Source organism: Candidatus Nitrosocosmicus sp. FF01, from assembly GCF_047711275.1.
Classification (GTDB): domain Archaea; phylum Thermoproteota; class Nitrososphaeria; order Nitrososphaerales; family Nitrososphaeraceae; genus Nitrosocosmicus.
Map to the genome: position 1 here is coordinate 115,344 of NZ_JBLNIG010000004.1, position 57,671 is coordinate 173,014.

Sequence of the window (57,671 nt, forward strand, 5' to 3'; positions counted from 1 at the left end):
TTATTTCGCATGTTATAATGATTAAAATAATTAATATATTCCTGACTGACGAATCTATCGTGTTTATATTTATTGGCCAGTGAAACTGTCTTTTTACTAAAATCAAGAAAAAAATGGAATAACTATGGAACTTCAAGAATCCAACCAGTAGAGGAAACACTGAAGAAAGTGAATCCATTAGTCAAACAAATAGGAATTACAAGGGTGGCAGATATCACCGATATGGATAGACTGCGAATACCCAATTATTCTGCAGTGTTACCCGGAACAGAAGACTATATTTGGGTATACAGTGGAAAAGGTCCTACAAAGAACCATGCGAAAGCAAGTGTAATAATGGAAAGCATTGAGAGATTTTCTTCGTTGCCTGCAAATTATGAAGGAAAAATTTTAACAGGAAAGTATAAAGAACTTTCCAAAAGTTATGATGTTTTAAAGTATGACGAGGTTATAGAGCCTCTTTCATTTCAATTAACCGATGAAATGAATATGGATTATTGCATTGGATACGATCTTATCAGCCAAAAAGATATTTTGATACCATCTTCTCTTGCTATCTTTAGATATAATCCGAATCCTCCATCGATAAATCCCTATTCGTTTTTTCATACGAATGGTTTAGCATCAGGCAATGTAATGGAAGAAGCAATATGTCATGCCCTTTGTGAGGTTATAGAAAGAGATGCTGTAAGTATAGCTGAATTTTCCAGCAGTGCTTTTCAATATCATCTTCTCAAGACAATTGAAAATGGGTTCTTAAACAACGGTATTCTAATAAGATCGCTGGAATCAAAGAATTTTATCGATGATAATACAGTCTATTCTGACATCGACCTAAACGGATTGGATTATCCTCCTGTAAAAAAGATTGTTAGAGAGTTCCATAAATGCCAAATTTCATTGAAGGTGAAGGATATCACTACAGAAATAGGGATCCCTACATTCATAGCCAGCAGCGTTGAATGGGTGAATCACGATTATGGTTATCTGGTTGAAGGACACGGTACTCATCCTGATTCTAGAATTGCGTTGATGCGTGCTATCACAGAAGTGTCTCAATCAAGAGCGGCCAATATTCAGGGTTCACGCGATGATTTGAGAAAAATGAAATACGATCCACAGAATAGTGATGAGAATAAGTCGTGGCAGTTTATGGCTTCTCCAAAAAAGAAGGCATTCACTGAGGTAAATTCTTTTTACAATGATGATATACTAGATGATATAAAACTAATTCTTGGAAACTTAAAAAACAAAGGCTTTAAAAATGCAATAGTGGTTAATTTGACAAATTCTAGGCTACAAGTTCCAGTTGTTCGAATTATAGTTCCTGGATTAGAAACATTTAAGATAAACAAACTAGCGGTAGGTAGTCGAGCCCAGGAGAATGCAATTAGATGCCTGACCCAAGACCAATAATTTTTCTAGGCCCTTCTCTTTCCATAGAGAAAGCCGCAGGAATATTGGACGCCGATTACAGAAAACCTGCCAAAAAAGGAGATTTTTTGCAATTATTATTCAAAGAAACAAAATTCGTTGGATTAATCGACGGATTTTTTCTGCAAGACTATCCTCCAACGCCGATTGAAATATACAATCTATTAAGGAAAAAGGGGACGAAAGTTTATGGATCTTCGAGTTTAGGAGCACTTCGTGCTGTAGAATTATCCAAATATGGAATGATCGGAGTGGGCAAAATATTCAATATGTTTAAAAAAGGTATTCTAGATGCTGACGATGAGGTTGCAGTTACCTTTACTGATTATTCTAATTACAAATCCGAAGCACTGATAGATATACGATATAATCTTTTTCTGGCACAGAAAATGGGAATCATAGATGAAGGGATCAAAAAGATTATTCTTCGAGTATCAAAGCAGACTTATTTTCCTTACAGAACTTATGGCGATATTTTGGATAAATGTAAACAAATGCATCCAGAAATTAATTCGCAAGTAGAAAAATTCAGAGAACACATTCAAACCAATAGAAAAAGTTTGAAGGAAGATGATGCGGTATTGTTGTTGAAGCGAATAAAAGGCGATATGGGATAATTAGATATAGTAAAATAAGGTAATTTTATATCTTCTCTTATTAATAAAACATTATTCATGGGTAATAATTTGTTTCATTTTTTTTCCAGGATAGATTCTTATCATATCTATATAGTAGTTTTTTACTTTTCAGCATTCATGATGCTGTATATTACAACCTTTGGAATGTACTGGAGTTGGGTTGAATATGATGTATCTGGAACCATTAACATAGGTGAGATAATTGTCAAAAATGATCTCTTATTTGAAGGATCTGGAAAACTAGTATCTTATTTGGCAATATTTTCAGTCATAACCTGGTTTTGCGTTACTAAAATTGGTTATAAGAGAGTACAGGATACTCCAAAGATCTTACGATCTGTTTTATCGGTTATTTCGCTGATATTAATTGTGGTAGCAGCATACGAATTTGTTTACAATTTTACCGTCTGGGGTTCCCTAATTACCGTAAATACAATAAATAATTCTCTAAACGTAGATGAAATCAATATCAGTTATCCGAATCCAGAGACCCCGTGGAACCTGGTCTTTGCCACGAAAATGACACTAGCGGCGCTGATTATTTCTTGTCATGCCTTTTTTGTTATCAATAGGTCTGGAAAAAAGTCATCAATGTACATAGAAAAAAAGTAGTAGCTATGATTGCTAAAGGTTTTCCTCCTATCCTTTAGAAACGAATATTCAATATCGATTAAAATGGTCTCTTATCTTAAATGAATTAAAAACTTGACTATGCTGTAAGATAACGGATTGCTACATGATAAAACTAGGTTCTTTACAAAGTAACATGATTATAGAAAACAAAAAAAGGTAAAAAAAGACAGACAGACAGATTGATGGACAGAATGCGTTCGGTTACCTTTGGAAAATTATCATAAGAAATTTTTATCTGCATGATTTACAAAGAGTATTGAAATTTGGAATTCTATCTGACACTCATGACGATATTCAAAATACAAAAAAGGCAATTGAAGTTTTTAATACATTAGATGTTGATTGTGTATTTCACGCAGGAGACTATATTTATCCAGGCATGATCGCACTTTTCGGAGAATTAAAGCGAAATACAAAATTCTACGGAGTACGTGGAAATAATGATGGGGAGATAATTGGGCTAGTTGCACAGTTTGGCAAACTGGATAATGCTTTTTTCCTAAATGAGTTTGGTAGAATACGTATTGAAAGTAAAGAAGTTGGGATTTATCATGGGACAAATTTACAACTAAGTGAGGTATTGGTAGAAAGTCAAATTTTCGATCTATTAATCCTAGGACACACACATAAGAAGAGGATTGAAAAAATCGGAAAAACACTAGTATTGAATCCTGGACCTCTAAACAGGGGTTTTTTCCATCCGACATCAGATGATTATGCATCCATTATTGTTTACGATCAGGATAATACAGATAAAGACGAGGGTATCAAACAAGATTTTGCCAAATTCATACGCATCAATAGAGACTAAATCTGAATTCCCCTGTTGAATGTCTGGAATGGAAAATAATTTCAATTGTCGTAGTCTAATGGTCTATTGTTTCTATTGTATGTGCGTCTTGTTTACATTGTATGTGCGTCTTGTTTACATAACCTAGTAAATAATATATAAAATCATGATAAATGTATTTTAGTTTTAAAATGAGTGAAAAGGACGGGACCAAAGTGACCGAACCAAAAGTATCAGATACCAAAAAATCTCTATCTAAAAAAAATAATGAAGTTAGCGGAGTGAATAACAGCGTTGGCGATACCAACACCAACACCAAGAGTACAGATGATGAAATTAAAAGCGTTGATTCTCACCAAACAACAAAATCCACACCTGTCGCACCCTCCAAACCACGATCCACAACATCCACCATCACCACATCGCCACCACCACCATCACCATCACCAACTAAGCCCTCCTCCTCATCCACTAAATCCCCATCCGCATCACCACCATCACCATCATCATCAACAAAATCAACATCACCACCACCATCACCATCACCAACTAAGCCCTCCTCCTCATCCACTAAATCCCCATCCGCATCATCACCACCTAGATCCTCATCGACTTTAACAAAACCAGAAACTCTATCATCACCACCGCCTAAACAATCTCAACAACAACTACAACAACAACAAACTCAAACAATTTCTTCTACTGTCTCAGATACAACTGCATCAACTAAATCTGCTGCTGCTGCTGCTGATGCAGATGCATTGATCCCTGATGACGTGCATGAAGTTTCAGATCGCATTAAAATATCAGATGCAAGAAAATCGATACCCAAATACAATAATCTAGCAGAAGAACACATCTCAATTCCCCAAATCACATCTAATTATTTCTGTTTTGATTGTGGTGCCATTTGGACTACCGTTGAAGATAAGGAACAACACTTGATAATCGAAAAAGAAAGGAGAAAAAGTGAGAAATTGATTGCTGAAGAATAATCGGTTAGGTATATTTCAATTTGGCAATATTTAGAGAATTTTTCTGAAACTTTAATTTAAAACTTTAGGAGAATGTTAGGTATCGTTATGTTCGTACCTTTGAATATCGATTACTACTTTATCTCCAACCTTTATTTTTAACTCGTCATACTCCTTCATACTTACTTTGAACGTTGGTGAGTCACCTGCTGCTCCTCCACCAAACATATTCGTTATATTAGACATTGCCTTTGGCAGGTTTTTCATTAAATCCTCTGGGGAGGTAAATGCCATTACGTTTGAACCAAAAGGATTCATTTGTTTATCGCCAGATTTTAAATATTCGTTTGGATCTTTGAATGACACGTAAATATATGGAGATCCGTCAGTGGATGCCTCAATTTTAGCAACTATGAATTCTTTTTTCATTTATAATTTATAGTGCTAATCGATATAATAAATATTTAATTCATAAAGAAAATTTAAGAGATCTTGTACAAGTTTCCATTTTCCAAAGATACAATGTAGACATTGCCATCTGGACCAGTTTCAATATCTGTAATGCTTCCAAACCCATTACCCAAAACATAACTGTCAATCTCGCCTTGTGAATCTATCACATCGTCCTCAATGTCTAATCCGTTTCTCTCATCATTCACCCTAAAGAAATAGAGATTACCGTTATTGTGATCTCCTACCAATATGTTGTTTTCGTATTCAGGTCCTAAATTGGTGCTATTTATGAACTCAATATCTGTGACAGCCGGAGGATCAACCCAACTTATTTCTGGATCAGAATAGTTGGAAATAGAAGAGATAGACACCAAATCGTTGACATCCTCAGGAGAAGAAGCTGGACCCATAATTGATCTCCATCCGCTATTAAATCCTGGCTCAACAATATTAACTTCATCAGAAAATGATGGACCATTCTCGGTATCCCAGATGCTTCCGGTAATTGGGTCGACAGTCAATCCAAACGAATTTCTAATTCCGTAGGCGTAGGTTTTGTCCATATTGGGAATGTTACTATCAAAAAATGGATTATCTGGAGGGGCTTCACCAGTAAGTGGATTTATTCTAAAAATTGAACCTGTTAAATCAGGGTCTCCTCCATTCTCAAAATTCTGCAGCTGTGTTCTATGATTTAGATCCCCAACAACAACATACAAATTATTATCTTTGTCCAGTGTCAATTTTCCACCATTGTGATTAGGACCAGGCGTCCCTGGAAGGTCCAAAATTAGTTTTTGATTTGCCAGAGTGTTACCATCCCAATCAAAACTGTAAACCCTGTTCCGTATGGTATCCTCTGAACTATCCGCAGCAAAATCAGGGTCGTCTTCTGTCATGTAAAGAAAAATTTTGGTGCCACTGATTTCCCTAAGAACTTCTATTCCTAATAAACCCCGTTCGCTTTGAAAATCTACATCGAATTGCTTAACGGGAGTTTCTTGCAATATCCCATCAGAAACCAGTTTAACATCTCCTTTTTTCTCTATTACTAAAATATTTTCTCCAGTGTCATCTAGAAACGCCATACCCACTGGTGAGTCAAGACCGCTGTATGCTGACTCTAGTTGAAGATTAGGGTCGTTCAGAGATTGTGCATTAACCGTTTCAAAAACTAATATTTGTGACTGTAAAATCATGAAAACTAAAAAGCAAGTCCAAGATGTCGTTAGCAAAGTTGTAACTCTAAAAACCGATTTGCAGTTTGCCATCGTCTCTATAATAGCAAAAAACATTTGTTATAAGTTTAGTATTTTTCCATTAACTGGTGTAACTATCATCTATACAATGTACACATTTTGAATACTTCACGCCTCAAGTCTTGGGTCTTAAGGCTTCTATGGGACTCACCTTCGAAGCCTTCCAAGCTGGTAAAAGCCCTGCAATGACGCTCAGTGCCACAGAAATAAACCAAACAGTTACCATATCAGTAATAAAGAAAAGTGGTATCAAAGGAGGATCGCCCTCATTTCTCGGTGTAGCCTGAGATAGCGCATATCCTCCGCCAATACCGCCAAGCAAGCCTAAGGTTGCACCAAGCATTCCTATGATTAGAGCTTCTAATACAAACATAGTCAAGATGTTTGAACTCTGTGCTCCTATTGCTTTAAGGGTCCCTATTTCTCTAATTCTTTCTACAACTGAAGTATATAGCGTAGTAATGATGCCCACTGCACCTACTACCAGTGAAATTATGGCTATGCTTAAGAGGAAAGAGGTAATACCTCCGGTAAATTGTTCAATCGTCTTAAGAATGGCCTTTACCGTCGTTACTCCTATATCATTGCCATATAGTTTCTTTATTTCTTCTTCCACTGCATCAACTAGCTCTGTTGATGAAGCTACTACAAATAGGGAATCATATTTTCCGGTTTTTTGAAAAAGAGCGTCTCCTGCGTCTAAGTTGATTACTGCTGCACCATCTATAGTGGGATTACCCGTCGGTTCCATTATTCCTGTTACTAAGAAATTCTTGGAAAGTGTTTCTTGCTCACCAGTTGTGTCGTCTATAAAGGAATATTCTAATTCAATTGTTTCACCAATAGTTACAAATGGATTATCTTGTCCGGGGGGATTGGCAATATTGTCTGCTAAAATGATGGCCGAGGGATCATTTTGTTTTAATTGTGAACCTGGTTGTAACTCTAGAGTAGGGGCTATGACAAAGAGATTATTTGGGTCTATTGACAGGGCGGCATTAGATTTTTCTTCTCCCCTGGATTTCATCAAAACTTGGGATTGATATGATGGGATAACCTTATCTATAAAAGGTAACGATTCAATTCTGTTTATGACCGCTGCATTCAGAGTTATTTTTGAACCCGCCGATCCACCTCCCCCTTCAGTGGAGCCAACAGTAGTTGATCCTTGTGTTTGTCCGCTAGTTACAAAGAGTATATTTGGTGCTAGATTACTAAACTGCTTGTTAAAAAATTCTGTAAACCCTGCCCCTACACCGTTTACTGCTACCAACAAACTTGTACCTGCCATGACCATAACTATAGTCAACAAAGATCTGATCTTTCTTTCCTTTAATGCCTGAAATGAGAGAATGAAAATTTCCCTAATATCCATTTCGAATATGCCTTCCTCTTTTTGATTCTTCTATTTGATCTTTGGTATGGTCTAGTCCAAAGTGTAAATAATATGAATTTACGATCGACTGAGGTAAAGATTTATGGTTAGTCTTGTGATACAGTATTATGAATTGAGGATGATAATAATGATCAAGATTTAATAAACTTCTCTGAGATACTGAAGTATTTTGAACCTTGTTAACTAGCATATTTTATTACCTTGTCCCTTTTAGAGTGAACCATTTTTATTACTTGGTTATAAAAAATTTTTCTACGAGAAAAGGGCTGTGATTCAATAGTTTTACATCTCATGTTGCTATACGCTCCTCGCGCTCTATCTCACCATCCTTCAAATGGATTATACGATCAGTCTTTTCAGCCAATTCAGGATTATGAGTAACCATGACGATGGTTCTATCATATTTATCTGAAAGCATCTTCAAAAGATTGAATACCTCCTTTCCAGTTTTAGTATCCAAGTTTCCAGTAGGCTCGTCTGCTAATATTATAGAGGGATTGTTCATTAAAGCTCTGGCTATGGCAACACGCTGTTGCTGACCTCCGCTAAGATTAAATGGTTTAAAACTCCCTTTATCCTCTATTCCAAGTAACCCCATGATTTTGTGGGCTCTCTCTAACCGTTCGCTCTTACTGATTCCCGCTATTATGCAAGGAATTTCGATGTTTTTCAATACTGATGCTCTATTTATCAAATTATATGATTGGAAAATAAATCCGATGGCATTATTTCGCAGATATGCTAAATCATGATCATCCAATGAGAATACATCTTCTCCATCTATGAAAATGTCTCCTTCGGTTGGTCTATCCAAAGTACCAAGAATATTTAGCAATGTTGATTTACCACTTCCTGACGGACCCACAATCGAAACGAACTCTCCTCTGCTCACTTCAAAATTAATATTTTTTAGGATTGGAGTTTCTCCTGCGGAAGAAATATAGCTTTTATAGATTTGTTCAACTTTAAGGATTGGAACAGATGGTTCAGACAATGATGTTATTAAAGTTAGTTATTCTGTCTTATTACTCTTTAAACCATTCATTATAGATATAAAGTGTACTGTGTCATACATACATACTAGGTATTACTCCAAAATGATAACAGACAATTTGGCGGATGTTATTTTTTAACCGTTTGGCGTCATTCGCATTTTGAATTTACGAATACAATTTAGTGGACAGATACAAGCTACTACTTGTTTAACAATTACCATGAATAATCATCAAAACTTAAATAATGAATAGAGTGAAATGTAATATAACAATCTTATGAAAAAAATTAATTTAATAATATTATCTACTTTTGTTTCTTGGGTAATGTTACTAAATTTTCATGGGGGTGAAGTCTATCTTTATGGTCAGGAAAATGTTGATAGAAACATAATTCCTCTTCTTATTCCACCATATCAAACCATTAGCAAATTTCAATCTGATGATTTGAAAAATTTTAATGTAACATTTGTTTATAATATACCATAATATACTAGTTGGTTTTTGGAATAAAAAAATAATATAGAAATATTTATCAAAATCCATTAATATGTAATTCTAATAATTCAATTACACATATGAATCGCGGATTGAAATATTACAGTATCATGCTCGTAATGATTGCTACGCTAGTTTTTACCCTACATGACTTTGGTATGGCAAATGCTACTACTAGCACCAGTCAAAATAATTCTACTCAAATTAATCCGTTAAATGAATTAAATTCCGATTCTAGTGACCTGAGCACATGTGATGATTGTGCAAGTAATAATGACAATAACAATAACAATAATGACGATAGTAATAACAGAAACGACAACGATGACAATAATGATAATGACAATAATGATAATGACAATAACAACAATGATGATAGCAGCAACAACGACAACGATGACGTGCCAATGTCTTTACCATTCAATTCAAATATAGCTGACGAATCAGACGACGAGAAAGATTATTCTAACGCAATCCCATTTCCATAATTCTATCTTTATTTTCATCCATCATCCTTCCGGCCTACATAGGGTAGGATAAAATTTCTTATTAAAAAGCAGTAGTATTCTTCTTAGTTGCTATTACTATTATTATCTTGATCTAACCTTACGAATTTACCATGACCTTTGTTTTCTGGATAGACACTTCCATTTTCCATAATTATTTTGCCTCTAGATACCGTTAAGATTGGCCAACCTTGCAGCTCATATCCATCATAAATCGTGTAATCTGAGGATGACTGCAATATTTCTGGGGTCACTTTCTTTTTGAGATCCAAGTCTATTACAACCAAGTCAGCATCTGATCCTTTCTGTATTGTACCTTTTTTGGGAAAAAGACCAAATATTTTTGAGGTATTGTAACTAGTTAATTCCGCCAATCGAACAAGCGATAACTGTCGCAATATAACCCCATAATGCAACAATACAGGCAACATCGTTGCCACGCCTGGAAAGCCTGCCAATGAAGTCCATATATCGTTTTGGGTCCCTAATTTCAAATTCAAGGTGTTGGCGACATGGTCTGTTCCTATGGTATCAATCAAGCCATTTTTGATAGCATTCCATAAACTTGCCACATCGTTTTTAGTCCTCAATGGGGGAACTACCTTCCCTCTCAAATTATTGTAGTCTACTGAATGGGTCAGGTAGTGGGGGCAGGTTTCAATATACGCATTACATCCTCCAATCTGTTTTTCATGTAGAATTGTATCTAGCGCATCATTTGAACCAATATGAACAAAATACAGATTGGCACCAGACTGTCTACCAATATTCATTATCTTTTTTATTGCGATTGATTCACTAATGGTGGGTCGACATTCTGACCATGTCCTTAACGGATTTTCTTTATCGCTTTCTCTTGTGGTCCCGGTTTTTCTTGTTGAATATACTTGTCTTTTTTCTTCAATCAATTTTGCACAAGTTTCATTATCTTCTGCATGTACCAGTACAACTGCATTCTTCAAGTCAGAAGAAGTGGAGATAACCTTTGAACATAGATCATCAGTGATGTTAACATTCTTAGGTAGATGGAGATCTTCAGAGGGATTCATGTCCATTAGTATTCTGTTATCGGTTGAACCTAAATTCATGTATAGCTTGTACGAGTGAATGCCCAAATCATACAGATGGGGAATTTCAGATATTTGGACAGGATTTAGGATTGAAGCATGAATGGCATAGTCTATGAAATGATTTCCTATGCTGGCGCGTAAATGCTTTGATATTTCTTGACTGTATGCGTCATAAATCCGTAACATGCGCATTATCGTTGTTACACCACCTACAGCAGCAGATCTAGATTCTGTCTCAGAAGCTACCTCGATTGGTGAAAAAACACCATAGTGGACATGAGGATCAATTAGCCCTGGTAACACATATTTTTCATTTACATCAAAAGATGTTGAGTAGGAGATATTGTCAGCGGACTTTGATAATTCTTTTATTTTTCCCTCATCAACCAAAATATTGCATCTAATTATTCCTGTTTTAGGGATTACAACATTAGCATTTTTGATCAATAAATCACAGCTATTATTCCCCATCTGTTTCCATCACCTCATAATTAACTTTGGTAAATATGTCATTTGGAGTTAGAAGTTGGTTCATATTTTTTAAACTGGTTATCGTTGAGTGCACTATAACAGATGTCCGGAGCCTGGATGAATAATCCTGTTTCCAGTATTCCGGGTAATTTTTTCAACTCAGTTTCTAACCATGAAACATTAGTATAGTCGTTAAACATCACATCCAAAATTAGGTTTCCATTCTCAGTTACATATGGATACCCCTTGTCCAGAGTTCTAAGTACAGGCGTACCTTCAAGCTTTTCGATGAAAGGGACAATTGAGGTTCTACTAAAGGGTAATATTTCAATTGGAACCGATCTTGAAAAAGTAGAAACAAATTTTGTAAAATCAGCGACTATTATTGTTTTTTTTGCAGAGAAGTAGATAATCTTTTCACGCAATAATGCTCCGCCTCCACCTTTTATCAGACAAAATTGTTCGTTAATCTGATCGGCTCCATCTATGACAACATCAATACGCGGTATTTGTGATTCATCTATGATTTTCAAGTTTTGTCTCTCTGCTTCAATCTTTATTTGCAAAGATGTACAGATGAATTCGCAGTTTCTGGCCACCTCATCTGGAATGAGCTTTACAATTCTAGTTGCAGCTCTACCACTTCCCAACCCTATAATTAGCTGTTTATCTGAAAAATGATTGCTTATAATGTCTTTTGCTATTTTTTCAAAACTATCGTCTAAAGTATCGTTATTTTGAGTGCTTGTAGTAGAAACGGACATGATCAACTATAGAAAAAGAGAATGAAAGAATATTTAAATCGATTGAGAAGGGAGGAGTAGGCGAAAAAGTAGGAGAAAGAGGATGAGGATGAGGGAGAGGATAGTAGGGAAGTGTAGTCTCTGCCTCTCCATCCCCGTAAATATTCTCAAATCCATATATTCATGAGTCTTCGAGTCGCTTTAGGGTCCTTAAAATATCGCTCTGAATTTTATCTATTTCTTTAGTATCGATATTTACCTTTTCAGTTTCGTCTGAATCAACTGGCTGTAATTTTTCTATTGACAATGATTCTAAATTAGGTACGATTTCTGGTGATACCTGATCAACTTGTTTTTCCTCATCTTCTTTAGTATTATTATTTGCAGTTGTGCCAGTGGGACCATTTGAATCGGCGCTTTTTTTCTCATCTAGACTAGGGAGGCTCTCAATACTTTTCGTAACATCTGCAACCGAATCATCGTTTTTGTCCTTATCAAGTTTAAACCGAGAGATCTTCGTGATTGACGACTTTAATTGTTGTCCCCATGATCTCGGTGAATGCCTGACTTCAAATCCAGGTTGTAATTCTGTAGAGGGTGTAGTTGATATCGCTGACGATGACGATGATGGTGAAGGTGAAAAAGAAAAAGAAGAAGAAGCAACGGTAGATGATCCTTCTATTGTTCCTTTTTTAGATGTTATTACTTTCGACCTTTTCTTGTCAGCTGTTGCTGTTATTGCTGTTGCTGAATGGCCGGTTATACTTGCAAGCCTTGAATCTATCTTTTTTGTATACTCTTGTAGAATGGAGTCTAATTGTTTTTTGTACTCGTAAATTTCTTGAGCTTCCAATATGGGCTTGAGTTGGAAAACGCGCTTGTTATAATTGTCTAGCATTTTAATGTATTTTCGTGAGAGTCGGTCTCTTTCATATTCATCAATCTTTTTGTCTTCAAAGAATTGATTTATTTTTTCCAGTGCCTCTAAAGCAACTGATTTTTCAAAATAAAGATTATTCAACTCATATTTTACATTGCCAAGCACGCTACCGTGCTCGTTCTGCTTCCTAAGGCTGGTAAATCTGTACAGGAAAATAGCACAAACAATGCCTAGCCCGGCCGAACCTGAAAATATGAGAATGTCTAACATTTTTTTCTTTGACTATGATATGTAAGAAGTAGAAATATAAAAATAGGATTTTAATAAAACGATAGAAAGCAGAGTTTTATTTTACCCGTCGCTTTATCCACTTGTATTTTCTTAGTTTTGGATCAGGATATCCACATTTTGCACATTCTTTTCCCCTTCTGTGGAATGAATTATGTCCACATCTTCTACATCTGATATGTGTCTTTTTTCGGGTAAACTTACCCATCGAAGTTGTTCCTTTGGTCAAACTCTCTTACCTCTTTTCTCCTTTACTACCTATTCGCTATCTTTGTTATTTGAACTGAGGCGGAGATATGATAACGACATTATCTCCTCTTACTACAATATTGCCAATTTCATCAGTCTTACCTTCCTCTAAAATTTCTACAGAGCTCTCTAATAACAGATTCATATGTTGATCGAAACCTTGTAAATTTCCTCTAATGACCTTTCCACCTTTTAATTTTATTAATACATCTCTACCAAGGCTTTCATCGAGGACTTTAACTGCCATATCTACGGACATCTTTATCTAACCTATTGTGTATCAAATCGATGTCCTATATTAAATTTAGTTTTTGCTAGGTTATCGGAAGTAATGATTATCTGAACCTTGGATCTGCAACCAATTTTACAATTTTTTCTATTATCTGACAAAGCATTTCGTGTCCTTGTTCCGCACTTGACTTTTGTGGGTTACCCCATACTCCGTTATTTGTAAATTTAATAAACCCGCCTGGATTGTTGATAGACATATTCAGTCCTTTTTTAAAGAATTCTTCGTCTCCTTCGTTTTTAATATCAAATCCCTGCTTAGATAGCTGCATATTAACAAGGTCGGGATTAATTGCCAGCATGAGAGAAGTCTCAACCTCTCCAGCATGATCAAACTTTTGATCTAAAAGTTGCCAATAGTTGATGAAATAAAAGAAATTCGACTCTATTCTATATTTTGTAAATAAATTCTGCCCTATGTACTGTAACAAACCTAAATTTCCATGATGTCCGTTTATTACAAACATCCGTTTTATTCCTTGCTTTGCCAGTGAATGTGAAATATTTGAAATAAGATCTACCAGTACATTATAGTCTAATGAAATATTACACAAGGGATGGTGTTCATATGACACCCCATAAAAAATAGAAGGTAACAGAAACATTTTTGCCTTTTGAGATATAATGCTGGAAATGTGCTCTACTATCAAGGTGTCCGTCGAGAATGGTAGGTGGTCACCATGTTGCTCAGTGGAACCAAGCGGTAAAATAGCCGCATCAATATGAGAGTCTTGTACCAGGCTTGAAAACTTGTTTTGACCGATAAATTTAATCTCCATCAGCTACAAATAAGGTTTGGATACCAGACTAAAAAGTATGATAGCTACTTGTAACTAACTTTTCCCCAATTTACCTCTAATTTGTCTTCCAAAAATAGTTTTACTGCCTCAAAAAGGGCAAATGCTTCTGCGAGCTGTCCTTTTACCTTGATTGTTTCTAGGGTATCTTCCTGTAATACCTTAAATGACTCTTGAATAATGATTGGCCCTTGGTCTAGGTCCTCGGTAACAAAATGAGCCGTACAGCCAATAATTTTTGCTCCCCTTTCGTATGCCTGGACATACGCAAATGCCCCTGGAAAAGCTGGAAGAAGTGAGGGATGTATATTTATTATTCTATTTGGATAACGCCAAACAAAATTTGGGGTCAAAATTCTCATGTACCTTGCCAAAACTATGAGATCAATGTCGAACTTTTCAATTAATTGTAGAATTTCTCTTTCCGCTTCACTCTGTTCTACATGTTTAACGTAGAAAAATGGAATTCTAAAAGAATCTGCAACAGCTTTGAGTTTTTCATCGGAACCAATGATCAGTGAAATATTGCATTTAATTTCGCCAGCAACATGTGAATTTAATATTTTTAAAAGACAATGATCTTCCTTACTCACCAGTATTGCGACGTTTTTTACTTTGCTCTCTTCATGAAAGTGAACCTTGACTTCCATTTGAAGTTTCTTTCCAAGAGTCTCCAGCTCGTCCTTCATTCTAACCTTATCAATTGCTGGAAAGGAAGCTTCAAGGTGCATTCCAAAGAGCCCTTTTACTACATTTTGATTGATTTTTTCAATATTTCCACCATGTTTGAAAATGTAATTTGTAGTATCAGCAACAATTCCCTTCTTATCTTTGCCAACTATCGTAACTTCCACAAAGGTTTTGGGTTTTGGTGATTCTGAAATATCATTTATCCTGTATTCATTCTCTTTTTTTCTCTCAATTGCTGGTCCTTTTCCCTCGCTCTTTGTCATTTATGTTCAAAGAGATCTCATATCCAAGATAAATATGATACACATAATGTCTCAAATATGAATCTCAACTATGATTGTTACATGAGATATTGATTATTCATAGGTCCATGGTGTAGTCGTCGTCATCGTCGTCATCGTCGTTGTTGTTACTGTTGTAACTGCTACTGCTATCGTTGCTAAGGATTAACTTCTATTTCTTCTCCTCTCTGTGATGACAATGCTCCCACTTCCTATAACCATGACAAGGTGATTTATTATTAATTTCATACTAGAAATCAAATAACATAGTTTTTGATCAGGATTTTTTTTTGCAATAATACAGCAGTTATTTATTTAGTAAAAAAATATCCTAAAATTTTAGTATGATCATTTTAAGAATCATACATATTATAAACATTACCTTAAATTGTAATGATTACATTAAACAATAAGAAACCACTAATTTTAGCTGTGGTAGCTGTGGTAGCCTTTGCTTTGTTTATGAGTCCTACTTTTGCTGTGAGTGATGTTATGGCAAAAGAGAAAAAAAACAAGGGTAACGATAGCGATCAAGAAATCGACCAAGGACAATCTTCACGTCAAAATGCACAATGTGTTTCTGGTGAAGATGTAATCGCCTCATGTAACCAGTTGAACTTACAAGACCAAGATAATGATGGCAATAATGCAGCGGGACAACAAAATGGCAAGGGTAAAGGTAACGATAACGATCAAGAAATCGACCAGGATCAAGACAGCAAACAAAACACCCAGTGTGTAGCAGGCGGTAGCATTGCAGCTTCATGCAACAACTTAAGCTTCCAGGACCAAGACAACGAAGGGAACAATGCAGCAGCACAAGATGGTGGTGACGGAAAGAAAGGAAAGAAAGGCAATGACGGAGATCAAGATATTGAGCAAGACCAAGACAATAAACAAAACGCACAATGTGTTTCTGGTGAAGATGCAATAGTATCTTGCAACAACTTGAGTTTCCAAGATCAGTTCAATAGCGGCGAAAACGCATTAGGACAAGATTAAACCATTTCTTTTTTCTTTTTGTTAATAAACTATAACAATAATGTGGTATTTTTTGAAAAATTTAGTATCTTTTAATAATAAAACATTTGGATCCACAAACTGAATTTTTTTTCGCAGGTTTACTGCGAATTTCTCACATAAAGATCAAATTAATTTATTAAAAGGGAGAGCCTACTGGTTACTGTCATATGGGTAGTAGGAAGAGGAAAACTGCACGACCAGTAAGAAAGACAAAGTCAACTGAGGGAAGATGCCCTAAATGTAAAACAATAGTAAGATTCAATGTTTCAGGACAGGTAGGTAGTGAGATTTATGAATGCCTAGGTTGTACGACTAAATACAAGATAGATGAACTATAACACATTTTTAATCTACTTGCAATTTACGGGGAATGTTTTTGTATTGCAAAATTTTTAGAGTATCTAGTGTCAAGTAAAATAGAGTACACCGATAAGGTCTATTTGTATAGCAGTGGTATGCCTGCAGAACTGATAGATAGAAGCAAAGAAAAATTGATCGAACACGGTGTTGATTTAAAAGATTTAGTCGTCATCGAATCCCCTGAAAATGTACCTGAAGGGTCAATTATGATTACCCTTTGGCCCCATTACTTATCTGTTGCAAAGGTCAAAAGGGTCAGGGAAGGATCAATCTATGCACCACAGCTTTTTAACATAGATATATAGTATAGTCCTTTGAGATATGTTTCTGACCTTCTTTTGTAAACGAGACAAGCATTCTGATTGTCCCGGTAGCTGGCCAGTAAATGAAACATGTGGTCCCGATGAAGATTGCTCCTTTGATATGAAGATGATTCAATGTGATTGTAATTGCCATTCTTCAAATTCATCGACATCTTCTCCTTCTCATTCTCCCTCATCTTCCAGTTCCAGTTGATTAATCGACCTCTCTTTCTCGTTAATTGTCATCCATTTGCTTTTTAAAGGATAAAAGGTCCTTGAACAAGATCAAATATCTTTCCCTCTCCCACTCTCCCACTTTCCACCACACTAGTAAATTGATACTATCTAATAGTAGATGTAGACACTAAAGAATATACCAAACGAAATGTAAGACTCACATCTTGATCAAAATAGAAACCTAATGAACAAGATTATTGCAAACCGAGTCTAAGCAGTCAAGCATCATGAAAAGAGTAGTGTAGATAATAACGCTTTTTAAAGAAACCTAGTACAACTCTATTAGATGGATAACAAGGTCACTACAAGCACTATTTCTGACGATGCTAAATTAGCTTTTCAAAGCAAGTGTATGGAATTTTTGAATATTTCTGATAAAATTCGATATATAGGAATAATTAACAGGTTTGGTAGAACAGTTTCTGGTAAGCTGAGAAAAGGTATAAGGCCACTTTTATCTCCAGACCAGGCAAGAGACGAGCGTTTTATCGAATCTGTGAGACAACAACTACGAAATTCATTTGATAGTTCTATTGGAAAAACACATTATTCTATTACAAAAAACGAATTTGTTACCTTGGTGTTAATTCCATCAAAGAATCAGGATGTGCTATATTACATTACGATAGATAAAAATGCTACACTCGTTGACGTTAATGATATTATAACCAAAGTCAAGGAATTAGAGTGAGCCGATGAAATAAATTAGTTGAAATTTATCCTGCTTCTCATTTCTTTATCTTTTGTAATTGATGGATGACTTGGGTCAATTAAAATTACTTCAAACCACGAATACATTCCATCTTGGTAAACCAAATAGGAACCCATAACTTTCATGTTAATATATTTTTCATTAACACGCCTTTCAGCTACTCTTTTCATGCTGATTTTTTGCTTTATATGCACCACACCTATATGTTTGGGCCTTCTTCCTGATACTGGACGCTGTTTTCTCATTCCACCTCGGCCTACACGGGCTCTAACCACAACAATGCCTTGTTTAGCCTTGTATCCTAATGCTCTGGCTCTATCTAATCGACTAGGATGATCAATTCTATTTAAAGTGGGTTCTCTTCTCCATTGATATGCTTTATTCTTTAACTCTGGAGACCTAGTTTTCAACATCAACTTCCATGTTTCCGCAATATGGCTATACATTATGATATTGAATTATTTTTACCCATTAATATTTTATATGGGCCGAAGATGATGTGCTACTCAATCAACCTATTATCTATCAATTTTGAACGGGACCAATATTCTTTAGCTGGGGGTGGTAGCGTTGGTGTATCTAATTATTATTATACTGGTTATTGTAGGTGCTGTTAACTTAATGATAAACCTATAGCTTTAAGTTGCTCTATTTCAATCATGATCAGTAAAAGAAACAGAACACCTTCACAGTATATTGGTTATAGTCTGTATTTGTATTTTCTTGGACTATCATTAAGAAATGTTGTAAAAGCATTATCATATCTGCATCGAGTAAAAAGAAGTCATGTATCCATCTGGAAGTGGATTCAAAAATGTCATCATGAAGGGAAATTATCAACAAGGAAAAATAAGATTTCAGAATACATTGTAGACGAGACTATTCTAAAAGTTGGTTCAGAATTTATATGGCTTTGGGTTGCGATTGAGCCAGAAAACAGGCTGATTCTCGCACAAAATATAACTAAAGAGAGAAACATGCTTGTTGCTGAAAAGTTTATGTCTGATCTAATAAAGGCTCATGGAAATCATCCAGTATCTACGGATGGAGGTAGTACGTGGTACCCAATGGCTTGGCAATTCCTTAAACTAAAACACCACACCCATTCTCCTTTGGAGAAAAGTCTGATTGAGAGGAAAATGCAATACATCAAAGACAGAACTAAAGAATGCTTTGAAGATTACTTTCCCTGTAGAAAAAAGAATTGCAAACTCAACTCAACCATGTACGGAAATGGTTAAACCTGTTTGTTGATTATCATGATAAGGAGGAGATTTGTTCTTAAGTTAACAGCACCTTATTGTACTGCAATTCTGGATATGAAGATAATGACAAAGAAGATACGAATTTAAAAATAATCATACACGTACCGAAACATACAAGCTTATTTATAATAACCAGAAAATATGGTTTGCTCAAAAAGATTGGATTGTTGAGAATCGGAAAAGAATAACATAGGAAAGGGTAGGTTGCTCATAAAGTGTTGAGCAAAAGAATTTTTAAGTACTATGTATATTCTTGTAAACTGTTTTTATCGTCTGTGCATTCTTTCGGGTTTTTTCTGACCAGGCTGAATTCTTTTTTCAAATCTTTTTACAAAATTATTCTTATTTCTTACTTTTGATGATGGGCTAGTTCTCTCTCTGGCCTGAATTTTAGGTGTTTGTCCTCTAACCTTTCCGGCTTTAGTTAACGATCCGTGAGTCGGCATAACATACGTATAAAGAATCTCATATTTATTGTATACATCTGATACATTTTGAAATTATAGGCAACTCTTACCCAGTTTGATATATTAATGGCAATGAAGGACTAAATCACTATTATTTAAATTGAAGAATATCTTTATCAGTTTTGCAACATATGTCAGTTCTGAATTTAGACCTTACTAGGGAGATACAAAGGCTCAAAAAAGAGAATAATGCTATCATTCTAGCTCACAATTATCAAATTTCACAAGTTCAGGATGTTGCTGACTTTGTTGGGGACTCTCTTAAATTATCCAGAATGGCCGGAGAGACAGATGCTTCATACATAATTTTTTGTGGGGTTCATTTCATGGCCGAAACTGCCTCGATAATCAGTCCTGACAAAAAGGTGCTTATTCCTGATTTGGAAGCTGGATGCTCTCTTGCTTCATCTATTAATTCAAATGAACTTTTGAAATGGAAAAATGAAAATCCTGACGCGGTAGTAGTTAGCTACGTAAATACATCTGCAGAGATAAAGGCGTTGTCAGATTATTGTTGCACGTCTTCTAACGCAGTCAAAGTAGTACAAAGTATTCCTAAAGATACTACTGTTTTGTTTTTGCCAGACATGTTTTTGGGAGCCTATGTCGCAGAGGTGACTAAGAGAAAGAATATTAAAATTTGGCCCGGTGAATGCCACGTACACGCTGGTATAACTGATAAAGATATCAACTTGATGCTTAATAAGTATAGAAATGCAGAATTTATGGTACATCCTGAGTGTAGCTGCACCTCGTCTACTCTTTACCACGTTTCAAAGGGTGACATTAATAAGGAAAGCAAAATACTGTCTACCGAGGGCATGATGAACGAGGCACGAGTGTCTAAAAATAATCAATTTCTGATAGCAACTGAGGTAGGAATATTGTCCCGTATGCGTCAAGAAAACCCATCCAAAGAATTCATTCCCATAAAGGATGATGCAATCTGTAAATATATGAAAAAGATAACTATTGAAAAAGTATACAATTCTTTGGTTAATAATGTGTACGAGGTCAAGGTTCCTGAAAACATTGCAAGAAAGGCGATCGTTCCAATAGAAAGAATGCTTGCAATATCGTAACTATTTAATGATCACAGGGAGTCAAGTGAAAATCCAAAGTTACAAGAAAACCAGAAGCACTTCTTTTTTCTTACATATGACAGACAAAATTAGTTTTTCGATTTCGTTCAATCTAACTTGAGATCTCGAGACTATAATCTATTGATTTGACTGAATGTGTTAGCGAACCTATTGAAATAACATCTGGGCGGGATGAAGCATAGTCATAAATGTTGTCGTAGTTAATACCCCCAGAAATTTCTATAATCACTCTGTCTCGTAGGCCAAATTCTCTAATTTTCTCCAATGAATGTCGGACCATCTCTGGTGTAAAATTGTCCAACATAACAATGTCAGCCCCTGAATTTATGGCATCCACAATACCGTCAAGGTTTACTACCTCGCATTCTATTTTTCTTTTATCTCCAAAAGCACTTTTTGCCAATTCAATTGCCTTTTTCACCGACCCAACTACGGCTATGTGGTTATCTTTTATTAGTATCAATTGATCCATTCTCTTTCTATGCGCAATCCCTCCTCCAAGGACTACTGCCTTCTTATCGAAATATCTTAATCCGGGAGCTGTTTTCCGTGTCGATGCTATGCGGACAAATTGTGACAAGTCACCAAGCTTGTCTACAAACTGCCGGGTTTTAGTGGAAATACCGCTCATGCGCATAACAATGTTAAGCGCAGTTCTTTCAGCCTTCAATATGGACCTAGCAGATCCACTTATTGACATCACCTCCGTACCCTTTGAAATAACCGAACCGTCTTTCACCAATTGTGTTACATCACAATCACAAATTTCAAAAATCATTTTTGCTTCGGCAAGCCCACTGGCTATTATGGTTCTACCTTTATCATCATTTTTGCAAACCATAGTTCCAGAGGACGTTTTTTCTTGTGGTATCAATAAATTGCTGGTGATATCTCCTGTTCCTATATCCTCAATCAAAAAATTGGATAAAGTGGTTCTTAATTCTAATTCAGAATTAAAAAAAAAATTTTCCTTTAAACTATCGAAATTGTAAAAGGTATCTGAATTTTTCAATTCAAATTAGGTTACTTTCAGAGCATATTTGTGTGGAACTGTTATTTCTAAAGTCGCTGCAACCTTTGATTTTTTGGGATTAAGCACCAGCATTATTCCAAACCAATCTTTTGAAAGTTCTGTTGATTTGCAAACCGGACACATCTTGCCAGTTGTCAGAGCTTTACATTTCTTGCATGCAACTTCTTTTACCAATATTGATCACTATGTTTTGATTACTCTTTTATCTTTTGTCTTTTTTGCCTGCCTTGGGATCTGCAGGAATTTTCTTATCTCCTGAATTGCTGCCAGCACCTTCGTCGCTTCCTCCCTGTGCGCGTCGTATTTCCTTTTCTACCCACTCTAATGCTCCCAAAAATGGCTGCCTACAAGTTATACCAATCTTACCCATGGATGCACTCTTTCCCAAGCTTATGGCAGTGATTCTTGATCGTATCTTGGATCCAATGCGTAGGGTCTTTTCAGATTGATTTGACAATATCAAACCCTGTTTTACATCACTCTTTAGGTAATCATCTGTAATTTGAGATAAATGCAAGAGTGCATCAGTAGGTCCTATTCTAACAAATGCACCAAAATCAGTAATTTCAACAACTTCACCTTCAACAACCTCGTGAAGTTTTGGATAAAATGTTAATGCTGTGAAATTAACCTTGTGGTACGTTGCGCCATCGCCAGCAATCACCTTTCCCACAGCATTAGTCTCAGCATCAATAATCAGAATAACATATCCCAGATCGGCGCTAACCATGCTTTCGTATTTTTCCTTTAATATTCCAATAGCTGTTAACTTTAGAGAATTAGTTAGCTTACTAGGAGGAATTCTTACTACATCGGACATATGTGCTATAGCAAACATAATAAAGATAAGACATATATCCAGAACCATCAGTTTATGAACTTTATGTTTTTATGACCAAATTGCGCCCCACCAATAAATACGTGTCTTTTTCTAAGTTCGAGTTATTATTGATTTTGAGAATGAATGATTTAAATAGAATAGTAACCCGATTTTTATATCATCATGGTTACCGTGGATAAAGTCATCAGTGCTCTGAAAAATGTGAAAGATCCTGAGTTACATAAGGATATAGTATCTATGGGGATGATTAAAGATATTTCAATTAACGAAGATAAACTTGCTTTTACTCTGGAATTAACGACTCCTGCATGTCCTTTTAACAGCGAAATCGAACAGGATGTCAGAAATACAATTTCAAACTTAGGCATAAAAGACTTGGATCTTAAGGTAACGGCCCGTGTTATGGAAGGTCGAACAATAACCATGGACCAAATTCTTCCGGGGGTCAAAAACATCTTGGCCGTAGCAAGCGGAAAAGGTGGTGTTGGAAAAACTACTGTTTCGGTTAATTTGGCTATCGCTCTTGCAAAGACTGGAGCCAAGGTGGGTATTTTAGACGCAGATGTTTACGGACCAAGTGTGCCACTGATGCTCGGACTAAAAGAGGTTCCTGAGGTTCTTGAGGGCAAAATACAACCACCTGTTACTGAAAATGTAAAGGTAATGTCTATGGGCTTTTTCTATGAGCAATCGCAGCAAGCCGGAATTTATCGTGGACCTATTATCGCAGGAATTGTCAAACAGTTCATTACAGACGTCAACTGGGGTGAGTTGGACTATTTGATTATTGATCTTCCACCAGGAACAGGAGATGCTCCTCTTACCATGGCTCAAACTATCCCGATCACAGGAATTTTAATCGTTACTACTCCACAGGAAGTTGCTATGAATGTAGCAGTCAAGTCTATTGGCATGTTTAACAAGTTAAATATTCCAATCATAGGTGTTGTTGAAAACATGAGTTACCTAAAGTGCCATAATTGTAGCGAAAAAATTCACATTTTCGGTGAGGGAGGTGGCCTTAAGATAAGCGAGCAATTTAAGGTGCCATTTATTGGAGAAATTCCTCTTACATCTCAAATAATGAAAGGTAGTGATACCGGGACTTCTGTTATTCTCTCTGACCCAGACTCAGAGTATGCTCAGGCATTTTACAAGATTTCCAAGATTACCGCAGGAAGAATTAGTGTAATAGCCTCAGAGCTAATGGATCAAGAAAAGGCCCAAGAGCAAGCTCAACAAAAGTAAAATTATTTAATAATAACCTTGAAATAAATTTTTTTCTATCCGCACACATAATCGTCTTTAGAATACCAGCGAAAGAAATAGTTGCAACCAAGTAGAGATGAGATGGGCCAACATCACAAAAAAAACTCGCAGATTTACACAGATATTAAAGTCAAGAAATGTTTGAATATAATGATTCCTACAGTTAGTTTACTTAATTAAAAAATGATATTAGATCCGACTAAATTAGACCTTTTGAAAGAACCATTTGGGACGCTTATAAGGGATAATGAAGTTACTATAGACTTAGTAACAGAGATATTGAAAAAGGCTCCAAAGGTAATCGCAGTTGGAGATACAACTACAGAAAAACTAGTTGGCTTTGGGTTTATTCCAGATATTTCTGTTACAGATTGCATGGAAAAAAGGGTTATCAAAGCCTCAAAATTCGAATATCCTGTTGATAAAACTATCCATCTAGATAATAAACCTGGAGAATTATCAGAACAGGTGGTTTTGGAGGTAAAAAAGTTAATTTTGGCAAATGCATATGACTCTAAAATTCGCATAATCATAAAAGGAGAAGAGGACCTAGTTGCCCTTCCATTTTTGATGTATTCGCCAAATGATTGGGTGATTTGCTATGGTCAACCAAACGAGGGGCTGGTTATTGTTCAGGTCACCGAAGATTCAAAGAAAAAAGCCATGTTAATATTTAATAAAGCGTTCATTTAAGATTCTCTAATACAGGGTATGATGATACGGTGGCTGTATGACTTAATTAGATGATTTAATTTTTACCATTGTCTGACCCTGATTCTGACAGCATATGAGATGAACTTGGCCGTGTATATATATGCGCACGGTAAGGATAGAAATGAATTTCGGCCAAAACACAAAACGAATAATAATCAAACACAAAGATCAAAGATCTTAATAAAAGGTGATAGAAACCTGTGTGTTTCTTAAAATATTAAATTGATTTTTTGCTTAGCAATCACAGCCGCACCCGTCTTTACTGTTATCATAGGAACCAATTCTATACTTTTTCCTACAGTCTGTACAAACGCTTTCAGATTCATTTATGACGGCAGTTTCACAGAATGAGCATACTTTGGTCATAAAACAGAATATGCATTTGAAAAATAAATCCTTATCTCTTTTGCTTATTTACGGTTTCGTCAAATACAAATATCGGGGCTCTACACTCGCCTTTCTCTCTACCTGTCTTTATTCATCATCATCATTGTCATTTTGTGCACTGCCCCCCCTTATCCTAGCATAAATGACAATGACGCAACCTATATTGTGATAATCATATCTCATAAATAGACAGAAAGTTTTGAATATGTTTTTGAAACAGAGCATGTTACTTAGGCTCTATTTAGATATAATTTGTAAATGGATCCTGTTTCGTCGCTGATATAATTCCAGTTTTCAGGATCGATATCTACAATAGAAAAGTATTCCTGTTCCTCTGCAGATAAGGCGTCATAGATAAGCTGTCCAACAATTATGTGATTGACCCGTGCATAAGTTGTCATTTTCGAAGCAATGCTGATAGTATAACCCAATATATCATAAACCGGCTTTTTTGCTGAAATCAAATCACTGCTTTTTTGGATCGTTTTATAATCATATGCTGATAAATCATCTATTTTATCTACGTGGGGATAATACTTTACAATTACATTTTCTCCATAATCTATTCCTATCCTGACTCCAAGTTCAGGGTAGTCATACTGTCCAAAAACCGGATTAAATCCTTGATTAATTACCTTTATCATCGTGCGAGCACAATTTATGGCATTTATACATAGGGTGTACAAGTGCTCAGAGCTCACATTGAAAAAACCAAGGATGGCATCGCCAACGTATTTTAACACGTAACCACCATAGAGTCGAATGATTTTTGTCATCTCCTGCGTAAATGTTTGTATGATTTTTGAAACACGCTCTATGGGCAGGTTCATTGAGAGTTTTGTAGAGCCTACAATGTCGATATTTAAAATTATTAATTTGATCTTGTCATAGTTGTAAACACTTAGAATCTCTTGAGTTTCTTCAAATGGGGCGGTGAAAATGGGATCAGATCTTAGTGCCTTCCACATGCTTGATTGTGAAGCAGAAATTATTTTTTGGATGTCAATTAAAGCATCCACATGAAAAACAGACAGATCGTTTACGCTGGAACTGGTTATTAGTCTGCTGTCGTTTTCCTTTTCCTTTCTATCATTTATTTTTTTAATGACTTCTATAACTTCATCCAAATCGACATCTAATTGCAAAGAAATAATTTCCGGGGGAATGCCTGAATCAAAAAGGTTGATGATCGTTTGATGCTGTTCGTATTTGTCAAGCTTGATTGGTTGATCATTGTTTTTCCACTGTCTTGTCTTCCGAATTTGAGATCCCCTTGGTCACCTACCCCTTTTTCTCTCTATACTGCAATGATTTCAACTCATCATTAAAATGTATATAGTGACAAATTATCCCTTAAAATTTTTATCAATAACTATTGTGCCGGTAATTTTCATTGAAAAAGAGTTCAAATTGCTTATTACTATCGATCAAATCCCAGCTACGAGTTCATTTCAGATATTTCACCACATGTACCAGAATCATTAGCATTGAATCATTGTAGATAGCATCACTCCATTTTCTCTTTATTTTATGATCCTCGCGTCGTTTCTGTTCTCTAGATCATCGGAATTATCCATTCCACCCAGCCTCTGGAGTGCAATCAATATCTCTTTATCTATCTTATCTAATTCTGGGTTACTGTTTTTTTCGCCGGGTATGATTAGTTTTTTAGGGTCAGGATCTTCTTTCTTATTGAAATCTTGGTGCTGAGATAGGTTGTCTTCCTCGTTACCATTATTATCATTTTTACCAGAACCACGAAATATATCATCTATATTTTTACCCAAATTACTAGATTCAGATGATAAACCGTCGTAATACTGACGGCGATTATAGTGGTTGTGGGATTGTGGATGATAATAGTGACGTGAGTCGGCAGGACTAATTGGGTGATGATGTGAGCTAGAATCTGAAGATTTAATCGCTTCTGATGTATCTGATGTATCGGGGGATGTATGTGTTGATGCATGAACAACTTTAGGTACTTTATGTAATTCTGAATCCAAAGTATCAGGCTCTTTGTTATGATTCCCAGTCGAGCCGTGGTCCAAATCTATATCCAAAAATTCTGATTTAGAAACGGGAAAATCGTCTGATCGATCAAATAATTCTGATGCAAATGTTGATGGTTTTGCCGAGATGGCAGAGTTGATAGCAGCATTGGCATTGTCGCTAGTAGCAAACTGGTTCATTCTTGTTAACGAGGAAATATTTTCAGTAATCGGGAAGGTATTTACAGAGGTTGATACACCCGCTGTTGCATCAGTTGTGCAGGCTTCACCAACAGTGGGATCGGTAGCAGCAGGAGCAACAACGGGAGCAGCAGGAGCAACTGCTACCGCGGCAGCCAGGTTTGAAATGGATTCTTTTTGTTCCCTAGTCGCAGATGATATTTCTGACAAGATTTCGCTGAGCCTAATTTGCATTCCGGTTAATTTTTTATCTACTTTTTTGTCTAGCTCTGTATTTTTAGAAGAAGCAGATGTAGAATCAGGGTTACTCTTGTATAATTTGGTTAAAATTGTAAAAATCAAAATTGTTATGATAGCCATCTGGACAAAAATGGCAATAATCAGAATATCGGAAGAAATTTCGATACCAAACAACTCAATAAACTGTTAGAATTTTTCTCTCTTTTAAGTCTAATCAACAAGCTTATTCTTGAATGCTCCAATGTAGCGAATCAGAGTTTTTTAGCAAATATCTAATACGCTTGGAAATGCTCTTTGGATCGTCTCCACAGCCATACCTTGAATAAAAATTATTTCCAATGTAGCAAGCCTTTGAACACTTTTGGTCAATTAGGGCAACTTTATCGTACTTTGAAGTGCCTAAAATCATCTGAGGCAAATCTTTCAAGATTTCTATCAATCCAGAGCGAGAGGCAAAAGCACTTCCCTCCTTAACATACCAAAACATTCGTGTTGGATCCTTGGAGTAATCCTTGAAAACCATCTTTTTTAACTGAGTTGACCTTTCTGTATCAAAATGGCCCATAATTTCTATTCTTTTTCTGGAAAGGATATAGATGGCCATGGCAAATTTGGAGCATGAGGAGCAGTAATTATCATAAATCAGGGTAGGATAATGGAAGGTGTTTTGTTGCATCCTTTATCTATACTTGAATAAACAGCCTTTTAATCATTGATCAAGACTGGTGAACGAGATTTTCAACTTACACCAGTTAAATTCCCTATGGAGAGCTTGTATCAAGATCAAACCGCCCTCAAACAGCAATCAAACCGCCCTCAAACAGCAATCAAACCGCCCTCAAACAGCAATCAAACCGCCCTCAAACAGCAATCAAACCGCCCTCAAACAGCAATCAAACCGCCCTCAAACAGCAATCAAACCGCCCTCAAACAGCAATCAAACCGCCCTCAAACAGCATCAGCCACAAATTAAGGCTATCTAGTTGCTCTATTTTTATTATATATAGTTTTGATTATTATATTATTGAAATATTGATTGGGTAGTAAAATTCCTCGGGCGATAAGATTGCAAGTTTTGTACGGGCTGGTGTCTGGAAAATCACACGAAGATATATCTTCTTGTACTGGTATATCCGTCGGAACTGTATCGAATATACTTCAAGAGTGTAGAAAAGGCATAATCACCGATATAGATTTGCTAAGAAGTGTTGCAGTAGATATGAAAAAACAAGGTATTGGACTAAATGACTTGGCTTTTTCGTTACGTTTGAGAAATATGTTGAATGTGTTGGGATTGCCTGAGGAAAAGGTAGAGAAATTCCTACAAGCATTGAGTATTTATAATTATAAGAATGACATAGAAGATCCTACCAAAATTATTTCTGATATTGTAAAAGTATCTGAATACGTTGCTCGATTAGAAGTATCAGTTTTTGATATTATCGATTACATTGAAAAAAAGAAAACTGAATTGGAAAAACTAGGCTTAGATATTCTTCTTGCGAAAATGGAGTTGGCAGGACTCAGGTATGAAAAAAGCCTAGAAATGTCAGAACCTAAGAAACCTAAAGATAGCAAAAACGCTAAAGATGCTACTAATAGTCAATAATATGGAAACATTTGTTAGTAGTAAGTGTTTGTTGTAGAACGTACACAAGTCTTGCTTACAAATGATGAACTTCCATACGAATTGGGCGAGATTAGCTGTTTTCAAAAACCCCTTAAACTAGATTTACTGAGAATCCAAATGGAAGAAAATATTTAAATTGAAAAAACATTCCAAGGGTAATGTGTGGAAGATATTAATTCCAAAGAAAATAGCCTACGGGGAAAACGCAGCAAAGGAATTTGATTACCCTGACAATGCATTGATTATAACGACTACTGAAAGCAAAATTTATGAAAAATGGACCGAGTATATGGGCATAAAAAATTATATAGTTTATGATAAAGTTACACCTGATCCAGCTATTGAAACTATTGAATCTATAAAGAATGAGTTTGAAGGAAAGAATATTTCTTGTTACATAGGATTGGGGGGAGGCAGCTCCATGGACGTCTGTAAATATCTAAGCAAGCTTACGGGTGTTCCAAAGATATTAATTCCCACTACATTTGGAACTGGGGCAGAGATGACTACATATGCAGTGATTAGTTTTGATCATAAGAAAAAACTTTTACAAGATGAAGCATTTTTGGCAGATGCCGCAATAGTAGATCCTTATTTCTTACCGGGAACGCCTTTCAATATTATGCGTAATTCTGCCTGTGATGCAGCTGCACAAGCATCAGAAGGTTATGATAGTAAGCTTGCAAATCCCTTAACCAAATTATTCTGCAAAGAAGCATTTGACATATTAGAAGACGCCATAATCAATGATAAACCAGAATTGCTACCATACGGCGCTATGCTATCGGGTATAGGGTTTGGAAATTCATCAACTACTCTGGGACATGCACTTTCATACGTATTTTCTAATGAAGGTGTTCCTCACGGATATTCGTTGTCCTCGTGCACGACTGTGGCCCATAAATTTAATAATTCTCAATATACCGACAGATTTAAGAAAATATGTCAAAAACTGAAATTTGAGCCTCTAAAACTCAAACTGCCGTTAGATGAAGCTGCCGATGTAATCATGCCTGATAGGGGACATCTTGACAATAATCCAAAAGAAGTATCAAAACAGGATATTATAAAATGCTTGGATGAGATTGTAAATAGCAATCCACTTGCATAATTAATTTTCATTTTTTTACTAGGAAAAACTATAAATTCATATTCTTTCCTAATCATGTTATCTTATGACTACCATTAACAAGAGTATGGATATTGCTGCACCATTGAGTGAGGTTTTTACTTATTTTGCAAGGCCAGAGCATATGGCAGATCAATTTCCAGAAAATATGGGTCTAAATGTAATTCCATTAGAAGTAAAAAACGGATTTGGAGTAGGTACGATCTTCAGAATAAGTGGAGATTTTGACGGTAAAAAACTAGAATGGGATTGTGAAACTATTGATTATATTCCACACAAGAAAATAGTAGCTAAAATGATTGAAGGACCTTTTAAACACTGGCAAATCACAGTCGATTTTGATGAATTGGAAGAAAAAAAGACAAGAACTACCCTTACTGTGGATTATGATATGCCAATGGGTCCATTAGGGGGCTTGATAGATAAAGTAAAACTAAAGAAAATAGCCGAAAGAGGGATGGAAAACGGTTTGTATCGTGTTAAAGCGTTATTGGAGGGAACCGGATCAATTCCAGTATATATTACACTAGAAGCTTATAGAAAGGTATTAAAAGAAAAAGAGAGTCGAAAGTGTTCAGTTTCTGAGGCTATTGTTGCGATTATAAATCAAAATCAGAAAGCAACTGCCACTGCTCCGGCATAAAAGCCCAATTTTTTCCACTTTAAAATTTTGATTATTCTGCTTAGTTTGATTTAAATAGTGTTTTAGTGATTTGATTTAATCGTAGGGTTCGTAGCTCAGCCAGGTAGAGCGTCTGGCTCTTAACCAGATCGAAAGAGGTTAAAATGTCGTGGGTCCGAATCCCACCGAACCCGCTACCAATAGAGAGTAACGATATAATATATAATCAATAAAATTTGTATAATAACTTTTACTTTTGAAAAGAAATTAAGTCTGCTTATATCCAATTGCTCTGGATACTTTCAATACATCTAGCACATTTTCCCTATAGTCTATTTTCAGGACAACACACTACTGTCTTGCTCTGCCGACTGTAGTTGGTGCATAGGTGAGCCTGAATACATATTCGCACCATTACGCGATTCTTCATCTACATTACTAGAATGAAATTATTGTCTGATCGTGAAGTGATACACGAAAAGGAATATCAGATAAAATTAGGGACCTGTAATTTCCCTATATAATTTAAATTCAATCGGCTTTGATACCAAATCTTGAATTTTGGCCCTCAAGTCTACTGATTCTTGATTGTTGTAGTGTTTATCATAAGCTTCATTGTTTTCCCATACCTCATCAAATAATAATTCATTAGGATCTTCGGTCGCTACATTAAAAGTATATGTAACATTACCTTCGCGTTTTCTTGGAGGATTTACTAAAGGTAACAATAAATCTAGTAGCTCTTGTTTTTTTCCTTCCTTTGCTTTGATTCGAACTATTACTCTTACTTGATTGGTTTGACTTGACATTTTTACTCCTTTACTTTTATCCTTATATCTTTTAAAAGTTCTCTTACGCTAGATGGTCTTTTATATATAAAAGGACTCATGTGGATATCCTCATGATTTCCACCGAACTAGCTACCAATGTATAGTAATGACATTATATATTACTTTTTTTGTATTTAAGTAAGGTCAAGAACTGAAAATACTGAATTGTGATAAATATCAAAATTATTAAAGCATTGTTTATTAGAGTAAACATGAAACCCAAATTTGATAAAAAGACTGCCCTCGTGAGTTAAATCAGTTACATTCGTTTTATATCATGCTGATTACTTATTTGTATGAAAAAAGTCCTTTTTGTATTGCCTTCTCATGATAAATTAGGAGATACCGGACAAAAAACCGGATATTGGCTTGAAGAATTCGCAAGTCCCTACTATGAATTTGTAGATAATGGTTATGACGTTGTTATCGCATCTCCAAAGGGTGGAAAACCCCCAGTCGATCCAAAAAGTTTACAACCAGAAAATCAAAGTGAATCTACTAAACGCCTTCAAAATGATCTGGTAGTTAAACAGCAATTAGAAAATACTTTGATTCTAAACGAAATTTCAGACGGCGAGTATGATACCCTGTTCTTACCTGGCGGTCATGGTCCAATGTGGGATTTGTCACAGGACAAAGATTTGAAGCGGATAGTCGAGAGTTTTTACAACAACAAGAAAATAATTTCTGCAGTTTGTCATGGTCCTGCAGGATTGTTACAAGCCACAGACTATAATGGTAACTCTATTCTAAAGGATAAGAGAGTGACTGGATTTACTAACGACGAAGAACATACTGTTAAACTGGATAAGACGGTTCCATTCTTACTAGAAGATAAAATGAAAGAATTAGGAGGCAACTTTGAGAAAACCGAGAATTTTAAACCATTTATTGTAACTGATGGTCAAATAATAACTGGACAAAATCCTGCATCATCTCTTCTAGCAGCTAGAAGAGTAGTAGAAGTCTTGAAATAAATCCATTAAAGCTCGAATCTATAATAGCGTTGTAAATTACAGTAGGTCAAATCTATATTAAAATATCTGAACCCTTACACCATATGGAACCTAATCCTGCCGAATCAGATACCTATTTATAGTAACAAACAATGATTATCCATTATGGTGTCAACATTAGGCAAATTATTTTATTTGGTTATTGATTATCAAAAGAAAATATGAATAATTCGCCAGGTGATCTGTCCTATTCAGATAAGATTCAGGATATTCCTACTATCCTATTCGGTTGGCTTTCTAGGAAAGATATTTTTATCTTCTGATTGTCCACCTGGATAATTTCTAAATTTCTTAAATTTTATAAATAACAAGTATGGATTCCATATGATGTTTAAAGAACCTCATTTATGGGTAAAACCATCTAATATACTCTTACTTGGATCTATTGTAATACTATTCATGTTCATTCCCGCTACAAGCATATATTCACAAAACGGTGATATTCAATTAAATAATGATATATCACTTAATCCAAATATTACAGAATCAGAAAAACTAGAAGACTTGGGACTTTATTCAGTCTATCAATCATTAGAAATGGAAATTACAAAAATAATGGATATTGCACATCAGTCAATGAATTTAACGAATTCTTTTGGAAACTTTCCCATAGTAAATCTGACTACTGATATACAACAACAACACCGTGGAATTCCTAGCGATCAGGATATAGATAAAAGAAATGAAGCTAAAAAGTTATTGGCAGATAATCCATCCTTATCATTCATTGGAATGAACTTTCCAAATGGTGACACCTACTTTAGTGAACCTTATTATCCATCCCAAGCAAATAGTTCTGTTGCCAATTATGGATATCGAGAACATATTATCGGTGCACAAGAGTCCAGTCAACCATACTTAAGCAACGTCATTACTGCAGCATCAACAGGAAAGCCAATTGCTGTTCTAGCCACTCCAATCTTTTCTGACAAGACAACAAATAGTACACTTGTAGGGATGCTGGCATTAGGATTAAACTTCACTCACTTTAATGAAATGATAAAGTCCATAGATAATAACGATACTAGAATACTACTTCTCGACAATAATGGTACTGAAATATCTGATTCAGCATCTAACAATAATATTTCAGAGTCATTCGATGGACTTCAAAGCTTTAAAAACGCCAAAGGTGGTGAGTTGGGATTGATTATGGAAAATATCAATGGGAGAAATATGACAATTTCTTACGCACCTATTGATTTTGCCCAAACGAAATGGATTTTGTTATCTATCTCTCATAACTCCTGAACTTTGTTACGGCTCATTAACCATTCTTATTTTATTTCTTAAGATAGAGCCTCATAAACCATATGTAACCATCAATATGTATCGAACCCATGTGAAATTCTACACGATTTCCACCGAGCCCGCTACTAATAATAGTAACGCTATAAGACAATCAATCCTTTTTTCCACGTACATGACTGATGGCGTTAATTATTTCGGGTAGTAATACAATATCCCACCGAACTATCATAGATATGAAATAATAAACATGGATTTATGAAATACATTTCCTCTTTACTGGTCATCATATCTGTTTAGCCTAAAAAAATCTAATGCATTTTCCTTGGTTTGGATCATATCTTTGCATAATCTTCGCACAATCTTGTATACTTTGTGGATTTTTACACATACCTGTAATTGGATCAAATAAAGTTCCTTGAGAATCACAGGAAGCTGGAGAAGATTTTGTTACTGTGGTTTCGGAATTGGATTCATCAAGAGTCGGTATGTTATTTTGTGATAGCATTTCCTTTTCTCCAATAGGATCAGGTGGACCCTCTTGATTTTGTGTGGATTGGATGGGTGCACACATGATACCCTTAGGACCGCCTGGAACGTTCTTTAGTTCCATTTCGCCTGGTTGACATGATACTCTAGCATTTATAGGAGCTGGTTTCACATAGCATCCTTCTGGTGATCCCGCTGGACATTCCTCTGGTGGAATAGGTGCACACATGATACCCTTAGGACCGCCTGGAACGTTCTTTAGTTCCATTTCGCCTGGTTGACATGATACTCTAGCATTTATAGGAGCTGGTTTCACATAGCATCCTTCTGGTGATCCAGCTGGACATTGTTCATTTTGCGGTGGATCAGACAAAGCGGTTAAAGAAGGGTTGACAGTGGTTGTGTTCCTTACTACATCTTGTAATCCTTGACTATCTTGACTGGCATCTTCGTTGTTGTTGTTGTTGCTGTCCCCAGATTCCTCGTCAGGTACTCCTTGACTATCTTCACCAGCATCTTCGTTGTTGCTGCTGGTGTCACCAGATTCCTCGTCAGGTACTCCTTGACTATCTTCACCAGCATCTTCGTTGTTGCCGCTGGTGTCATCAACTTCCTCATCCGGGGATGCAAAAACATATAATGTCATTAAATTATTCTGGGTAATCTCGCCTCCGCCATTAGAAAAAAATAACGTAGAAGAAATTCCTGCTAAAGTAGAATTAAACCCAAGCAAAATAACAACAAAAATACTTAGTATAATTGGAGATAAATTACAATGATTAGACAATTATGAAATGGATTATGATGGTAATATAAAATATTTTACTTTAACCCAATTTGGAGAACTTTTGTTTATTTTGACATAAAATTTTGATTACTAGTCAGCTAATCATATTGAAAATATTATTCATGTAAGATGGTTTAGCATTTACAGGTTCATCCATAGATTAATAATTATGACATTCACGTCTATTAGTTTTCGTAGCGCTTGGAATTAATTCACCTTTAATTTCAAAAAAAATTTCTAACTTATTTTGGACTCATATGGATATCCTCATGATTTCCACATGTGAATATCATTGTTATGATAAAATTGAGTGACAAAAATGAGTCAAATTTGTTTCACATACCACCGAACCAGCTACCAATTTATAGCAACTATAATATTCCCTTCATATTTCACAAGATTAACTTTAGCATATTCAAATGGTTCTTTTCAATCAAAAAACCTAAAAAACTGAGATAATCCATATCCCTTTAAGCAAGTCCTAAATGATATCCATGAAAATCTTTGGTCATAACAGGGGATATCATGTCATTTAAGACTGATTACGAATGCCAAATCAAAACATCAAATGTTATCTCTTATAGTGTAGACAATCTCTTTATAATTTCTTTCTTAATTTGTATTTTTATTTTCCTAATTTATTTCGGGTTTAAAGCGACAAACATCTATTCACCTTCTTTTTGAAGAAATACTTGTACAGCCGCTTAGAGTGTTGGTTCAGGCAGAGTCTCGCTCTCATATGGAGCATGTTAAGTTCGAACCTAATAGCCACCATACAATACTACAGAATCCTACACAATTTTATATCGTCGGAACCAGTGCACCGGTTAACTTATATCAACTTTGTTAACAACATAGGGATATGACAATAGATCCAGAGTTTCCAAAAAATCACAAAGTAGTAGGAAAGCATTCAACTTCAGATGGAGATTATACTCATCTGGTTTGGGGACCAGGAAGAGCAGATGCAGAATCCTCTACCAATAAGGAAGTTCAAGATGCATACAAGACAAGAGGAGAAGAATATGTCCCCTTGGGTGTCCATGGAACATTTGTAGCAGTGGACTGGGATTCATGTATTTCTGACGGAGCATGTATCGAGGCTTGTCCAGTTCAAGTATATCAATGGTACAGATCAGAACAGGATGTTCCAGCAATAGAAATGGTAAATGCGGTAAGTGAAGGGACCGGAGATGATAGTAACAGAGAAGGCAGAAAAGACTATACTGACAAACCAGATCCCATTAGGGAAAAGGCGTGTATTTGGTGTATGGCATGCGTGACAGTGTGTCCTACTACTTCAATCAAGGTAGATGAGGCTAATTTACCAGTTCATGAAGAAATGTTAAAATCATTTGGTTAAATACTGAGAAATAAATCAACGTTATTTTGACTTTGAAATAGGGTTTGTTTATTATTAGACCCATGTGACTTTTCACACGATTTCCACCGAACACGCTACCAATTTGTAGTAGTAACGAATTTATATCTAATAATGTTTTAGAATCAAAAATTAAGTTTTTCTTTATAATCTAATTAGCAATAAATTCGTATGATTATTGAACATGAAAGGGTTTATCAATAATATTCCTATAGAATTGGGGAAATGAAAACTTGCGAAATTTGTGGCGAATAACTATAAGCGGCTAGATTATCAAAATTATAGGTTTACGACGGAATTTAAGTAACGAATTTTTATTTATTTTTTACATATGACCAACGCAACATTCTTTTAGACATTGATTAGAGATTCTTATATCAGTCCGTTTTTATTTTATATAAGTTTATCAACTCAGGTTCTTTATTTTGTTAATAAAGTATTTTCTAACTTATCATAATATCTTGATGAATTATTGAATTGAGTACAAAATTCTCTTGGCTTTTCTTTCATATTTCTTTTTCAATCTCTGTAGTATGATTTAGAAACAATATCTTTCATACTCATATTAAATAATTTTGCAAATTGAGGTGGACTGTTTTCTAAATCCTTTTTGAAGGTTAATAATTGTTCAATAAATGTGGATGATAAGTGCAGTGGAAAAGTCTTTAATGCTAAAAATAGTTGGCCTGAGCACCAATCTGACAATAGCCTAAATTCATCATCTTTTCCTTCACGAACAAGATTTTTACATTGTGTAATGTATTCGCTAACTGTGTGAAAAACAAGAGGGACGTTTCTTGTTGTTAGAATCTTGTCTACTATAGTGGACAATTCTACAAGAATAAGGTTATCTAATACTATCTCCTTTGGGTTTATTATTGCTTTTAGATTAGAGGTCTGTATTGATTGATTATCTGCATTAATGAGATTTTCTTCTCCGTTGTTGTTCTTTTTTTCTTGTACTGTTATCTCATTAACCTCTCTCTTCGAGTCCTTGGTAGTTATCGTAAATGGAATACCAATTATTTCTTTATGTACAAGAGAATAATGCAGTATTCTAAACATCCCTGTTATACAAGATTTAACTATATCGGTATCTCCCAATTCAGCAGACTTTATAGCAACACTTCTTAAAACTTCTATACCAAATAAAGGATCGCGTGCTAGATCTCTGTCATCACTTATTTCTATATATTGTAAAAGTTTCTGTTTAGCTTTATTGACGTTGTTTTCATCGTGTTTGTTATTACTGGTTACATTATCAGAATCATCATGATTTTCAATTTCGAAAATAGATTCATCTTTTTGTGCGTTTTGACTTTCAGTTTCATTTTTATTCTTTTTAGAATCGTTATACTCATAAACAACAGCTATGACATCTTGCTTTTCTATCCAGTCGCCAATTGATTTAGAATAATCGATCCAGAGATTCTTCTCATTTTGCGCTGCTAGTTCTGTGAATACTTCTGAAACTTTACTCCAATCAATATAGGTCAATATACCTTTGTGAGGAGAGATTACTTCAAATATTTTTGATGTATAGATCTTCGTATCCTTTGATGATTGATTTGCTGTTCTCTTCTCATATGGTTTTAGGGCACCAAGAATTTGATCAATAAGCTTTGATATGAGTATATTTGGTTTGAGATAAGAGCTAATATTATGAAGATATAATACGAGCATAAACAATCCTACAATCGATATGATAATTGCTAAATTTACTCCTATGATTGGAGTGAAGATAGATGACTCTAGTTGTTGATTTGCGCTTGCTGATATATTGGACACATTCATCATCGTAGCTGCCAAATTTATAGAAGATTCTTCAGTTCTAACAGTCTTTAAAACCAAAAGAGAGTAAGTAACAGTAAAGATAAACCAACCCAAAGAAAGTTGATTAATTCTGTCTCCCTCAAAACGATTTACTAAATGAGATATATACTTTGAAACAGAAAGTTGTAGAGTAATCAATGTTACCGAAAAGGCTACTCCTAGAATAGTTGCCCAGCCGGTGGCTATTGCAGACAGAATGGCACGGGCTGCATCAGGACTCCCAGTAAATATTAAAGGATCAATATACCCTATGTCAATACTATAACCAACAGGAAAAGAATGGTCAACGGATGACGTTATTAAGAATAATACTAATGCACAAACTGCAAATACAATGGGATAAAACAAAATGGATTTGATAAACCTATTCCATCTAGAACGAATAACAACGGGTATATCAGATAATTTGTATGAAGTCACTATTACTACGATTTATGAATATCTTTATTTATTAAATACATACGTAATATTTATTATGATAGTTGAATTTAAAATAACTTCAGAAGAAATACGAATTGCTAGTAACCGGTGCTGGTCAATTTTTTGAAGGTCACCATTGACACATTTTACAATCCTGGCCTGGATGTATGTTAAATTTCATTTTGGAGCCTCAAATGTATATTACCGAGAAAAAGGAATTGTAGAGGAAGCCTTAATAAGATATAATATTGGCATCGTTCTAATAAATAGAAGTATAAATGGAATAGATGCTGTTGTAATACTAATTGCAAATAAAACTCTTAACATCAATATATCGTAATTTTCAAAATTAGAGATGGAAGCTATCAAGCCAATAAATGTGATGACTGGAATGGAAGAAGTTAATAATTCTTTAGATAAATCTGCTAGCATATTTCGAATAAAAATAGAATAACCAATGCTTTTTAAAACATGCAGTCTTTTCAGAGATTCGTAAACTACTTCTGCTTTTGCATTATCTTCTTTATTTGAATTCATACAAAAATTGAGTCTTTGAATGAAGCCTGTAGTAGAGATGGCGATAACAGAAAATATGTGGTGGGTCTTTTTGTATAAAGTTAGTCTGAAGCTACACTCTGTAATAATGTCGACATATACAGTAGATAACTTGTTATCAAACTCTCCCTCTTTTACCTTTCTTTTATCTTTGACAGCCTGTTGTGAGAGATGTTTGACTATGATAATCATACCTTTGATTACATCAGTCAAATTTTCAGTAGCGCGAGACAGAATCTCTTTATCCTCATTATCATTCAACTGAATGTTCTCAATTTTCTCTGAATTTTGAGATGTCTTATCAGTATTAATAGAAGGCCTCGAATTACTTTCTTTTAGCTTTTGAATAGGTTTTAGCAGGTCATTCAAATTATCAATTTGGTCTTGTACTTGGGATAAATCTTTAGGCAGGTTTTTCATTTGATTTTGTAGTGCTAGTGTGTTAAATGAAACTACCACTGCAAGTAACGTCCCTAGTGCAGATATATAATATCTCAACGTATCAGAAAACGATCCGAAATTTGATGGTGATACAATATAAAAATAAGCTACAAACAAAAACACTTCTATTATGGCCAATAGAATAAATCTATTTTTTGTAATAAAATAAGTAATAAAATATCCGTTCATATTCTATTAGATGATTATACTAGTTTAATATGGTGGTTTTTTGTTGTGATGAGATTGATTTTACTACTATTATATTGAGGTCATTGCCGATTAGAACACGTTGAATTACGCAACGGAGAGCTATCTTAAATAATATCCATTATCAATTTAAGCAATTTATGATACGACATATGATGGCGTTAATATTTCTCTTTTTGACTAACGTTGTAACAGCGTTGTATGGTCTTTCCTTCCTCTTGCTATCGTTAAAGTAGTCTAGAGCCTCATGTCCAGTATTAGCTGTTTTTATACTCATACCTAATGAAGTCAAGTCCTAAATAGAAATGACAGCTCGCTTTCATCCTCGGCAATCAAGATCTGTGCTTGCTCCAAGTCTTTTTTCATTAGAAATTGAGCATCAATTATTTGCTTACATTGAAGAGGACCATTTTTAATACATTTCACTTGTAATGGAATATTAGGGTTAACATTGTCTATATAAATAGGTAAAAATTTACTATTTATGGTAATAGTTACAATAAATCACTAGGTCCATCTTAAGCACAGAGTGACAATAATATTGGTAAATTAGGTAAGAAGTATTATGTCTATTTGGTTAATTACGACGCAAATTCGGGAGCACTTCTTGCTGGGTTGTCCTCTAGACTAGAGTGATACACTATCCCAGTATGCACTGATTGTCCCTTTTTTTGACATTAGAAACTATTGAACTGTCAACGAATTCTACCTTGGTTATTTGATCCCTCGAATTGAATTGACTCGATTGTCTTTTTATCAGTTTTAAATAACTTATTGAACATCTCTAGTTATATCAAGTGAAACCAATTCCTCAGAAGAAAATAAACAGATTCTTCACAAAGGCTTATGAAAAGTATTATAACACAATTTCTCTAAACAAAAATTTACTAATTTCGGGCTCAGCTGGCTTTCTTTCTCTGTCTTTTGGAGGTATTTTATTTGTCATTAAAAGACCAATCCACATACTTACTATATTTAATTTCGTTAATTTTCTTACAACTGAAGAAAAAAATAACTTGAATTCCAATAATGGATTAAATGGGTAAGGGGAAGATGTTCGCTTTAAAAGTAATTGACGTTAAAATAATCTAAATAGTAACCATTAGTAACTTTGGACACTATTATATTAGATTTGTTACAAATGTGAATTCGATGTCATTAGACACTGGGAAATCAAAGGATATCTTTTTTAAATGTACGATATTTTACCAAGTTCGTCTAATGATTTTTAGGGTAAATGAAACAAGTCCAATTTGTTCATGTACTACCAAACAGAATACCTATTTATGGTATCGATATATTCTAAGTTTTTCAAACCAGAATATGGGAATTAGAATTTACTCTTTCGCATTCTCGCTATTGTGTGGTGGATCAATAGATGGGTATATTTAAGATATGGTATGAGCTCACTAATATTTCTGCTGATCCCAGAAGGAAGGTGACTTTCAGTAAATTTTTTCCACATGATCATAACTAAGTCTGTTGCATCTGCCAACTTATAAATTTCGTGGATAAGTTTATTTCTTGAAAATCCATCAAAGTATATGAAATTAGCTATATTGATGGATTCTAATTCTTCAAAACTGGGATATATTTTTGCCGAAACTTCCATTTCCATTAGATGCACTTTTAGCTCATTCAAGAATTTGTATTTGTTAGGAGATAATCTATAGATTTTCTTAACGTCTTGGTGGTATGAGAAGGGTATTTTGAATAGTAACCCTTTCTACTGATTTTTCTAACCCCACATAAATTTCCCTTCCACTAGAGAGGACTATTTTATAAGCCAATTGAAAATTTGCATCTCTAAATTCAGAAAGTTTCCATTTTTCTGCTTCTAACCATTCACGAATTTTACTAGCTACCTGATCCCGAGTAAACAATATTCATCAATGTTTAGGAAATGATATAAATTTTCATGTCATCATACAGTTTGACAATTTGATGGCAGTTGGAAAAGATCAAACATATTGATATGGCAATCACATTGGAATTATCATTTGTCAAGTTAGATATTTTGGTATTGGAAGGTTACAATAAAGTATTGTGTGCATATGTATTCTGTTAACCGTCTTAGTAATAATTAGCAATAACCTTCCTCCAACACATATTAATTTGTTGACGACATTTTCTAAACCCCTAAAAAAATTGCTCTGGTAATATGAGGCTGTGTATTGCAGGGTGATATGCAATTTACCAGTTTAAGGTCAATACTAAATACAGGGACCAAGTCACTGAATTGTTAAAGTAGTAAATCAAATCTAACTAGCGAGGTACGAATTCTATTGTACATGTTAATCAAGTATTCTTGCTAATCGTTTATTGGTATAGTATTATTTGTAGAGTCAATTTGGGAGAAATATGTCCATTATATTATTACCGATTTTAATTTTCATATTACTACCTAATATTCTGATAGAAATAGAACTTGTCTCAGCTTATGTTTTAGTAACTAGTCTAGATGTTACAGATCATCCTTTGATGTTCACAAAGCTATATCAAAGTATATTCAAATCAAATTTAATACGTATGCTTATTTTAAGACTGCATAAAGTTAAACCTCGACCTATGTGAAAATCCACACTAGATACCAAAGAGAAACAAATTGGTATTTATTTTGACCCTCAATCTCAATCTGTGGAAACCTATTTTCGTAACTACTACTAGATATAATACATAAGCCTACTAAAACCAAACACTAAATAGCAAATAAATATTATTATTATCGATCATCATGGTTAAAGTACAGATTTTTGAGGCAAGTACTAAGGGCTATATTGAATCCTCAGTAAATAAATTCTTAGAAGAGAAAGCCTTTGAGTTTGCTAAAGGCTATAAAATACACTATACTTCGACTTATTCTAAAGATAATGTCGTTAATTATTCCGCAATGATAGAATACGATGAATGAATACGGTATGGTATGTGTCAACAATCAAAGAAATTATATAAACCAAAGGTTGTAGTAACAATTCTTCTTTTTTCTATTCTAAATCTGTTAAATTTTTTGATGTATCTGAATCCAATTAGGAAGTGATGTTCATTGTCAATATTACTAACCTGATAAATTCTTAATGTATATAATAATTGCGGAACTACCTATGCTACAAGAGAATAAATAATTAATCTAAAAAACCTTGTTTCTTTTAATTCTGTATTGTTTGCAAATTCGGTTGATAAAAGTATTCCTCTAGTAGTTTAACAACATATGATTTGAAACACATATCCTTGAATATCTTCTAGAGTCAAATTTGACTCACATACCACCGAACCCTTATACCATACGGAACTTAATCCCACAGCGTCCGTATGAGATTTGACTTTAACGCTATTCAATCGCTAGAGGGGTTAATTTATCCCACTCTAATTTGTTGGATGGTAAGTTTCAAAAATTCTCTTTTTAATATCTATTTGGTTACATCATATGTCATAAGAGTAGTTCATTATCTTCGTTACAACTATTTGGCATTTTAATATGACATCATAGCATAGTTATAGAAATATTCTTCGCTAGTGATTGTATATTTTGCTCAAAAGAGTAAGACTAAATTAGCAATCCGGAGAGAGGTTTCACCTGTAAATCAATTTCTTTCTATGAATGTTTCGAAAATCAAAATTATTCATTACATATTCCCATGCAAGTGAGAGGTCTATAAGGCATTCAAAAAAATAACTTTCAGTCAAATCTTCTAACTGTAAATCCTTACTAATAGAGATATTGTTAAAATATTTCCCATTAAAATCTGCTGTGATTTTAAAGTTCTTATTTTCATAAATATCAGTTAAGGATTCAATAAATTGTCGCTTTATTTTTATGCTTTTTATGCTACTTAACGCTTCTTTGTCTATATCGTCAAGCCTCCAATGCCAACCTACGACTACGCAGTTTTGGATTGCATAGTTTTTAAAGTAATCTAAAGATATTGAGATCGTTTTGCCATCATTAAAGAAAATCCATAATTTGTAATAGAGGCCTGGATGAAGATTATCTTCTTCTTCTCTGTAAAACAAATCAGGCGCTTCATCAAGCCAATTCTTTATTTTGTTTATCATGGAATAGGAGAATAGATTTTCAACTTGAATTTCTTGATGCTTGATTTTATTTAATTCCAATAATTTAGTCACCATTTACTCTGTATGAAGCAAACTCGTTCCATTCCATGGCTAAAACTATATTATTATTAAATTCTGCTGTTTTTATCTTAGGAATATCGTATCTTTGTTCGTAATCTCCAAAAACTACTATTTTTGAATCAGTCATTTCCATCATAAACCCTACAAAGCTATTATCCGACAAACTAACTTTCTTGTTAAATAAAGAATTAGGAAATATATCCAAAGCAGTTTCATTAGTTTTGTTTTCAAAGAGTTCTATTTCAAATTTTGAATTTGTAGATAGTAAAATATCATTTCTGTTTAAATGATACTTTTTTAATTCGTCATTAGTGGTTATTTGCATTATTTAGATTTCAACTTCCTTTTTGGATTTTTGAAAAAAGTCATCAGATATTTTATTACTTAATAAAACACTCACTTGTTTATTTTTCATTTTTCTTGGCTGCAATAGTCTTATAGAGAGAATGTAAAGACATCATTGTCTGATTAGAATATTCTAAGTTTGTCATACAATAAATATACATTTCGTATCTATTAAGTATGTCATGGTGTATATCGCTGATAGATTGCTGTAATCGTTACTATGAACTGAAATATGATAGTTTCAACTAGTTTTTAAATGATAATGGACAATATTTAATCAGGATAATAAAATAGATATTATGTCATCGACTGGACAACGATTTCTAAATTAAGGAATTATATTTAAATTAATACTTGAAGAACATTTGACTTTGTGTTCTGTGAAGCAACTCCTTATCTTTACCGAATTTTCATTGATACAGGATTGCTCTTCTAAATTGTTGATTGCACCAGCATCTCTCTGAATATTAGATAATGAGTATTACTGAGTATCATGTAATAACGCAGTTTTTTACGATCTCAAAACAGGAACCCTTATGACTATACTAGTTAAACCAAATTTTACTTTCTTTACTCTATCGTACTTTTCTTCTAAATCTGCGGTAAAACTTAAAACTGATGGAAGGGTAAATAAATGGGTTAAGCGAGCTTAATGCTCGGAGTAATATGTAACATGATGCTTGTTTTATCTGTTGAAACCTTAACCCAATAATTAAATTTTCGCGAAAGTATGTGACGTATAATAATATATGCCATAGATACCATCATTATAGTTTCATTTCAGACCATGCTTCATTTTGGGTTATTTCAATTTTTTTGACTATGCCAAATTACCCAAATTCCGCTATTCTATGGATCAATGCACCTGTATTCTGTTGGTTAGAGGAATTTTAATAACAAGGCGATTTCTACTATAGGTATTGATTCCAGAGATAGTTTCTGTTACTTGATTTATTTGCCTTTTTAAATATTTTAAGAGATGATCTCTTAAGGTCTGCTATTGCTCTTTTTTGTTGTGATCAATCTAATCGGTACTATCCCATTATTTGCAAGCATTACTCAAAAAATTGCAAAAAAAGAACATAATATGGTACCAAAAACAACTGTTATCACTGCAGGTACTTTATTAATGGTCTTTGCAGCTTTAGGAACGCAAATTCTTTCAATCTTTGGAATTACCATTTCTAGCTTTATGATTGCGGGGGGAATATTGCTTTTTGTAGTTTCAATAGAATTATTAACACATGGTGCTTGGAGATTTGGAGGAACTGTTTCTGATGACTCGGGTGTAGTCCCATTAGCATTTCCTTTATTGGCAGGCCCTGGTGCTATCACTGCTGTAATACTTTCATACCAAACTGCGGGATTGATCGTCACAATGTTATCAATTGCGATTGTGATAGGAATTACCTATATGGTGTTCTATTCAACTAGGACCATCTATAGAATACTTGGTAGAAGAGGTTCTCTAATTGTTAGCAGGATCTTTGCTGTTCTGATTGCGGCTATTTCTGTACAATATATAGTAGATGGTTTAAAAACAATTCAAATTTCATAAATAATTGTTATTGTCTTAATGATGATCTGGTAAAAAGTTTCATTAACAATAAGTAATGGATTTAATCACCTTTTAAAAATTATTCCTTAGATTAAGACTACTAAAGTTTCGTACTTTGTAAGAGTGTATCACGTAAATTGCCTGCATTTGCAAACTAAACATCGATGATCATAAAATTTTGGACCGAAAGGCTCGTTTCTGTGTTCATTTTTGGTATGAATGCAATTTTTGCATATAGATATTTGAAGATTATCTAATCTACTCATATTCATGATATACGGCATAAGTTATTAACCGTTATCAATAAATTGATACAATCATGAGTTCCCAGAGGAATCATATTCGTATTGATGCTGGGAAACACGCATTCATACATGTGGAGTAACAACATTCCTATTGAAGTGGAATCGATTGATGTTACCTTTCATGGTGTGATTGTCGTTTACTTGTTAAGAAAAATATGTCAATTGATTATTGTATTCATATCGGATAAATTATCCATATAGCTTCTATTTCTTTTTGTAATTTATTATTGAATTATGTTAATTTGCAGTTCACCTTAATATATCAATTACCAGTTTAGAAATAGTATGGCGTCAGAGTCTGGAGAACGGTTAAGTAAAGCTCGTTTAGAAAGACTTACAGATGGAGTATTTGCTATTGTCATGACTATTTTGGTTCTTGAAATAACAATCCCCTTTATTTCTCCAACAGTGGTTTCCACTGAATTGCCAAAAGAATTAATCGAACTCTGGCCCGCACTTTTAAGTTATGCAATCAGTTTTATAATACTGGGATTTTTTTGGATAAGCCATGATGATCAGTTTCACTACATTAAACGTGTTAACCGACCGCTTCTTGGACTATCTATATTTTACTTGATGTTTATAGCTTTAATTCCTTTTTCAGCTTCTCTTCTGGGGGAATTTGGTAATCAACAACTTGCTATCATTGTATATGGAATCAATCTGATTATTTGTTCATCTTGGAATTATTTACACTGGTGGTATGCCACTAGAAACAACCTGCTAGTTGATAAAGACCTTGATCCTTCTTTCATAAGGAGGGAACTAAGGCGATATTCAATTAGTATTCTAATGTATATTATTGCAATTCTAATGGCTTTTGTAAGTATTAATTTAAGTATTTTATTATTTATTGCTACACCTCTATATTATTTAATGCCCGTAGAAAAAAATAGATACTTGTTTTGGAAGAACAAACATTGACTTCAATCAATTTTCGACAAGGATTTAGGATATCATCACTGTGCATCTGTGTAAGCCTGACAAATAATAATAAAAGCTATTAAATTTGATATCAATAAGAATTCTAATATATGGTTACGATTATCAAGATATAATGGTTGATGCCTGCTTTTCTTTATACCCACTTGGGTAATGCATAATCTAATGAGTATTAGATCAAATGGCTGATTTTAAGACACGATAGCTCGTATTTGGGTGTATATTTTGAATTCTTCGAGCCTTTTTTATATTTTCCAAGTAATCCTTTAGCCCCATCATGATCCTTTTTATTCTATTGGTGGACAAGCATTCCCTTTTCCATCCCTTATATTGCAATAATGCTGACTCTATTTCGTTAGCCAAGTCGTCAAGATTATTTGGAAAATTAATTGTAACCCAACTTCTATCAGTAAATTCAATTGTCAGAAAGCCATCATCATATCCTGTTATGCTATTAATTTTTGACTTTCGCATTTGGGGACTCGCATCAATCTCAAAACAATTGTACCCAGTCCAGTGGAAGACATCATTGTTGATAGATATTTCTATTCTTTCTCCTAATTCATTACTTTAATAAATATAATAGTTCTCAATCTCTTCATCGAATTGGATTAGACATTTAGGGATCAAATTATATTCGTTAATCTTCTATTTAGGCAAGACGGTAAGATTATTCACTTTATATGTCTTAAATTCATCGTTATCCATGTTTAGAATAACATTACTACCAACTTCTTTTATTTTTGATTTTTGAACGTCAAATCGCTCATCGTTATCTCCAAATATGACCATTTTGTCTCTTGTTTCTTTCATTACAAAGCCCACAAAATCTTCATTCAGTATTCGTACTCCTCTACTAAACAATGAATTAGGATATCTAGCCTGATAAGTAGCCATATCGACATTTTCAGGTAGTTGCCACTCTTGTACAATATCATCAACAGGTATAGGAGAATTTCTATTTACAAAATATTTCTCATATATCTCTCTCATAGTTAAACCAATAAGTACATTTCTCCCAGTTGTTTTGATTTCAGAAATTGGAATATCAAATCTCTCATTATTTTCTCCAAATATTACTAAATTGTGATCGGTTTCTTTGACTACATGACCGATATGAGGAGCATCTAAAGCCATTACTCCTCGATTAAAGTATTTTCCAATTGACATACCATTATATACATTTTGTTCCTATTAAGATTATCAACAAGTAACTCGTTATTAATCAACGTTAATCATCGTTTTAGATATTATCTTGCTTGATTCCTGCGTAAGTATCAAAATCTAAACTTAGATAGCTATGTAAACAAATATGCTACAAATACAATCCGGCAGTGATTGCCATATTTGTATTACATTTGTCATGGTTATATACTAGTTTACCGTATATAATAACATATATGGCAATATTAAGAGTATACAAGAGAAATTCCACTTTTATGGATATCACACAACTGATAGAAAATCTAAGTCAACTGGGATTAACAAATGCTCTGGAAAAATACTTTAACAAACCTATAGAGAGAGAAACAAAGAGTATCGTAGCAGGTCCTAGCTTTTTGCAATTTCTGGATAATTTATTCAAAACTCATATCACTCCAGGTGATATAATAGAACTAGAATACGGAAATAGTATTAAATATTACATGTTATCTATGACTGGCACATGGGATGAAATACTAAAGCTCAACTAATATTATTAATATATAGAGGTGTAACTTTTTTTATAGTTAGAATGAAGTCAAAATCAATCATATAATAAGTATAATCAATGATAGATATGCTGATGCATACTTCCTTCTTGATAAAAGGTCATCTTCAACTTTGATTCTTATTTCTCAGAATGAGAATTGTTATATGTAATGTTAAAGTTATACCCACCAATTGAGAGATCGAATCTATTGAATCCTTGTTTGTAATGGGTAAAATTTGGAGGCTCGGAATATTTTTACATGGGTCCTAAACCTTAATGCGATAGAGTTGCAGCTCAACAAAAATGAATTCAAAGACTTTGCAGGCTTAAATAACTTAATAAACATATTTAATTATATCACGTGAAACCAATTACTCAGAAGACAATTAACGGATACTTTATAAAAACTTACGAAAAGTATTATAATACAATCTCTCTAAACAAAAATTTACTAATTTCAGGTTCAGCAGGCTTTCTATCTAGTATTATTATTGCACACTTTGTTGCAGAATTTTCTACTAGTCATATTCTAAATTCTGCAATAACTGTTATCACAGGATTCCTGACATACAAGGTAATTTTTGCAATTCTTTTTCATATTGACAATAAACGAGATTACACAAAGCGATTAACTGGAAAAATCAACTTTATTGCATTAAGGAAGATATTGATTAAAATGATATTTGCTAGCACCATATTTGATACTGTTAACAATATAACAAGGTTTCTTCTCATAATACAACTACTAAAGTTAGATTACTCGGCTATAGAGGCTGCTACCATTTCATCACTTGTTGCTTCAGTACTTTCGTATGCAATCATTAACTTAATAGTAAAATATATTCATCTATTTACTAAGAAAAGATGAGTTAAAATTGTAATGTATTCATATGGTCCTTGCTTGTAATGATAGAACATGTAAAAGTTATTGCAGACATCTAGGGGCGTAGGTATCGTGAAAGAAATTTACGTTACAGCGCTACTTGATCAGTTAACTCATCTCTATCGCAAAGTAGATTGATTAGCATTAGAACTGAATTACTATGCTGGCTCACCATAGAATTTTATTAGTTTCTTTCTCTTTTCAAAATCAAATTCGTATCCAGGAACAGGATGTTGATAGATGCCTACGATTGGTTTGTCACAATGGGGACAAGTTTGATAATAAATTTCATAAGCCGATTTAATACCTTTGGTAAAGCCTGTTATGCGTTAAAAGGGGACTTGATATTCATTTTGACAATGTAGATAATTCATATTCATTAATAGTAATATAGATATTCTTGGTAATAAACGGCCCTGTGAACTTAACGTAATTTTTCAAATGTTTTCCAATATATCATATGGATTAGGATGAATAATATCAGAACATTATGTCTCAAATCGTGCATAAACTCTAAACAAACTTGTCGAAAGTGAGTAGTTTGGTTCAATGACAATTCAAATTTACCCTAATTCAAACGCTTAAGTTAACAGGGCCTAATAAACAGTCATAACATTTCTTAAATCATGAATCCTTTTAGCAGTTGGCCTAATCCATTCACCCAGTATAAGAGATATTATTAATATAATATAAAATCTATTAGTGTACGATTAATATTGGTTGACCTTATATATGGACTGGGCATAAGGACCACCTAGAAATGGTAAACCTGCTTGGAAAGATATATGGATAACTATGACTATAAATTCACTGAATTACAAGACTATAGAAGATTTAATTGCAGAATGGAAAGGAACTATCAATAAAATTGGATTTCAGTTTCACACACCGTTTGATGATAATGATCCTCTTTGGCTTCCATTTGGAGAGAATAGAAGTAAGGTGATTGACAAAATAATTGGACTACAGAAAAAATATCCTGATTTTGTTATGAACAAAGAAAAACAATTGCAGTTAATGAAGGGGCTTTGAGGTGGAGTCAAAACTACTCCGGTTGATTGTCCTTCTTGGACAATATTATCATTAGATCATAAAGGGAAAACAAAATATCCGTGTTGTATAGGAAGTTCTGATTCTAATGCACTTAAGCCAATATGTGAAAAATGTGGGGTAGGATGTTATTCCATATTGGTAGCCCAGGGATTAAAGAATTAATAGCATAAAGAATATCATAGTTAATTAGTATCATCATTCTATCCCACACCTATCATTATACGATTATTAAGCTCTTAAAGTATTGTAAATTTGATTTTTGGATTATTTATTTGGAGTTCAGCATTCTAATATCTATGATCCCATTTAACAAAATCTACTCCCACCTTATCCTCAAATTGGATCTCCCATAATTCTTTGCTTGATAACAATTCTTGCAAAAATAATTCAGAATTCTTGTAATACTGGGCATTTGAATCAGAGATCCAAATTCTGTTTCGTTTATCGCTGTTATTATTTTCACTTGTTCCAAAATTTTCAAACTGCATCACATATTTTTCTTTCCAAAATCCCATTTGAGTACTTTTAAGGTAAAATGTAGGCAGTCTGTCTTCCAACATTCTGACAATCTCTAAAGATCTATCTGGATCTATCTGTAATAACGTGACACCCCATTCTTTATGCCATCTAAAAAAATCAGTACTTAGATCTCTAGTTTTAGAATTCTGCCAATCTTTTAAGATTAATAATTTATCAAGAACCATTATTCGTACACTCTTAAAATCCTCGTGTCTAGACCGACGTATCATATTTGCCTGACAGTTTAAGTAAGATGTTCTTAATTGATACTCTTGAAATTTACTTGGAAGAAGTAAATTGGTTGAATCATACTGAGTGGCGTCTTCAAATAACGCATGATAAAGATTTGTTATTGATTCATCAAGCAGTACTATTTCCTCACCGTTATCAATTTTCTTCTTTAACGATAACGCTTCAGATTCTAAAAATAGATCAAATGGAACTACTAAATCCGAGTTTATATCTATTCTGTCAATTAATCCTCTTTTATCTCTTGGAATATCCATATTTCCGAAACTAAATAATCCTTTACCTTTCTTGGTATTGCAATAATTGTAGACATGAACAGGTTTTCTGTGTTTTACAAAGAATTCTCCAAGATCTTGAAAGAATCTGCCATCAACGATATTAAAACCGAACTGATCATGAGTTATCTTTCCATAATTTTTAATAAAGTACTTGTAGGCGTTTTCATCAAGTAATATGTGACCGTCGTCACACAGATCACACAATCTCCTAGCAAAGGTTGGACCTTTACCCCACACTGGTATGCCTAGAATTGATTTGGCTGATTCTATTTCTGCTGCTTTATCTCGTGCAATACCAATTTTTAAACCAAAGCTTTGTTCTTCAGTACATTGTGGAAATTTTTCATGAATTTTCAATGCCATTTGTAAAGGTAAAATGGAATCTTTTCTAAACCAAATTATTGCCCCATCGCCAGTAAATGATGTTTGTAGTTCCCCTTCATTAGCAGTAGACAGAAAGTCCTTAATTTTTTTAAGTAAATCTTCTATATTATTTAATTGAGTGTCAACTTCAATTGATGATCCAATAATATCTATGCATAAGAAATTATAATATTCCACTGGTTATAGTAGAATCAGCTTGATATTATTTTTTTTAAATGACATTTTAAGTCCGAGTTTTAGTTTTAGATTATCAATAAATTAGGATCTAATATCGTTCCAGTATTGAATGCAAATTCATAGAACTAAGACTGTATATCAGTCCCGCCAGTTAAATTATTAAAATTTGGGATTAGGTTACGCGGAAATCTCTACAATATTCATAGGTGAAACTCTATTTCAGTTTTTGCAACTATTTTATTGTTATTGAAAACAACTTTATGCGTGACAAAATGATGTCAAATTTGTTTCACATACCACCGAACCCGCATAGTATACGGGTCTATATACAAGTTCTTCTATATTATATTCGTTATATAACAATGAATATTGCCGATATTCGTAATAAAAGGAGGTCTTGGATATTCCAGTAAAATTAGATATCCCAATCCTATATTGCTTAATGATCCTGCTTTGTCTTTGTCTTTGCCTTTTCTTGGTTTATTATTGAGAAACGTTTTAAAGCATTGTTATACTATTCTCTTTCCATCGGAATTATATCGTTCTTTATCATAGTTACCACCTGAATAGATATCTTTTACTGGTGACCCATTATATGATCTATCCGTTTTTGTTTCTTCGGGCGAACCATAGTAAGACGTATGCAAAGGTTCAGACCTTCAGACTCGCAATATATCAATTACCAAACCCGTCGAGTCCGTCTGATTTGTATCCTGTTTTTGCATTCCATGATAATATATTCTAAATTAGGTGAATAAAATATATCGCCAGTAACTCCGTATGGACCTACTTTCTTCCATGATTCACTTTAGCCAACTTGAATTCGTTAACCAGTCGTTTTATTCTGTTAAATCTCCTATCATACAAGTTATTAAAGTAGATACTTCTCTGTTCTTCAGACTGCCCACTAGTAGTTAGAAAATTAAGTTTCAGCTCACCTTTTAACTGCTTTAGCTCTATTGAATCATTTCCATACATTTTTTCAATAACTCGTTCGATAGTTGCTTTCCATTCACCATATTTTTTTGGGTTGTTAGATCTTTGAATTTCAAGAGTATAATCCAATAAATCATCTAGTACCTTAGAGCGATCATTCCGACCATCTTTATCACTTTGCAACTTTGTAATCTCATTATTATTTGATCCTGTTTGATTTTTAACTTCTGTCCATTGCATATCGTTAACTATTGGAGAATTAAAATTTGATGATGAAGTGGTAGAAGGGTCTTTAATTAGATTTCTTACAATTGACATAGGTATATATACACTTTGTTCCTATTAAGGATGCCATAACGAATATCGTTTTCTAACGAAAGTAAGCAGCGTAGGTTCCGTAATTGTGAATGATTCCTTCACTAAGTTGCTACACATTATGGTAATGAAGTAGAAAGGTATAAGATATAGAATAGTTCTTGATTTCATAAATATTAAATCTAATTTGATAAAAAGACTTGCAACTTATTCTATGGAAATTTGAGGTAGAACCTCTTGCCTTGAAGATGAATTATTTAGATTCTTTGCGTTACAAAATAAAAGAGTAAAAGAAGGAGAGATATCTACCGAAACGATAGGGTACTTGTTTCAATAACCTATGATAATTTTTTGCGATCTTTATTCAATCAGTTTAAATAGATTCACGTGATTACTAATTCAGATAACAAAATGAATATAGGAAAATGGGTAAACAATATTTGTAATAAAATAAAGAAAAATAATTCGACATCATCCTCAAGAACAGGAGACACAAATAAACCGATAAATGAGTAATCGAATTCAATATGGTAAGCGAGATGAGCTCGATTTCATTTGAATATTCAAAATAAATTTGATAACTTAATTTCTATTACCCCTAGGTAAAAAGCATAATTTTCGACAAGGAGGTTCTAGAAATTTTGGGTGCCTAAATCATGGTCGTCCTAAAGATGAGATAAAGCCAAATTCTAATAGAGAATGCGGTAATAAGAGGAAACATAAGCAGACAAAATGTTATGCTATCGTATGAAATAAAGTTTATATCTCCTAACTGAATTGTCATCTAATCATCCTTTAGTCTTGGTGTGATCGCATACATCCAATTTAAGTACCTACAACATCTTTCTACAGAAAAAATTCAAAGAGATATTACTACAGGATACTAAGTCTAAATAAAAAGAGAGTATAATCGCAATAATTCTGTATCTTCATACAGGATGAGTCACTTGTTTAGTAAAAATATTAGGAAAAAAGTTTAATTATTATGATCTGAAATTTTCCAAATAAGAGATCTCTGACATCTTTCTTGCAATATATGACTATCATGCGATCCATTTATCATGAATCCATATGATCGCCTAAAAATTATCACTACTTTTAATATGGTCGAATAAAATTTTCAATCTTTTCCTCCCCCTGTCATATTTATATACTAAATCTCTTATACTGTTCTTACACAAGTATTTTCTAGGTTATCATTTGATGATATTGATGATGATGATATGTCCTCCTTTGTAATTTCGGAAATACAAGAGGAAGGAATGTTGTGGCTATATTCATGTAATAAGTCTTTTTTGTGTGAAGATGAAATCATGGAAAGGTGTTTTAACATTCACCACGTTTGGGGGAATGCCTTTCTTCTACCCAATTGAATGTACTAAATTATACAGGTTCATGGTCTAAATAATATGAACTAATTAGGGGTACTGTAGCAACTGTTACCCTCATTTGAGAGATAGAAAAAGGATTAAACGGTTAAAACGGATGCCACTATAACTAATGATTAAAGGTAAGAATAGATGAATAAAAATAAAACTAATATTTTGGTCCCATTCGACGCGACTGAGTTATCAGTTAAAGCATTAGATAAAGCTAGAGAGATTGCTGTAAACCAGAATTCTAACATTATTTTATTATTTGTTATAGATGACACAAGTTTCCATCCAAAAGAAATTGCAAAATTTATACCAAATATGGAAGTACTTCACAAATTGAGGCAAAATTTTGAAAAATCTATTAGGGAGGGAGCAGAGATCATAATTAAAGAAAAGACTGACAATCTAATCCAAGGAGGCTTGACAGTTAAATCCATAATACGAGTGGGTCATCCAGCAGATGAGATACTCACCGTGGCAAAGGAAGAAAGTGTAAACATGATTGTAATGGGCAGTAGTGGATCCTTAAAAAAGAGACACGAGAGAAGAGGTATTGGAAGTATTTCGCGATGGATTTCAGAAGTTGCAACCGGCCCAGTTGTATTGGTAAGATAACCAAAATATAGTAAATACCGGCAATTAATTCAAGTATAACGAAATATGAATTATTGTCACATTTCCTTATATGGGTGAGATGCAATATAGTATACTGGTATAATGTCTTACAGACTGGATAATAATTATGATAAATTTACATTTAAAATTCTGATGGTTTCCACCGAGTTTCCACCCATTCCTGGTGGAGTCGGGAGGTACACCAAGAATCTCACAGATGGACTAAAAAGATTAGGACTAAAAGTTTCTGTTTTATGTAACGAGATAGGAGCAGGGGATTACGCAGGTATTGATCCTACAAATAAAAACAATTCAACAATAATCTTAGATGTGATTGATAAATATGGTCCCGATCTTGTACATATTCAATTGGAACATGGTCTTTATGGACTAAAAATGGACTCTATCAATCCAAATAAACTAAGTACTAACATAGATGAGTTCTATGAAGAATGTAAGATACCCATAATAACTACATTTCATTCTGCCTATCCTTTTCGTCAATGGATGGAGCTATCAAAATACCCAAAACTTCAAAATAAAAACATGATTACTTTTTCGATTAATTCGATTAAACAGATATCAGACTACTGGAAACGATTCATTAACTACCGTTCGTTTAATTTAGCGAATAAACAAAAAATGCAAAAGAGTCAGGCTAGTATAGCTTTTTCGAACTATTTGGCCAAATTAATATCTGAAAATAAAAATACCGTCAGCGATGAGAAATCATTGCGCAATTTTTCTGTGATATATCATGGAGCAGAACCAAGTCTAAATAAACAGGTACGGAAAAGGGAAGCCAGAGAAGTATTTTCCTTGCCACTGGATCGTAAAATGGCACTCTTTTTTGGATTCTCGACGCATACTAAAGGTTGGAACATTTTAAATGATTTGGATATACCGGACGACTGGGTTGTAGTAGTTAATCAATCTGAGAATTTGTTTAATTTATCAAAGCCATTACCAATCAATGACCAAGACCAAGATAGCCCAAAAATTCCCCGTCACACCGAAATTAAAAACTTACAGAAGGATAAGACTATCAATTTGAATCGAGGATTCCTAACAGATAATGAACTTTCAGTTCTGTTCTATGCATCTGATATAATCGTCCTTCCTTATACCGTAACCTCAGGTTCAGGTGTAATGTTTGATGCACTTGCTCACGGATTACCCTTTATTGCAACTAATTTAGGCTTCTTTAAGGAATTTGCAGATCAAGGATTAGGAATAGTGGCAAAAAGAAGACCAAAAGAATTTGCCAAAGCAATAAAGAAATTAGAATCAGAATACTTACAATATACTCAAAGAATTGAAAGATTCAATATTGAATTAACATGGGATAATGTTGCGTTACAGCATTTTGAACTATATACTAATGTGTTAGGCAAGAATAATAAAATTAAAAACACTCCATATCCATACGCAAGTCCGTAATACAATCGGATTCAAACGTCAAAATTGAAGTATAATAGTTTCCGTTTAATCTTTCATATTCATGTTTAACCAATTTGTCCTTCGTTTGGAATGTTCCTAATTCAGTTACTATAAAAGAAATTATGCTAAATCTGAGGATATCAGAAGTTGCAATTCGCAATGGTTTGAAAATTTGATCATACGATTTTGTAAAGTATGATAACACTAGATGGTGAATAAACGAGCAATACATCGTTTTCTTGGTTCTGTTCAGAAATAATTGGCACCAAGTGCATAATATTAGGGAGTAAGCAATACCTGATGAACTAGTTATTTTGAAAAAGATAATCAACAAGCTCATCTATTTTTGCGGTAGCCAGGCAACACACCTTATCCGCACCTCCATAATAAACAAATATTTCTCCGT

65 protein-coding genes and 1 tRNA gene (1 of these 66 only partly in view) are annotated in these 57,671 nt (G+C 34.1%); 30 read left to right on the forward strand and 36 right to left on the reverse strand.

Annotation, left to right across the window (positions count from 1 at the left end; all coding sequences use genetic code 11):
* Window positions 1–72 precede the first annotated feature (72 nt).
* The 5 genes from ACMT7R_RS12655 to ACMT7R_RS12675 all read left to right on the forward strand — a co-directional run bounded on the left by ACMT7R_RS12655 (window position 73) and on the right by ACMT7R_RS12675 (window position 4,490).
* A complete protein-coding gene (locus tag ACMT7R_RS12655) occupies window positions 73–1,416 on the forward strand; it encodes a YcaO-like family protein (RefSeq protein ID WP_415312315.1) in 1,344 nt (447 codons plus the stop codon).
* Entirely contained in the window at window positions 1,395–2,051 is a 657-nt protein-coding gene (locus ACMT7R_RS12660; RefSeq protein ID WP_415312316.1) for a TfuA-like protein, read from the forward strand. Before ACMT7R_RS12655 ends, ACMT7R_RS12660 begins: the two co-directional genes overlap by 22 nt.
* A gap of 138 nt (window positions 2,052–2,189) precedes the next feature.
* Entirely contained in the window at window positions 2,190–2,684 is a 495-nt protein-coding gene (locus ACMT7R_RS12665; RefSeq protein WP_415312317.1) for a hypothetical protein, read from the forward strand.
* A gap of 277 nt (window positions 2,685–2,961) precedes the next feature.
* A complete protein-coding gene (locus ACMT7R_RS12670) occupies window positions 2,962–3,516 on the forward strand; it encodes a metallophosphoesterase (protein ID WP_415312318.1) in 555 nt (184 codons plus the stop codon).
* A gap of 170 nt (window positions 3,517–3,686) precedes the next feature.
* Window positions 3,687–4,490 (forward strand): hypothetical protein, encoded by an 804-nt coding sequence (locus ACMT7R_RS12675; RefSeq protein ID WP_415312319.1) that lies wholly within the window; start codon window positions 3,687–3,689, stop codon window positions 4,488–4,490.
* A 75-nt stretch (window positions 4,491–4,565) separates the two neighbouring features.
* Here the strand turns inward: ACMT7R_RS12675 and ACMT7R_RS12680 are convergent, their stop codons facing one another.
* From ACMT7R_RS12680 to ACMT7R_RS12700, 5 genes are all read right to left on the reverse strand, one after another.
* A complete protein-coding gene (locus tag ACMT7R_RS12680; protein ID WP_415312320.1) occupies window positions 4,566–4,898 on the reverse strand; it encodes a hypothetical protein in 333 nt (110 codons plus the stop codon).
* A 53-nt stretch (window positions 4,899–4,951) separates the two neighbouring features.
* Entirely contained in the window at window positions 4,952–6,193 is a 1,242-nt protein-coding gene (locus ACMT7R_RS12685) for a PQQ-dependent sugar dehydrogenase (protein WP_415312321.1), read from the reverse strand.
* A gap of 103 nt (window positions 6,194–6,296) precedes the next feature.
* Window positions 6,297–7,556, reverse strand: a complete 1,260-nt coding sequence (locus ACMT7R_RS12690) for an ABC transporter permease (RefSeq protein WP_415312322.1) — start codon at window positions 7,554–7,556, stop codon at window positions 6,297–6,299.
* The gene (locus ACMT7R_RS12695; RefSeq protein ID WP_415312323.1) at window positions 7,546–7,767 is read right to left on the reverse strand and encodes a hypothetical protein; all 222 of its coding nucleotides are present in this window, start codon (window positions 7,765–7,767) and stop codon (window positions 7,546–7,548) included. The genes ACMT7R_RS12690 and ACMT7R_RS12695 overlap by 11 nt, the downstream gene beginning before the upstream one ends.
* A 99-nt stretch (window positions 7,768–7,866) precedes the next feature.
* Window positions 7,867–8,571, reverse strand: coding sequence for an ABC transporter ATP-binding protein (locus ACMT7R_RS12700; protein ID WP_415312324.1), 705 nt, complete (start codon window positions 8,569–8,571; stop codon window positions 7,867–7,869).
* A 576-nt stretch (window positions 8,572–9,147) separates the two neighbouring features.
* Between ACMT7R_RS12700 and ACMT7R_RS12705 the strand changes: the two genes are divergently transcribed.
* Complete coding sequence (locus ACMT7R_RS12705) at window positions 9,148–9,555, forward strand: hypothetical protein (RefSeq protein ID WP_415312325.1); 408 nt, start codon at window positions 9,148–9,150, stop codon at window positions 9,553–9,555.
* A gap of 83 nt (window positions 9,556–9,638) precedes the next feature.
* Here ACMT7R_RS12705 and ACMT7R_RS12710 read toward each other — a convergent pair whose 3' ends face one another.
* From ACMT7R_RS12710 to ACMT7R_RS12740, 7 genes are all read right to left on the reverse strand, one after another.
* Window positions 9,639–11,114: a dihydroorotase gene (locus tag ACMT7R_RS12710; protein ID WP_415312326.1), complete on the reverse strand. Its 1,476-nt coding sequence runs from the start codon at window positions 11,112–11,114 to the stop codon at window positions 9,639–9,641.
* A 38-nt stretch (window positions 11,115–11,152) separates the two neighbouring features.
* Window positions 11,153–11,878: a ribose 5-phosphate isomerase A gene (gene rpiA, locus ACMT7R_RS12715; protein WP_415312327.1), complete on the reverse strand. Its 726-nt coding sequence runs from the start codon at window positions 11,876–11,878 to the stop codon at window positions 11,153–11,155.
* A gap of 160 nt (window positions 11,879–12,038) precedes the next feature.
* Window positions 12,039–13,007, reverse strand: a complete 969-nt coding sequence (locus ACMT7R_RS12720; protein ID WP_415312328.1) for a hypothetical protein — start codon at window positions 13,005–13,007, stop codon at window positions 12,039–12,041.
* A 76-nt stretch (window positions 13,008–13,083) separates the two neighbouring features.
* The gene (locus tag ACMT7R_RS12725; RefSeq protein ID WP_415312329.1) at window positions 13,084–13,254 is read right to left on the reverse strand and encodes a 50S ribosomal protein L37e; all 171 of its coding nucleotides are present in this window, start codon (window positions 13,252–13,254) and stop codon (window positions 13,084–13,086) included.
* 45 nt (window positions 13,255–13,299) lie between these two features.
* Window positions 13,300–13,533 (reverse strand): LSm family protein, encoded by a 234-nt coding sequence (locus ACMT7R_RS12730; protein WP_149861860.1) that lies wholly within the window; start codon window positions 13,531–13,533, stop codon window positions 13,300–13,302.
* Between the two features lie 76 nt (window positions 13,534–13,609).
* Window positions 13,610–14,341: a creatininase family protein gene (locus tag ACMT7R_RS12735; RefSeq protein WP_415312330.1), complete on the reverse strand. Its 732-nt coding sequence runs from the start codon at window positions 14,339–14,341 to the stop codon at window positions 13,610–13,612.
* Window positions 14,342–14,385: 44 nt separating this feature from the next.
* Window positions 14,386–15,312: a formyltetrahydrofolate deformylase gene (locus tag ACMT7R_RS12740; RefSeq protein ID WP_415312331.1), complete on the reverse strand. Its 927-nt coding sequence runs from the start codon at window positions 15,310–15,312 to the stop codon at window positions 14,386–14,388.
* Between the two features lie 411 nt (window positions 15,313–15,723).
* Between ACMT7R_RS12740 and ACMT7R_RS12745 the strand changes: the two genes are divergently transcribed.
* The 4 genes from ACMT7R_RS12745 (at window position 15,724) to ACMT7R_RS12760 (ending at window position 17,943) form a co-directional block, all read left to right on the forward strand.
* Window positions 15,724–16,332, forward strand: coding sequence for a hypothetical protein (locus ACMT7R_RS12745; protein WP_415312332.1), 609 nt, complete (start codon window positions 15,724–15,726; stop codon window positions 16,330–16,332).
* A gap of 188 nt (window positions 16,333–16,520) precedes the next feature.
* A complete protein-coding gene (locus ACMT7R_RS12750; protein WP_415312333.1) occupies window positions 16,521–16,691 on the forward strand; it encodes a hypothetical protein in 171 nt (56 codons plus the stop codon).
* Between the two features lie 66 nt (window positions 16,692–16,757).
* Complete coding sequence (locus ACMT7R_RS12755) at window positions 16,758–17,018, forward strand: hypothetical protein (protein ID WP_415312334.1); 261 nt, start codon at window positions 16,758–16,760, stop codon at window positions 17,016–17,018.
* Between the two features lie 520 nt (window positions 17,019–17,538).
* The gene (locus ACMT7R_RS12760) at window positions 17,539–17,943 is read left to right on the forward strand and encodes a hypothetical protein (RefSeq protein WP_415312335.1); all 405 of its coding nucleotides are present in this window, start codon (window positions 17,539–17,541) and stop codon (window positions 17,941–17,943) included.
* Window positions 17,944–17,957: 14 nt separating this feature from the next.
* Here ACMT7R_RS12760 and ACMT7R_RS12765 read toward each other — a convergent pair whose 3' ends face one another.
* Window positions 17,958–18,410, reverse strand: a complete 453-nt coding sequence (locus ACMT7R_RS12765) for a 50S ribosomal protein L15e (protein ID WP_415312336.1) — start codon at window positions 18,408–18,410, stop codon at window positions 17,958–17,960.
* A 213-nt stretch (window positions 18,411–18,623) separates the two neighbouring features.
* Here ACMT7R_RS12765 and ACMT7R_RS12770 point away from each other — a divergent pair, with 213 nt between their 5' ends.
* Window positions 18,624–19,205: a DDE-type integrase/transposase/recombinase gene (locus ACMT7R_RS12770; protein WP_415312337.1), complete on the forward strand. Its 582-nt coding sequence runs from the start codon at window positions 18,624–18,626 to the stop codon at window positions 19,203–19,205.
* A gap of 290 nt (window positions 19,206–19,495) precedes the next feature.
* Here ACMT7R_RS12770 and ACMT7R_RS12775 read toward each other — a convergent pair whose 3' ends face one another.
* Window positions 19,496–19,675 (reverse strand): 30S ribosomal protein S30e, encoded by a 180-nt coding sequence (locus ACMT7R_RS12775; protein WP_148687371.1) that lies wholly within the window; start codon window positions 19,673–19,675, stop codon window positions 19,496–19,498.
* A 152-nt stretch (window positions 19,676–19,827) separates the two neighbouring features.
* Between ACMT7R_RS12775 and nadA the strand changes: the two genes are divergently transcribed.
* A complete protein-coding gene (nadA, locus tag ACMT7R_RS12780) occupies window positions 19,828–20,778 on the forward strand; it encodes a quinolinate synthase NadA (RefSeq protein WP_415312338.1) in 951 nt (316 codons plus the stop codon).
* Window positions 20,779–20,890: 112 nt separating this feature from the next.
* On the opposite strand, the gene nadC is transcribed toward nadA, so the two are convergent.
* The 3 genes from nadC to ACMT7R_RS12795 are packed head-to-tail and all read right to left on the reverse strand — an operon-like array spanning window position 20,891 to window position 22,670.
* The gene (gene nadC, locus ACMT7R_RS12785; RefSeq protein WP_415312339.1) at window positions 20,891–21,811 is read right to left on the reverse strand and encodes a carboxylating nicotinate-nucleotide diphosphorylase; all 921 of its coding nucleotides are present in this window, start codon (window positions 21,809–21,811) and stop codon (window positions 20,891–20,893) included.
* Between the two features lie 6 nt (window positions 21,812–21,817).
* A complete protein-coding gene (gene spt4, locus ACMT7R_RS12790) occupies window positions 21,818–22,006 on the reverse strand; it encodes a transcription elongation factor subunit Spt4 (RefSeq protein WP_415312340.1) in 189 nt (62 codons plus the stop codon).
* A gap of 28 nt (window positions 22,007–22,034) precedes the next feature.
* Window positions 22,035–22,670 carry a DNA-directed RNA polymerase gene (locus ACMT7R_RS12795; protein WP_415312341.1) on the reverse strand — a complete coding sequence of 212 codons (636 nt, stop codon included), beginning with the start codon at window positions 22,668–22,670 and terminating at the stop codon, window positions 22,035–22,037.
* A 165-nt stretch (window positions 22,671–22,835) separates the two neighbouring features.
* On the opposite strand from ACMT7R_RS12795, the gene ACMT7R_RS12800 reads away from it, so the two are divergent.
* Together ACMT7R_RS12800 and ACMT7R_RS12805 are read left to right on the forward strand one after the other, a co-directional pair.
* Complete coding sequence (locus ACMT7R_RS12800; protein WP_415312342.1) at window positions 22,836–23,921, forward strand: Mrp/NBP35 family ATP-binding protein; 1,086 nt, start codon at window positions 22,836–22,838, stop codon at window positions 23,919–23,921.
* A gap of 204 nt (window positions 23,922–24,125) precedes the next feature.
* Complete coding sequence (locus ACMT7R_RS12805) at window positions 24,126–24,635, forward strand: GTP-dependent dephospho-CoA kinase family protein (protein ID WP_415312343.1); 510 nt, start codon at window positions 24,126–24,128, stop codon at window positions 24,633–24,635.
* 638 nt (window positions 24,636–25,273) lie between these two features.
* Here the strand turns inward: ACMT7R_RS12805 and ACMT7R_RS12810 are convergent.
* The 3 genes from ACMT7R_RS12810 to ACMT7R_RS12820 all read right to left on the reverse strand — a co-directional run bounded on the left by ACMT7R_RS12810 (window position 25,274) and on the right by ACMT7R_RS12820 (window position 28,151).
* Window positions 25,274–26,188: an adenylate/guanylate cyclase domain-containing protein gene (locus tag ACMT7R_RS12810; protein ID WP_415312344.1), complete on the reverse strand. Its 915-nt coding sequence runs from the start codon at window positions 26,186–26,188 to the stop codon at window positions 25,274–25,276.
* Window positions 26,189–26,566: 378 nt separating this feature from the next.
* On the reverse strand, window positions 26,567–27,649 hold the full coding sequence (locus ACMT7R_RS12815) for a hypothetical protein (RefSeq protein WP_415312345.1): 1,083 nt from the start codon (window positions 27,647–27,649) through the stop codon (window positions 26,567–26,569).
* A gap of 49 nt (window positions 27,650–27,698) precedes the next feature.
* Entirely contained in the window at window positions 27,699–28,151 is a 453-nt protein-coding gene (locus ACMT7R_RS12820) for a hypothetical protein (protein WP_415312346.1), read from the reverse strand.
* A gap of 36 nt (window positions 28,152–28,187) precedes the next feature.
* On the opposite strand from ACMT7R_RS12820, the gene ACMT7R_RS12825 reads away from it, so the two are divergent.
* The 5 genes from ACMT7R_RS12825 (at window position 28,188) to ACMT7R_RS12845 (ending at window position 31,050) form a co-directional block, all read left to right on the forward strand.
* Window positions 28,188–28,448, forward strand: coding sequence for a hypothetical protein (locus tag ACMT7R_RS12825; RefSeq protein WP_415312347.1), 261 nt, complete (start codon window positions 28,188–28,190; stop codon window positions 28,446–28,448).
* Window positions 28,449–28,511: 63 nt separating this feature from the next.
* On the forward strand, window positions 28,512–29,084 hold the full coding sequence (locus tag ACMT7R_RS12830; protein ID WP_415312348.1) for a hypothetical protein: 573 nt from the start codon (window positions 28,512–28,514) through the stop codon (window positions 29,082–29,084).
* Between the two features lie 157 nt (window positions 29,085–29,241).
* Window positions 29,242–30,216 carry an iron-containing alcohol dehydrogenase gene (locus ACMT7R_RS12835; RefSeq protein WP_415312349.1) on the forward strand — a complete coding sequence of 325 codons (975 nt, stop codon included), beginning with the start codon at window positions 29,242–29,244 and terminating at the stop codon, window positions 30,214–30,216.
* A 64-nt stretch (window positions 30,217–30,280) separates the two neighbouring features.
* Entirely contained in the window at window positions 30,281–30,877 is a 597-nt protein-coding gene (locus ACMT7R_RS12840; RefSeq protein ID WP_415312350.1) for an SRPBCC family protein, read from the forward strand.
* An 84-nt stretch (window positions 30,878–30,961) separates the two neighbouring features.
* Window positions 30,962–31,050, forward strand: a tRNA-Lys gene (locus tag ACMT7R_RS12845).
* 303 nt (window positions 31,051–31,353) lie between these two features.
* On the opposite strand, the gene ACMT7R_RS12850 is transcribed toward ACMT7R_RS12845, so the two are convergent.
* On the reverse strand, window positions 31,354–31,665 hold the full coding sequence (locus ACMT7R_RS12850; RefSeq protein WP_415312351.1) for a putative quinol monooxygenase: 312 nt from the start codon (window positions 31,663–31,665) through the stop codon (window positions 31,354–31,356).
* A gap of 317 nt (window positions 31,666–31,982) precedes the next feature.
* Here ACMT7R_RS12850 and ACMT7R_RS12855 point away from each other — a divergent pair, with 317 nt between their 5' ends.
* The gene (locus ACMT7R_RS12855) at window positions 31,983–32,663 is read left to right on the forward strand and encodes a type 1 glutamine amidotransferase domain-containing protein (protein WP_415312352.1); all 681 of its coding nucleotides are present in this window, start codon (window positions 31,983–31,985) and stop codon (window positions 32,661–32,663) included.
* A 363-nt stretch (window positions 32,664–33,026) separates the two neighbouring features.
* On the forward strand, window positions 33,027–33,953 hold the full coding sequence (locus ACMT7R_RS12860; RefSeq protein ID WP_415312353.1) for a cache domain-containing protein: 927 nt from the start codon (window positions 33,027–33,029) through the stop codon (window positions 33,951–33,953).
* Between the two features lie 298 nt (window positions 33,954–34,251).
* Here the strand turns inward: ACMT7R_RS12860 and ACMT7R_RS12865 are convergent, their stop codons facing one another.
* Entirely contained in the window at window positions 34,252–35,226 is a 975-nt protein-coding gene (locus ACMT7R_RS12865; RefSeq protein ID WP_415312354.1) for a hypothetical protein, read from the reverse strand.
* Window positions 35,227–36,088: 862 nt separating this feature from the next.
* Between ACMT7R_RS12865 and ACMT7R_RS12870 the strand changes: the two genes are divergently transcribed.
* Complete coding sequence (locus ACMT7R_RS12870; RefSeq protein ID WP_415312355.1) at window positions 36,089–36,589, forward strand: ferredoxin family protein; 501 nt, start codon at window positions 36,089–36,091, stop codon at window positions 36,587–36,589.
* Between the two features lie 537 nt (window positions 36,590–37,126).
* Here the strand turns inward: ACMT7R_RS12870 and ACMT7R_RS12875 are convergent.
* From ACMT7R_RS12875 to ACMT7R_RS12900, 6 genes are all read right to left on the reverse strand, one after another.
* A complete protein-coding gene (locus tag ACMT7R_RS12875; RefSeq protein ID WP_415312356.1) occupies window positions 37,127–38,860 on the reverse strand; it encodes a DUF2254 family protein in 1,734 nt (577 codons plus the stop codon).
* A 201-nt stretch (window positions 38,861–39,061) separates the two neighbouring features.
* Window positions 39,062–40,045: a hypothetical protein gene (locus ACMT7R_RS12880; protein WP_415312357.1), complete on the reverse strand. Its 984-nt coding sequence runs from the start codon at window positions 40,043–40,045 to the stop codon at window positions 39,062–39,064.
* 142 nt (window positions 40,046–40,187) lie between these two features.
* Window positions 40,188–40,340 carry a hypothetical protein gene (locus ACMT7R_RS12885; RefSeq protein ID WP_415312358.1) on the reverse strand — a complete coding sequence of 51 codons (153 nt, stop codon included), beginning with the start codon at window positions 40,338–40,340 and terminating at the stop codon, window positions 40,188–40,190.
* 11 nt (window positions 40,341–40,351) lie between these two features.
* Window positions 40,352–40,489: a hypothetical protein gene (locus tag ACMT7R_RS12890; RefSeq protein ID WP_415312359.1), complete on the reverse strand. Its 138-nt coding sequence runs from the start codon at window positions 40,487–40,489 to the stop codon at window positions 40,352–40,354.
* A gap of 904 nt (window positions 40,490–41,393) precedes the next feature.
* On the reverse strand, window positions 41,394–41,771 hold the full coding sequence (locus ACMT7R_RS12895) for a DUF2299 family protein (RefSeq protein WP_415312515.1): 378 nt from the start codon (window positions 41,769–41,771) through the stop codon (window positions 41,394–41,396).
* Window positions 41,743–41,946: a hypothetical protein gene (locus ACMT7R_RS12900; protein ID WP_415312360.1), complete on the reverse strand. Its 204-nt coding sequence runs from the start codon at window positions 41,944–41,946 to the stop codon at window positions 41,743–41,745. The genes ACMT7R_RS12895 and ACMT7R_RS12900 overlap by 29 nt, the downstream gene beginning before the upstream one ends.
* 851 nt (window positions 41,947–42,797) lie before the next feature.
* On the opposite strand from ACMT7R_RS12900, the gene ACMT7R_RS12905 reads away from it, so the two are divergent.
* Entirely contained in the window at window positions 42,798–42,974 is a 177-nt protein-coding gene (locus ACMT7R_RS12905; RefSeq protein ID WP_415312361.1) for a hypothetical protein, read from the forward strand.
* Between the two features lie 659 nt (window positions 42,975–43,633).
* Here ACMT7R_RS12905 and ACMT7R_RS12910 read toward each other — a convergent pair.
* Both ACMT7R_RS12910 and ACMT7R_RS12915 read right to left on the reverse strand, forming a co-directional pair.
* Window positions 43,634–44,176 (reverse strand): DUF2299 family protein, encoded by a 543-nt coding sequence (locus tag ACMT7R_RS12910; RefSeq protein ID WP_415312362.1) that lies wholly within the window; start codon window positions 44,174–44,176, stop codon window positions 43,634–43,636.
* A gap of 4 nt (window positions 44,177–44,180) precedes the next feature.
* Window positions 44,181–44,522, reverse strand: a complete 342-nt coding sequence (locus tag ACMT7R_RS12915; RefSeq protein ID WP_415312363.1) for a hypothetical protein — start codon at window positions 44,520–44,522, stop codon at window positions 44,181–44,183.
* 1,020 nt (window positions 44,523–45,542) lie between these two features.
* Here ACMT7R_RS12915 and ACMT7R_RS12920 point away from each other — a divergent pair.
* A complete protein-coding gene (locus tag ACMT7R_RS12920; RefSeq protein WP_415312364.1) occupies window positions 45,543–46,100 on the forward strand; it encodes a MarC family protein in 558 nt (185 codons plus the stop codon).
* Window positions 46,101–46,690: 590 nt separating this feature from the next.
* Entirely contained in the window at window positions 46,691–47,329 is a 639-nt protein-coding gene (locus tag ACMT7R_RS12925; RefSeq protein WP_415312365.1) for a TMEM175 family protein, read from the forward strand.
* A gap of 195 nt (window positions 47,330–47,524) precedes the next feature.
* Here the strand turns inward: ACMT7R_RS12925 and ACMT7R_RS12930 are convergent, their stop codons facing one another.
* Both ACMT7R_RS12930 and ACMT7R_RS12935 read right to left on the reverse strand, forming a co-directional pair.
* Window positions 47,525–47,821, reverse strand: a complete 297-nt coding sequence (locus ACMT7R_RS12930; protein WP_415312366.1) for a hypothetical protein — start codon at window positions 47,819–47,821, stop codon at window positions 47,525–47,527.
* A gap of 174 nt (window positions 47,822–47,995) precedes the next feature.
* Entirely contained in the window at window positions 47,996–48,517 is a 522-nt protein-coding gene (locus ACMT7R_RS12935; protein ID WP_415312367.1) for a hypothetical protein, read from the reverse strand.
* 230 nt (window positions 48,518–48,747) lie between these two features.
* Between ACMT7R_RS12935 and ACMT7R_RS12940 the strand changes: the two genes are divergently transcribed.
* The 3 genes from ACMT7R_RS12940 (at window position 48,748) to ACMT7R_RS12950 (ending at window position 50,955) form a co-directional block, all read left to right on the forward strand.
* A complete protein-coding gene (locus tag ACMT7R_RS12940; RefSeq protein WP_415312368.1) occupies window positions 48,748–49,041 on the forward strand; it encodes a hypothetical protein in 294 nt (97 codons plus the stop codon).
* A gap of 360 nt (window positions 49,042–49,401) precedes the next feature.
* A complete protein-coding gene (locus ACMT7R_RS12945; protein WP_415312369.1) occupies window positions 49,402–49,908 on the forward strand; it encodes a hypothetical protein in 507 nt (168 codons plus the stop codon).
* 810 nt (window positions 49,909–50,718) lie between these two features.
* Entirely contained in the window at window positions 50,719–50,955 is a 237-nt protein-coding gene (locus ACMT7R_RS12950; RefSeq protein ID WP_415312370.1) for a hypothetical protein, read from the forward strand.
* 308 nt (window positions 50,956–51,263) lie between these two features.
* Here the strand turns inward: ACMT7R_RS12950 and ACMT7R_RS12955 are convergent, their stop codons facing one another.
* The 3 genes from ACMT7R_RS12955 to ACMT7R_RS12965 all read right to left on the reverse strand — a co-directional run bounded on the left by ACMT7R_RS12955 (window position 51,264) and on the right by ACMT7R_RS12965 (window position 53,837).
* Entirely contained in the window at window positions 51,264–52,583 is a 1,320-nt protein-coding gene (locus ACMT7R_RS12955; protein ID WP_415312371.1) for a hypothetical protein, read from the reverse strand.
* A 509-nt stretch (window positions 52,584–53,092) separates the two neighbouring features.
* A complete protein-coding gene (locus tag ACMT7R_RS12960) occupies window positions 53,093–53,230 on the reverse strand; it encodes a hypothetical protein (protein ID WP_415312372.1) in 138 nt (45 codons plus the stop codon).
* A 139-nt stretch (window positions 53,231–53,369) separates the two neighbouring features.
* Window positions 53,370–53,837 (reverse strand): hypothetical protein, encoded by a 468-nt coding sequence (locus tag ACMT7R_RS12965; RefSeq protein WP_415312373.1) that lies wholly within the window; start codon window positions 53,835–53,837, stop codon window positions 53,370–53,372.
* A gap of 1,517 nt (window positions 53,838–55,354) precedes the next feature.
* Between ACMT7R_RS12965 and ACMT7R_RS12970 the strand changes: the two genes are divergently transcribed.
* Together ACMT7R_RS12970 and ACMT7R_RS12975 are read left to right on the forward strand one after the other, a co-directional pair.
* Window positions 55,355–55,825, forward strand: coding sequence for a universal stress protein (locus tag ACMT7R_RS12970; protein ID WP_415312374.1), 471 nt, complete (start codon window positions 55,355–55,357; stop codon window positions 55,823–55,825).
* 102 nt (window positions 55,826–55,927) lie between these two features.
* Complete coding sequence (locus ACMT7R_RS12975) at window positions 55,928–57,265, forward strand: glycosyltransferase (RefSeq protein ID WP_415312375.1); 1,338 nt, start codon at window positions 55,928–55,930, stop codon at window positions 57,263–57,265.
* A gap of 305 nt (window positions 57,266–57,570) precedes the next feature.
* Here the strand turns inward: ACMT7R_RS12975 and ACMT7R_RS12980 are convergent, their stop codons facing one another.
* Window positions 57,571–57,671, reverse strand: partial view of a glycosidase gene (locus tag ACMT7R_RS12980; protein ID WP_415312376.1) — the final stretch only. The gene runs 877 nt beyond the window's last position; only the last 101 of its 978 coding nucleotides appear in the window; the start codon falls outside the window, past its right edge — the gene reads right to left on this strand; its stop codon occupies window positions 57,571–57,573.

Bases quoted from the DNA above. Each gene is read 5' to 3' on its own strand.
- ACMT7R_RS12860 (WP_415312353.1), top strand. From the start codon at position 33,027: ATGATGTTTAAAGAACCTCATTTATGGGTAAAACCATCTAATATACTC.
- ACMT7R_RS12760 (WP_415312335.1), top strand. From the start codon at position 17,539: ATGGATAACAAGGTCACTACAAGCACTATTTCTGACGATGCTAAATTA.
- ACMT7R_RS12940 (WP_415312368.1), top strand. From the start codon at position 48,748: ATGGCAATATTAAGAGTATACAAGAGAAATTCCACTTTTATGGATATC.
- ACMT7R_RS12935 (WP_415312367.1), bottom strand. From the start codon at position 48,517: ATGTCAATTGGAAAATACTTTAATCGAGGAGTAATGGCTTTAGATGCT.
- ACMT7R_RS12840 (WP_415312350.1), top strand. From the start codon at position 30,281: ATGACTACCATTAACAAGAGTATGGATATTGCTGCACCATTGAGTGAG.
- ACMT7R_RS12665 (WP_415312317.1), top strand. From the start codon at position 2,190: ATGATGCTGTATATTACAACCTTTGGAATGTACTGGAGTTGGGTTGAA.
- ACMT7R_RS12795 (WP_415312341.1), bottom strand. From the start codon at position 22,670: ATGTTTGCTATAGCACATATGTCCGATGTAGTAAGAATTCCTCCTAGT.
- ACMT7R_RS12925 (WP_415312365.1), top strand. From the start codon at position 46,691: ATGGCGTCAGAGTCTGGAGAACGGTTAAGTAAAGCTCGTTTAGAAAGA.
- ACMT7R_RS12705 (WP_415312325.1), top strand. From the start codon at position 9,148: ATGAATCGCGGATTGAAATATTACAGTATCATGCTCGTAATGATTGCT.
- ACMT7R_RS12800 (WP_415312342.1), top strand. From the start codon at position 22,836: ATGGTTACCGTGGATAAAGTCATCAGTGCTCTGAAAAATGTGAAAGAT.
- ACMT7R_RS12905 (WP_415312361.1), top strand. From the start codon at position 42,798: ATGGTTAAAGTACAGATTTTTGAGGCAAGTACTAAGGGCTATATTGAA.
- ACMT7R_RS12930 (WP_415312366.1), bottom strand. From the start codon at position 47,821: ATGCGAAAGTCAAAAATTAATAGCATAACAGGATATGATGATGGCTTT.
- ACMT7R_RS12770 (WP_415312337.1), top strand. From the start codon at position 18,624: ATGATCAGTAAAAGAAACAGAACACCTTCACAGTATATTGGTTATAGT.
- ACMT7R_RS12750 (WP_415312333.1), top strand. From the start codon at position 16,521: ATGGGTAGTAGGAAGAGGAAAACTGCACGACCAGTAAGAAAGACAAAG.
- ACMT7R_RS12915 (WP_415312363.1), bottom strand. From the start codon at position 44,522: ATGCAAATAACCACTAATGACGAATTAAAAAAGTATCATTTAAACAGA.
- ACMT7R_RS12730 (WP_149861860.1), bottom strand. From the start codon at position 13,533: ATGTCCGTAGATATGGCAGTTAAAGTCCTCGATGAAAGCCTTGGTAGA.
- ACMT7R_RS12970 (WP_415312374.1), top strand. From the start codon at position 55,355: ATGAATAAAAATAAAACTAATATTTTGGTCCCATTCGACGCGACTGAG.
- ACMT7R_RS12775 (WP_148687371.1), bottom strand. From the start codon at position 19,675: ATGCCGACTCACGGATCGTTAACTAAAGCCGGAAAGGTTAGAGGACAA.
- ACMT7R_RS12735 (WP_415312330.1), bottom strand. From the start codon at position 14,341: ATGGAGATTAAATTTATCGGTCAAAACAAGTTTTCAAGCCTGGTACAA.
- ACMT7R_RS12950 (WP_415312370.1), top strand. From the start codon at position 50,719: ATGACTATAAATTCACTGAATTACAAGACTATAGAAGATTTAATTGCA.
- ACMT7R_RS12740 (WP_415312331.1), bottom strand. From the start codon at position 15,312: ATGACAAAGAGCGAGGGAAAAGGACCAGCAATTGAGAGAAAAAAAGAG.
- ACMT7R_RS12745 (WP_415312332.1), top strand. From the start codon at position 15,724: ATGATTACATTAAACAATAAGAAACCACTAATTTTAGCTGTGGTAGCT.
- ACMT7R_RS12965 (WP_415312373.1), bottom strand. From the start codon at position 53,837: ATGTCAATTGTAAGAAATCTAATTAAAGACCCTTCTACCACTTCATCA.
- ACMT7R_RS12685 (WP_415312321.1), bottom strand. From the start codon at position 6,193: ATGGCAAACTGCAAATCGGTTTTTAGAGTTACAACTTTGCTAACGACA.
- ACMT7R_RS12850 (WP_415312351.1), bottom strand. From the start codon at position 31,665: ATGTCAAGTCAAACCAATCAAGTAAGAGTAATAGTTCGAATCAAAGCA.
- ACMT7R_RS12660 (WP_415312316.1), top strand. From the start codon at position 1,395: ATGCCTGACCCAAGACCAATAATTTTTCTAGGCCCTTCTCTTTCCATA.
- ACMT7R_RS12855 (WP_415312352.1), top strand. From the start codon at position 31,983: ATGAAAAAAGTCCTTTTTGTATTGCCTTCTCATGATAAATTAGGAGAT.
- ACMT7R_RS12765 (WP_415312336.1), bottom strand. From the start codon at position 18,410: ATGTATAGCCATATTGCGGAAACATGGAAGTTGATGTTGAAAACTAGG.
- ACMT7R_RS12870 (WP_415312355.1), top strand. From the start codon at position 36,089: ATGACAATAGATCCAGAGTTTCCAAAAAATCACAAAGTAGTAGGAAAG.
- ACMT7R_RS12975 (WP_415312375.1), top strand. From the start codon at position 55,928: ATGTCTTACAGACTGGATAATAATTATGATAAATTTACATTTAAAATT.
- nadA (WP_415312338.1), top strand. From the start codon at position 19,828: ATGTCAGTTCTGAATTTAGACCTTACTAGGGAGATACAAAGGCTCAAA.
- ACMT7R_RS12805 (WP_415312343.1), top strand. From the start codon at position 24,126: ATGATATTAGATCCGACTAAATTAGACCTTTTGAAAGAACCATTTGGG.
- ACMT7R_RS12675 (WP_415312319.1), top strand. From the start codon at position 3,687: ATGAGTGAAAAGGACGGGACCAAAGTGACCGAACCAAAAGTATCAGAT.
- ACMT7R_RS12690 (WP_415312322.1), bottom strand. From the start codon at position 7,556: ATGGATATTAGGGAAATTTTCATTCTCTCATTTCAGGCATTAAAGGAA.
- ACMT7R_RS12695 (WP_415312323.1), bottom strand. From the start codon at position 7,767: ATGCTAGTTAACAAGGTTCAAAATACTTCAGTATCTCAGAGAAGTTTA.
- rpiA (WP_415312327.1), bottom strand. From the start codon at position 11,878: ATGTCCGTTTCTACTACAAGCACTCAAAATAACGATACTTTAGACGAT.
- ACMT7R_RS12885 (WP_415312358.1), bottom strand. From the start codon at position 40,340: ATGAGTATAAAAACAGCTAATACTGGACATGAGGCTCTAGACTACTTT.
- ACMT7R_RS12680 (WP_415312320.1), bottom strand. From the start codon at position 4,898: ATGAAAAAAGAATTCATAGTTGCTAAAATTGAGGCATCCACTGACGGA.
- ACMT7R_RS12880 (WP_415312357.1), bottom strand. From the start codon at position 40,045: ATGAACGGATATTTTATTACTTATTTTATTACAAAAAATAGATTTATT.
- ACMT7R_RS12820 (WP_415312346.1), bottom strand. From the start codon at position 28,151: ATGCAACAAAACACCTTCCATTATCCTACCCTGATTTATGATAATTAC.
- ACMT7R_RS12710 (WP_415312326.1), bottom strand. From the start codon at position 11,114: ATGGGGAATAATAGCTGTGATTTATTGATCAAAAATGCTAATGTTGTA.
- ACMT7R_RS12720 (WP_415312328.1), bottom strand. From the start codon at position 13,007: ATGTTAGACATTCTCATATTTTCAGGTTCGGCCGGGCTAGGCATTGTT.